Below are 43771 nucleotides of genomic sequence, written 5' to 3' on the forward strand. Positions count from 1 at the left end.
CCGATTTTCCCGGCAACCCGATTGTGGAAGAGCCCAGCCCGCCGGTGGGGCATTGGGTGATTGTCGGCTACGGGCGCTTTGGCGCCGCCGTGCATGGCTCGCTGCTGCGCGCGGGCTGTACGGTCACGGTGATAGACCCAGAGCCGCAGGCGCAGCTGGTACCTGCCGAATTTATCCAGGCACTGGGCGTAGAGGCCGCCTCCCTCAAAGCAGCTGGCATCGAGCGCGCAGTGGGGCTGCTGGTGAGCCATGATCACGATGCGAATAATCTGTCGGCGCTGGCCACCGCTCGGGAAATCAACCAGCAGCTCTTTACCGTAGCGCGGCAAAACCTCACCCACAATCATCTGCTGTTTGAGGCCTTTAAACCCAATATCACCTCGATCCGGGCGCAGATTATTGCGCACGAATGCTTGCGCGCGATGGAAAACCCGCTGCTGGCGGAGGCGATGGCGCTGATTCAGCAGCAAAGTGAAGACTGGGCCGCCGAGTTTTTGCCGCAGCTGCATCAGCTGTGCGCAGGCCAGGTGCCGGAAATCTGGCGGGTGCGCTTTAATGCCCAAAATACCTCAGCCGTGCACGCCATGCTGGCGCAGCCCACGCCGCCGCTGCAGATCGGCCACTACACCCACGATGCACTCAATCATGGCGATACGCTGCGCTGTGTGGCGCTGTTGCACCGGCATGCGGGGGTGGATCAGCTCTTACCCGCCAGCAGCACGCGGCTGCAATTCGGCGATGAAGTGCTGTTTATTGGCGATCACCATGCGCGGCTGGCCCACACGGCAGTGCAAGAGAACATCGGCCTACTCGATTACATTCGCACCGGCGAAGAGCAACCGCAGGGCTGGCTGTTCCGCCGCTGGGCTCAGTGGCAACAAGAGCGGCAGCGCGAGCAGGAACAGGAACGAGTTCCGGCAGCGGCTGCCACCCACACACCGCCGAACGAAAATGCCTAAAAAACAGGCAGCGGCGTTTTCCCCTTGCAGATCAGACCACTAAAGCGCTTGTCCACAACTTACCCCAGCGACTGTGCGCAGCCCACGGGGATAAGCCGATTTTGCTGGGCGTACCTGCACAAAAATTAGGCACCATCAAAAAACATCACCGGCACAAGGGCTTAGCCCATTTACCCACAAGCTATACCAAAGCCTATGCACGCGGGCTGTGTACAGGGTCAGTGAATTGCTGAAACGCGCCATCTTAGTGGGCCTTTCGCCCACCTAGCGCCCGTGGGTGCATCCGGGAAAACCGTGGGCTTTCACTTTAGCGCCAGCCGCAGCGGCCCCATTATTGACCACAGTTCACAACAAATTACGCGGTGCGCCGGTGAGATAGCCCGCGATATTGTCGATCAGCTGATCGGCCAGCGTTTGCATGGTTTCCACGCTGGCCCAAGCCACATGCGGCGTGATCAGTAGATTAGGCAATTGCACATCCAACAGTGGATTGCCCTGCCGCGGTGGCTCGCTACTCAGCACATCCAGCCCTGCGCCGGCAATTTGCCGAGTTTGCAGCGCGGCCAACAGTGCCGCTTCATCCACAATGCCGCCGCGCGCGGTGTTCAGTACAATCGCCGAAGGCCGCAACAGTGCCAGCTCTGCAGCGCCAATCAGGCCGCGGGTGTCGTCGGTGAGCGGGCAATGAATACTCAACACATCGGCGGTGCGCAGCGCCTCCTCCCACGGCAAATAGCCGGGGCGGGTTTCGGGCTGGCCTTTGCGGCCGGCAAAAAATACCTGCATGCCAAAAGCTGCGCCCAATTTCGCCGTGGCCTGCCCTAGCGCCCCACTGCCTACCAGCACCAGCCGGCTTCCGGCCAGATCATGCGGTGGTTCTAGCGCCGGATTGGCGGGCAGGCAAAAACCGCTGGCGTTTTGCCACTCGCCCGCTTGCACCCGCTGCCGGTCGCTGAGTAATTGCCGCCGCAAGGCCAGCATTAGCATCAGGGTATGTTCCGCAACGCCATGAATGGCGTAGTCTCGGATATTACACACCCCCACCGTATGCGTGCAGCAGGCAGCGAGATCGATATTATTAAACCCGGTGGCCGCCACGGCGATCAGCCGCAGCTGCGGCAGTAGGCTTAGCATTTCGGCCGTGATCGCGACTTTATTGGTCACCGCCACCGTCGCCCCTTGCAAGCGCGCCACCACTTCATCGGCGCGGGTGTGGGCATGGTTGACCCAGCGATGGGCTAGCGGTAAGGATTTAAGCGGCACCGGCAAAGTAGCGGCATCCAGAAATACAATCAGCGGTTCGGTCATCAGGCATCCAGTCGGCGTGGTGGCGCCGAACTTAAAAATCGACAAGTGGGCACATTATTGCGCCGCACCCGGCTGCAAATGCTGCTGGGCAAAGGCCTGCAGCGCGGCGCCCAGTGCACGGGCGGGGCGAGTTTGCCGCGCCCAGTGATGCCAATACAGCGGCACATTGGCCGCCAGCTCGGGCCAGGCTTGCAGCTGGCCGGCGGCCAAGCCGGCGGCGGCTTGCTGCCGCGGCACCACGGCGTAGGCCAAGCCCGCCTGCGCGGCGGCAAAGAGGGCATTACTTTCGGGAATCACATGGCAGGGATATTGGCCTTCCAGCAGGCCCCAGCGTTCGCGTAGCAGGCGGCGGTGCAGGCTTTCTTTATGCCCAAAGACGGCTGCCGGCGCGGCGGCCAAGGTGGCGCTGCTAAGGCCCGCGCTAAAGTAATCATGGCTAAAGCCCGGCGTAGCCACGCCGATGTATTCCATACTCCCCAGCGGTATCACCCCACAGCCAGCCACCGGGCCTGCTTGCGTGCTAATACACCCAGACACTTCGCCCGAGCGCAGCAGATCAAGCGTATAGGCTTCATCATCGACCACGCAATCGAGCAAGAGCTGCGCCTCGCCCAGCGCCAGCGCCAAAGCGGGCAACAAACCCAGCGCCAGCGTATCGGCATTCACCCCCACCCGCAGGGTGAGCCAGCTGCGGCTGGCGGGCTCGGCGCGCAATTGCTCGCTCAGCTCGCCTTCCAGTGCGCGCACTTGCCGCACATGGGCCAGCAATTTTTCGCCGGTGGGCGTAGCCGAGAGCGGCGTATCACGGCGGAGAAGCACTTCGCCGTGGCGCTCTTCCAGCTGACGAATGCGCTGCGAAATGGCCGAGGGCGTCAGATGCAGGCGTTTGGCGGCGGCCTCGAAGCTGCCACAGCGCAGCACCATATCCAGCGCATCGAGCAATTTGTAATCCAACATAAGCCAATTTCGGGTGGGCAGAGAATTTATCGTTTTACCACGGATAAGGGCTCTGTTTGAATAGCCGCATCACCACTTGATTGCAATGATCTGGAGTTTGCCATGAAACCGCTGAATGGCCCGCAACTGGCCCGCCTCGCTGCCGAACACGGCACCCCGTTCTGGACTTACGACGCGGCCGTGATCCGCGAGCGCATCAGCCAGCTGCAAGTGTTCGACACCATTCGCTTTGCGCAAAAGGCCAACTCCAATACCCATATCCTGCGCCTGATGCGCGCGCAGGGCGTGAAGGTGGATTCGGTGTCATTGGGCGAAATCGAGCGCGCACTGGCCGCCGGTTTTCAGACCGGCCCCGACAGTGACGACATCGTGTTTACCGCCGATTTGCTGGATCGCGCCACATTAGCCCGCGTGGTTGAGCTGGATATTCAAGTCAATTGCGGCAGCCCGCAGATGCTGGAGCAGCTGGGCCAGGCGCACCCGGGGCACCGCGTGTGGCTGCGGATCAACCCCGGCTTTGGCCACGGCCATAGCCAGAAAACCAATACCGGCGGCGAGCAAAGCAAGCACGGCATCTGGCATGAACAGCTACCGCAAGCGCTGGCGCTGATGGAGCAATACCAGCTCGATCTGGTGGGCCTGCATATGCATATTGGCTCGGGCGTGGATTACAGCCATCTGCAGGAAGTATGCGCAGCGATGGTGGCGCAAGTGAAAGAATCGGGCCGCGATATTCGTGCGATTTCTGCTGGCGGCGGCTTGTCGATTCCATATCGCGTGGGTGGTGAGCGCATCGATACCGCACATTACTTCAGCCTGTGGGATGCGGCGCGTAAAGAAATCGAAGCCCATCTGGGCCACCCTGTGCATCTGGAAATCGAGCCGGGCCGCTTCCTGGTGGCCGAAAGCGGCAAGCTGGTGGCCGAAGTGCGGGCGAAAAAAGATGTCGGCAATAATCATTTTGTGCTGGTGGATGCCGGTTTTTCTGATCTGATGCGCCCGGCCATGTATGGCAGCTACCACGAGGTGAGCGTACTGCGCGCCGATGGCAGCGCCGCCACTGGCGAGCTGCGCGATACAGTCCTGGCTGGCCCTTTGTGCGAATCGGGCGATGTATTTACCCAGGAAGAAGGCGGCGTGGTCACCCCGCGTGCCCTGCCTACCGCCGAAATTGGCGACTTGGTGGTGTTTCACGATGCCGGCGCCTACGGCGCGAGTATGTCGAGCAACTACAACACCCGCCCATTGATTGCCGAGCTGCTGCAAGAGGGCGACACCACGCGGCTGATTCGCCGCCGGCAAAGCATTGCCGAGCTGTTGGCGCTGGAAACCGAGCTGGCGGCCGACTAAGGCAAGGGCATTAATTAATAGCGGCCTCGCGCCGCACTCCCCTACAATGGCTTGCATTATCTGCAAGCCATTGTCATGTCTACGGCCCGGTGGGCCGTTTGTTGGGAGTTTCTATGCCACCTATTTCGATTGGCCTTTATGGCACGCTGGTTGCCGCCTCGCTGGTGCTACTACTGGGCCGGCTCTTAGTGGAAAAAACCGCACCGCTAAAAGCCTTTACCATTCCCGAGCCGGTGGCCGGTGGCCTTTTGGTGGCGGGCCTATTACTGCTGGCCCAGCAGGTGGCCGGGGTAACCATCAAATTCGATACCAGTATTCAAACCCCGCTGATGCTGGCCTTTTTTGCCACCATTGGTCTCTCGGCTAATCTGGCTAGCCTGCGTGCCGGCGGCAGAGTGATGGTGAAATTCCTCGGCGTGGTGCTGGGCCTACTTTTGCTGCAAAACATCATCGGGATTAGCCTGGCCAATCTTTTAGGCCTGCCCGGCCATTTGGGGCTGTTGGCCGGCTCGATTACCCTCTCGGGCGGCCACGGTACTGGCGCGGCCTGGAGCAAGGTCTTTAGCGAGCAATTCGGCATCAATGGCGCGACCGAGCTGGCGATGGCTTGCGCCACGTTTGGGCTGGTTTTGGGCGGGCTGATCGGTGGACCGGTGGCGAAAATCCTGCTTAAAAAAGTCACCCCACCTGGCGCCGAGCATAATCAAGATCAAGACCCGGGCATGTTTGAAGAGCCGCAAGCCACGCGCCTGATCACTGTGAATTCCTTTATCGAATCACTGGCACTGATCGTCTTAAGCTTGGCCGGTGGGCATATGTTGGCCGAAGCGCTGGCCGGCACGGCATTTGAGCTGCCCACCTTTGTGTGCGTGCTGTTTAACGGCGTATTGCTGCGCAATGTGCTGTCGGGGCTAGGTTGGTATCAGGTCTTTGATCGTGAAATTTCGGTGCTGGGCAATGTAAGCCTGTCGCTGTTTCTGGCCATGGCACTGATGAGTTTGCGCCTGTGGGAGCTGGCAAACCTAGCCTTGCCGATGCTACTGATCCTGCTGGTGCAAGCCTTGGCGATGGGCGCCTACGCGATGTGGGTCACTTTCCGGGTGATGGGCGCCAATTACGATGCCGTGGTGCTGGCCGCCGGGCATTGCGGCTTTGGGCTCGGCGCCACGCCCACCGCGATTGCCAATATGCAGGCGGTCACCCATCGCTTTGGGCCTTCGCATTTGGCCTTTATTGTGGTGCCGATGGTGGGCGCGTTCTTTATCGATATTGCCAACGCCATCATCATCAAGCTGTTTATGGCTTTGCCAATTTACTAAACTGAGCAAGATCCGCACTTTCACCGCTATCCCGCTAGGAGTACGCCATGCCTTTGGCTCATGTGTATGTGGCCCCCGGTTTTGAAGAAGTCGAGCTGATCACCATCGTGGATATCTTGCGCCGCGCCGACATTAATACTCATCTGGTCAGCACCGCTGCCGCCGGGGTGGTGGCTGGCGCGCACAATGTGGGTATTGCCGCAGACCTTAGCTTTGATGAGGCTGCCAGCGAGATACCCGATCTAGTGGTGCTACCGGGGGGCGGCCCGGGCACACAGCATATGCTGGCGCATCCTTTGCTCGCTGGGCGGCTGCACAGCCAGTTTGCCGCCGGCCGGCGCGTGGCCGCCATCTGCGCCGCGCCGATGGTATTGGCCAAAGCTGGGCTGTTGCGCGATTTGGCCGCCTGCTGTTTTCCTGGTTGCGAAGCGACATTGAGCGAGCATGGCGCCAAAGTCAGCGCCTTTAATGTGGTCACCGATGGCCTAATCACCACCTCACGCGGCCCGGCCACCGCGGGCTTATTTGCGCTTGAGCTGGTTCGCCTGCTGCGCGATGATGCCACCGCCATCGCCGTTGGCCGTGCCATGCTGTATCTCTAAAACAGCTGAACCCGCTGGTCAGATCAGATACGGTGACAGGGTATTGGCATGAGGGCATTGATTTAAATAAGCCTCCGAGCAATACCCACGCCATCAATTGCACACCGTCGCCAACGGGCTTGCCCTCCCCGTGGGTGATATAATCAGCGCACTGTCTGTTTAGAGTTCGCCATCATGTCGCATACCCCGCTCCCCCACGCCGAAATCAGCGCTGCTCTGGCTTTATTGCGCGCCGGAGAGCTGGTCGGCATTCCTACCGAAACCGTCTATGGCCTCGCGGCCGATGCCAGCCAGCCCGCGGCGGTGGCCAAGATTTTTGCCGCCAAAGGCCGCCCTGCTGATCACCCGGTGATTGTGCACATTGCCGGCGCCGCGCAATTGGCCGCCTGGGCGCAGAATATTCCCGATGAAGCTTATCTGTTGGCAGAAGCCTTTTGGCCCGGCCCGCTTACGCTGATTCTGGAACGCCAGCCACATGTCAGCCCCGCCGTTACCGGTGGCCAGGACACCGTTGGCCTGCGCGCCCCCGCCCATCCACTCACCCATGCCTTACTCAGCGAGTTTGGCGGCGGCCTTGCCGCCCCTAGCGCCAATCAATTTGGCCATGTCAGCCCCACCACGGCGGAGCATGTGCGTGGGGAATTTAGCCCCGAGGTGCTGCAATTGGTGCTGGACGGCGGCCCCTGCGCGGTGGGGGTGGAATCCACGATTGTTAGTCTGGTTGGCGATACGCCCAAGCTTTTACGCCCTGGTGGTGTCTCCCGCGCCGCCATCGAAGCGGTATTAGGCCATCCCCTGGAGCACCACACCAATCAGCATTCCGCCAAGCAACGCGTCTCCGGATTGCTTGATTCGCACTACGCCCCGCGTACCACCCTAATTACCGGCAATGCCGAGCAGATCATGGCGGCTGCCGCCCAACGCCAAGCGGTGGGCGAACGGATTATGGTGCTGAGCTATTCGGCCATCCAATCAGCCACTTATCCGCTGCACCCAATGCCGACCGACAGCGACAATTATGCTCAAGCACTGTACGCCACATTGCGTCAGCTGGATCTGGCCGGCTACGACGCCCTGCTGCTCGAGCTACCGCCGCACACACCCGAATGGCTGGCGGTACAAGATCGGCTACACCGTGCCGCACATCACAAGTTGTCTTAAACAGGCACCTAAAAATAACCACTTATCGTGCATAACTGACCGCTCTGCGCCTCAGATCACACCCACTCTTGCAGCTGTAAGGCAAAAACCTTACGATGCAACCAACCCAAATTGGAGAGCAGGCATGCCCCGCAAAGCTGGCGGTTTTACGCTGATTGAATTGATGATCGTTGTGGTGATTATCGGCATCTTGGCCGCGATCGCATTTCCGTCATACCAAGATTACGTGCGCAAATCACGCCGTAGCGATGCCAGCATTGCCATCAATCGTGTCATTCAAGCGCAAGAACGTTGGCGGGCAAACAATGTCAATTATGGCACCCTCACCAATCTGGGTTTGAACACGACCTCGGACAATGGTTACTACTCAATCGCGGTAAGCGGTTATAACGGCACAAACTGCACTGGCACGGCTGATGGCAACCAGTATTGCGTAACAGCTACTGCAGTTAACGGCAAATCCCAAGCGGCAGACACTAACTGCACCTCCATGGTGGCTATTGTCCAAGCAGGCTCCACTCGTTACACGCCAGCTACTGGCTGCTGGAGTAAGTAATGGGGCGTCGAGTGTCTGGTTTTACCTTGGTTGAGCTGCTGGTTACACTCGCCGTATTGGCCATTGTGCTGGCGATCGCAGTACCAAACATGAGCGGGTTTATTGCCAAGCAGCGCGTCTCGCGGCTTAGCGACACTCTGGTTAGCAACCTCCAATTTGCTCGCTTGGAAGCTATTAAATACAACCAGAAAGTGTGTCTAGCCGTAAATCCAGACACCAGCACTTATTTGAAACTGACGCGAAAATCGATTGATTGTGATTGCAGTACAAGCACGGGCACCTGTGCAGGCCAGTCATCCTATGAGTTAAGCAAGACCGAGATTAGCCCAACCACACTCAGTTCATTTTCTACTGAATTAAACAATGCCTATATCGATCCAGTTCGTGGCATCTGGACATTCAGTAGCAACCAATTCACCAACAAGTCATTTGATATTAGCAATAGCGACAAACAACTACGCCTTAAGCTGCGTTTCAATGGTCAAATGCAACTATGCAACCCAGTAAGCAGCAAAAAAGTAGGGGGATATCCAGCATGCTAATTCCCTCGATCAAACAACAACAGGGCTTGACCCTGGTTGAAATTTTAGTGGCATTAGCCATTTCACTATTGCTGCTACTGAGTATTAGTACATTTTTTCTCGATTCATTGCGCAATATGCAATACCGGCAAAATGCAGCCAGTCTGAATAGTCAATTGCGCACTATCACGCAATTGGTCGAACAAGATGCGCGGCGGGCTGGTTACTCCCCAACCTTTGGGGATACCAGCGTGAGTGGGATTCATGTTGTAGAGTCGAATCAATGTTTTTTATATGACTACTACAATACGGCCAGCACCACAACCTCCAGTGTTCGCCAAACCGGGTTTAAGGTTGGCTCACAAGGTGACTTATTGGTTTATAACCCACCATTGGTTGCTCGCCCCTATACCCGGCCAAGCACAACCACGCGCGACAGTATTTGTGGCAGCTGCGATTCATCGGTCGGCACCGGAACGGCTTGTGAGAATTGGTACCCAATTACTGATCGCACAAAATATATTTTTGATTTCACTGCCTTTAACTTCAATGCGCCAGCTGGGAATATTGATCAACGCTTTATCAACCTGACTTTGCGCCTAAGGCTACGTGCTGATCAAAATGTATCTCGCACGTCAACAATTACCATCACCAATTCAAATGGAGGCTAATTTCATGCTCAGCAAACAGCGAGGAATGGCCACACTCCTAGTGTCCGTTATTTTGATTTTCTCATTATCAGTGGCTGCGCTCTATATGAATCGCGGGCTATTTATTGAGCAAAAATCTAACAACAACGCCTATTACAACGCGCAAGCCCGCAATGCCGCCGTTAGTGGCATGCAGGTTTTTCTGGCCAACTTTCGTAGTCAGATTAGCACTCCAGACAGCATCACTTGGCTAGACGCCACCAATAACTACGCACCAATCACCTCGGTTAGCCTGCCCCAGGCTAATTCGGATATTGATTACTCAAGCCTGAATCGCGCCCATACAGATTCACTCGATTCAGACGGCAATCCAAAATTGGTGTCTAGCTGCACCGCAGCCACAGGCACTGCGAAATCGGCAGTATTATGCGGCCGTAACACGGCCAGCAGCCAATATTTTATTGGCGTAAATCTGCTCAGCAGCTCCACAACCGGGGGCGTGACCACCCACAATCTACGGGTGGCCTCAATCGGCCAAGCGGATGGGAACTCGGCGGAATCCGTTATATTTCGTGATATTCAATACATCGTAACACCAGGTACTGGATCGTCTAATCTCGGTTCGTTTTTTGCAGTCAATGGTAGCTATCGTTATTACAATTCATCCATCGGTGTCGACATTGGCGTATGTACAGTGGGTTGCGGCTTGCCACCAGCTAGTGAAGTTCCATCCGGTGTCAATCAATATGATCAGTACAATCTGATTAAAGGTAATTACTCTGATTTTGCTAGCAACCCACACAATGGTATTTCAGTGGGCGATAAGATTCAGTCCGGCACGCCTAATTGGAGTAATGGTTCAATGAGCTGGACAGATCAGACGCCAGCGGGAGCCAAAAGCAATAACTGTACAGGTTTATATTACTCAAACCCGGACAAAAGCTCGTGCAGCAACAATAATCCCGCCTCTATCGCGGGCAAACAAGCCAATGACCAATTTTTCAAGCAATATTTTGGCGCCAATAAAGATGCTTTTTTGAATAGTAATTTTTCGAATATTTCATCAACTAATAAGAGCGCCACTCTTTCCGCGGATGGCAGTACAGTCGTCATCAACTGTCGCACCGGGTGCACTTATACATCGAATGAGATTGAGGCTGCGCTGAAAACCTATACCGACAAATCAGTGATTATTGATGGCAATGTCACCATCTCCGGCGGCACATCAGACATGCGCCAACTGCAAGACACCTTTCTGTATGTCAGCGGTGAGCTGACCTTAGGTAATTGGGCCACAGGCGCCGGCCCGACCATGACGTTTAACGGGGTCTTGGCTGTAGAAGGCAATGTGAATGCCTACACTTCTTTCAACCTCAACCCTTCTTACAATGCTTACCAAAGGTCTCGCGCCCGCAGACCACCAGCAGCACCAACAGTAGCGTTTACTGGTGCAAGTGGCTGGCGTGATTTCAAGCAGGCCAATTAAGGAAGCGGCATGAACCCTAACAACCTGCCAACTCGCCAGACCGGCTTCTCCATGATTGAGGTTTTGATTACGCTCATTGTGATCTCAGGCAGTATCTTGGCACTGACCTCATTACAAACGGCATTGCAGCGTGAAACCACTTACAGCGCTGAGCGTACCGAAGCCTTGGATATCGCAAATAATGAGCTCAATAGGCTGAATGTGGTTACTTTTGCCAATATCACAAATGACTTCGTGGATACCGGGGGCTCAGGCTTGACGTTCTGCCCAACCTCGGCGACCCGAACATCCAACTCAACCAGCTATACGGTCACTTGCTCGGTGAGCCGCCGCAACTCGGTAACCGGAGCGGTTTCTGGTTCGGGTGATATCAAACTAGTGACCGTCACCGCGGCATGGCGCCCGATTGCGGCAAAAAAAGATGGCTCTGGCAATTATCTGAATGAGTCAGTCCAAGTTTCTGCGGTTTTCAGTGAATAATTGATTATCGCAACACACGCGAAAAACCCTTTGGTTTACACTACGCCCCTGCCCGATTGCAGGGGCGTTTATCTTTGGCAAGGAACCACCATGCGCTTCTACTTCCCCCTCGTCATCATTGACGAAGACTTCCGCTCGGAAAACACCAGCGGCTCCGGTATCCGTGAATTGGCGGCGGCCATCGAGGCCGAGGGCATGGATGTGGTGGGTTATACCAGCTATGGTGATTTAACCTCGTTTGCCCAGCAGCAAAGCCGTGCTTCGGGCTTTATTTTGTCGATTGACGACGAGGAATTTGGCGGTGGCTCGGCGGAAGAAACCGCCGAGGCGCTGGCGCAGTTACGCGGCTTTGTGGAAGAAATCCGCCGCCGCAATCCGGATATCCCGATCTATCTGTATGGCGAAACCCGCACCGCGCGCCATATTCCCAACGATATCCTGCGCGAGCTGCATGGCTTTATTCACATGCATGAAGACACGCCCGAATTCGTGGCGCGCCATATCATTCGCGAAGCTAAATCGTACCTCGATAGCCTCGCGCCACCGTTTTTCCGCGCGCTGACGAATTACGCGCAAGACGGCTCGTACTCATGGCACTGCCCTGGTCACTCGGGCGGCGTCGCGTTCTTGAAATCACCCGTTGGCCAGATGTTCCACCAGTTCTTTGGTGAAAACATGCTGCGCGCCGACGTGTGTAATGCGGTGGAAGAACTCGGCCAGCTGCTCGATCACACCGGCCCGGTAGCGGCATCAGAGCGCAATGCGGCACGCATTTTTAATGCCGACCATTTGTATTTCGTGACCAACGGCACGTCTACCTCGAACAAAATCGTGTGGAATTCAACCGTTGCGCCGGGTGATATCGTGGTCGTGGATCGTAACTGCCACAAATCAATCCTGCACGCGATCATGATGACTGGCGCGGTGCCGATTTTCCTGATGCCAACGCGCAATCACTACGGCATTATCGGCCCGATTCCACGCAGCGAATTCGAGCCAGAATCGATTCGCCAAAAAATGCTGGCCAACCCATTCTGCCGCGAAAAACTGGCCGAAAACCCAAATATTAAGCCACGCGTGTTGACCATCACCCAGTCTACCTACGATGGCGTGCTGTACAACGTGGAAGAGATCAAAGGCCTCTTGGACGGCGTGATTGAAACGCTGCACTTTGACGAAGCCTGGCTGCCGCACGCGGCATTCCATGATTTTTACGGCGATTATCACGCGATCGGTGAAGACCGCCCACGCTGTAAAGATTCGATGATTTTCTCGACCCAATCCACTCACAAACTGCTGGCGGGGATTTCGCAGGCCTCGCAAATCTTGGTGCAAGACGCCACCGATAATAAGCTGGATCGCGATATCTTCAACGAAGCGTACCTGATGCACACCTCCACCAGTCCGCAATACGCGATTATCGCGTCGTGCGACGTGGCGGCAGCGATGATGGAAGCGCCGGGCGGCACCGCGCTGGTGGAAGAATCGCTGGCTGAGGCGCTGGAATTCCGCCGCGCGATGCGCAAGGTGGATGAGGAATACGGTAGCGACTGGTGGTTTAAAGTCTGGGGCCCGGATGATCTGACCGACGAAGGTCTGGATCACCGCGATGCGTGGATGCTCAAAGCCGGCGAAAACTGGCATGGCTTTGGCGATATTGCCGAAGGCTTTAACCTGCTCGACCCAATCAAGGCCACAATCCTGACCCCCGGTCTGAATGTGGATGGTGACTTTACCGAGCAAGGGATTCCAGCGGCGATTGTGGCCAAATACCTGGCCGAACACGGCGTGGTGATCGAGAAAACCGGCCTGTATTCCTTCTTTATCATGTTTACCATCGGCATTACCAAAGGCCGCTGGAACACGATGGTAACGGCGCTGCAGCAGTTTAAAGACGATTACGACAAAAACGCCCCACTATGGCGCATTTTGCCGGAGTTCATCGCGCAATTCCCGCAATACGAGCGCGTTGGCCTGCGTGATCTATGCCAGCAAATCCACGGCATTTACAAAGAAAACAACGTGGCCAAACTGACCACCGAAATGTATCTGTCGGATCTGGTGCCCGCGATGAAGCCATCGAAAGCGTTTGCCAAGATGGCACACAAAGAGATCGAGCGTGTACCGCTGGATGAGCTGGAAGGCCGCGTGACTGCGGTGATGCTGACCCCTTACCCACCGGGCATTCCGCTGTTGGTACCGGGCGAAGTCTTCAATAAAACGATTGTCGACTATCTGAAATTTGTGCGCGCCTTCAATAGCCGCTTCCCTGGCTTTGAGACCTACACCCATGGTCTGGTGGCCGAGAAAGATGCCAGCGGCACGCATTACTTTGTTGATTGCGTGGCGGCCAGCTAAGCCAGTGACTCAGCAGGCGCAAACAAAAACCGGCCACTTGGCCGGTTTTTTACTTCAAGGGGTATGTCATCAAAATCATCACCAAATAATCAATGCAGAGCAATACCCTACCAGAGTATTACTTCACTTCTTTCGCCCCACTCACCCAATCCTGAACCCCATAGCGCTGTAAAATCCGCGCTAATTCGCCACTCTTGCGCATTCGCTGCATCCCTTCATCCAAAAGCTGCGCCAGTTTGGCGCCTCCCGGCTGTTGCGGTGAAAACGCCAGAAACAAGGCATCCGCAGTCTGGGTGCAACCGGCATTGCGCAGCTTCAGGCCGCTGCTGAATTGCTGGTATTGCGCCACCAATTCGTATTCGACCAGGGCCTGTACGCGCCCAGCCTGCAGCTTGGCCATATTGCGGCGTAGCGCATCCACTCCGCTGATCTCATCCCGATGGGCCAGCGGCAACAGCGGCTCGAGTTCCGGCCCGTAGTTGTAGCCGCGAATCACCCCGAGGCGCAGGCCTTCGAGCGAGGCCAAGCCGCTAAACTGCCAGCGTTGGCCAGGCAGCGTATAAAAACACACACGCGAAACGGCTTGAGGATGCTTGGGAAAATGCCAGCTTTGACGCTTAGGTAGTTGCAACACGCCGATAAAGCCGCTGACCTCGCCGCGGTTGACCAGCATTTCCGCGCGGGAAAACGGCACAATCTGATACTGCACCGGATAGCCCAAGGGCTCGAAAATCGCCTGCGCCAGCTCCACCACATAGCCCGGGCGTGGGTCTTGTTCACCGCAGGCCACTGGGCACCAGGGATCACTCACCAGCACCAGCGGCTCAGCCGCCTGCGCCCGCGGCATAAGTGCTAGCCATGGCGTCAGGAATCCGGCACAAAGCGAATTAAGCAGCCAGCGCATGCGCAACCTGTCAGCAATCGAGGTTCTTCAATATAAGCGAGCGCCCTAGCGGCTGGCAAATCAGGGCTGAGTGGGCGCTAAACAATCCAGCGCCGCCAGTACCGCGTCGGCCACCAAGGCGCGATGCGCCGGCGTTTTTAGCCGGGTGGCTTCATCTGGATGCGGCAAGACGCCACCTTCGTACAAAATCGCCGGCACGCTGTTATGCCGCAGCACGGCAAAATTGGCCTGATAAATACCACGTGGCTCATCCAGCAGCGGGCGATTGCTGCCGGCAATCCCAAAGGCATGATGCCAGGTGGGCCGCTCACCCCGCGTCTGTAATTCATCCGCCAGCCGGCGGGCGCAGGCCAGGCTCACAGCCAGATGCCGGCCCGTGCCCGCCGCCGGATGGCTGGGGCTGCTGGCGGTGGTGGTATTGGCGTATTGCGGATCGGCGTTAAACACAAATAAGGAATAACCGGCAAACATGCGGCTCATTTTCAGCCGCTGGCCCTGCCATTCCCATTCATCGAGGTACGCTTCCTGCATCGAATCATGATGAAACGAGATAAACAGATCATGCCCGCTGGCCGCAGCCGCGCGCGGCTTGAGCTCGGTTTGCAGGCCATCGGCACCAATCACAGTTACGTGATGGCCCGCCGCCCGCAAGCGGGCCGCCACCACGTCAACGACGGCAAGGTTGTAGCTAAACTCGGTTTCGCCAAAGGCGCTGGTGGTGCCAGGTGCACTGAGGCTATGCCCGACATCAAGGGCAATTTTGGCGGCGGCTGCAGCCGCAGAATAAAGGCAGGGTATTGCTATTAGGGCTAATTTTATTAAGGCCTGCAAGGCAATACCCTCATGATGTATTAATCTAGCCAGCGATATAAATTACCCAGTGGGCTGGCGCAGCAACCGCCGCAGCTGCCGCCGCTACTGCAGCTACCCGGGGTCATCGTCAGTTTACCGCGGCGCAGCCATTCCTGCGCCATTTGCTCAATGGCCGAGGCCTCGACCGCAAAATGCTCGGCCAGCTGGCGCGTGCTTACCTCGCCCCGCCCTTTCAGATAATCGCGTAATTCAAGCAAACCCATGGTTGCCTCCCATACCCCGAGTGGGTTTAAGCCACTGCAGCTTGTAGTTTCGGGTTTCTGGCCACATACCGGCCAGCCACAATCACCACCGCCCATGCCAGCGCCACTACCGCTACCACCGGATACGATAGGCTCTGCCAATGGCTAAGCTGGTAATACAGCGTGGATACCGTGTAGGCCAAAAATAAAGTCCAGCCCGCCGCAAAGGCCATCCAGCCCGTGCCTAATTCCACTTTCAACGCGCCCAGTGCCGCCAAGCAGGGCGTGTACAGCAAGATAAACAGCAGGAAGGCAAACGCCCCGCTACCGCCGGCGAATTTCTGCTGCATGCTGCCAAAGGTGGCGGTACTGGCTTTGAGTTCTTCCGCCGCGGCCGCTTGGTTGCTGACATCGCCAATACTGATGCCCAGTGGGTCGCTGAGCTTGTTGGCAATGTCCGCCAGATTGGCCGGGATGGTCGCCAGCGCCGCCGCGAGTTTTTCCATCAGCTGTGGTTCGGGCTCATCACTGGCGCTGCTGGCCGGGGTGTAGAGGGTATTGAGCGTGCCCACCACGGCTTCTTTAGCCAGCACGCCGGTAAACACGCCGACGGCCGCCTGCCAGTTATCTTCGGCAATCCCCAGTGGCGCAAACGCGGGCACCAGCTGCTGGCCAATCCGCGCCAGCACGGATTCTTCGGTATTTTCATGCCCGAAGGTGCCCTCGGTATTTACCGAATTCAGCAGCGACAGCACCATCACCATCGGCACAATCATTTTGCCGGCATTGAGCACGAAATCACGCAGCCGATCCCAAGCGCGGCGACATACCGTGGCCAAGGTTGGCCGATGATAGAGCGGCAATTCCATCACCAAAGGCGCGCCATCGCCTGGCAGCAGGCTTTTACGCAGCAAAAACGCCGTGAGCACCGCAGCCACCAGCCCTGTGAGATAAAGGGCAAACACCACGCTTTGCCCATTGCGCGGGAAAAACGCCGCCGCAAATAGCGCATACACCGGCAGGCGCGCGCCGCAAGACATAAACGGCGCCATCATCGCGGTCAGGATACGATCACGGCGGGTTTCCAGCGTACGGGTGGCCATAATCGCCGGCACATTGCAGCCAAAACCAATCATCAGCGGCACAAATGATTTACCCGGCAAACCGAGCGAGCGCATGGCTCTATCCATGACAAAGGCCGCGCGAGACATATAGCCCGAATCTTCGAGTGCCGACAAAATCAAATACAGGCAGCCCACCACCGGGATAAAGGTCGCCACCGTCTGCACGCCCGCGCCCAAGCCCTTGGCCAGCATCACCACCAGCCATTGCGGCGCTTGCCAGTGGGTGAGCCAGTTGCCCAGCTCGTCGACAAAAATAGCGCCAAAGCTTTGATCGAAGAAATCAATAAAGGCCGAACCGAGATGAATGGTGGCCAAAAACATCAAATACATAATGCCCAGAAAAATCGGCAAGCCCAACCAGCGATTGAGCACCCAGCGATCAATCTGCTCGGTCACATGCCGCGACACGCGGCCCTTATCGGTGCGCACCTGGGCGCAGAGCTGATTGGCAAAACGATAGCGTGCATCGGCAATCAGAATGTCGGCGTCTAAATCCAGCGCCGCCACAATCTGCTGCTGCCATTGCTGCACGCGTTTACGTAGTGAGGGACAAAGCGTTTCGGCCAGATGATCACCCTCGAGCAATTTCAGCGCGAGCCAAGCGGGGCTGAGATTTTGCGCGGTGTGGATCGGCGCCACTTCCTGCGTTAAGGCGGTGACCGCGGCGCTGATCTCGGCGGGTAAATCCAGTTGCATACCCGGCGCGCTGGCTTGCTGGGCAAAGATGGCTTGTTTGAGCTGCTCGATGCCGCGCTTACGGCTCGCCGAGATTGTCAGCACCGGGCAGCCAATCCGCTCGGCCAGCGCCGACGCATCAATCTCAATGCCCTGCGCTTCGGCCACATCCATCATATTCAGCACCAGCAGGGTGGGTACGCCCAGCTCGAGCAATTGCGTGGTGAGGTAGAGGTTACGCTCCAGATTACTGGCATCGACAATATTGACAATAAATCGCGCCGCACCAGACAGAATGTAATCGCGGGTCACTTGTTCGTCGGCCGAGCTATCCGGCGCCGCATTCAGCGAATACACGCCGGGTAAATCGACGACTTCCACCTGCTGCGGGCCTTGGCGCAGCTGGCCGCTTTTGCGCTCGACAGTCACACCGGGCCAATTGCCGACTTGCTGCCGGCTGCCGGTCAAGGCATTAAACAGCGTGGTTTTCCCGCAGTTCGGGTTGCCCAAGAGCGCAATGGTAAATGGGGTGCTCATGCCGCAACCTCCAGCAAGGCCACGGTGAGCATGGCGGCTTCATGCTTACGCAGAGTGAGCGTATAGCCGCGGATGATGATTTCGTAAGGATCGCCCAAAGGCGCCACCCGCACCACCTTAAACGCGGCGCCCGGCGTGACCCCCATGGCCAATAAGCGTTGCCGGTAACTGCGATTGCCGGGGGCAAAACCGGCGATGGTGCCGGCTTGACCGGCGCTGAGCTGAGCCAATTGCATGGCAGATCCTTTCTGATACAGGGCAGCATTCACTATAGGGTATGAATGGTAATGAGAATTTGCCGCACATCAAGAAGAAATGAGAATGGTTAACAATCTTTAACGCAATGCGGCCCGCGCGAAACGCGAGCGAAAAAACAGAACTGCTGCGCTACAGCCCCAGCACGGGGCGTAGTTCAAGGGGCCGGATTTCAATCGCACAGGCTCGCCGCTCGGCCTAGCACGGTGCTCCGCGTGCTGGTCTGCTCAACGCGTAGCGCTCGGGCTTAATGGCCCCAGTCGATCCACGGCTGAAACACCAGCACTGGCGGCCGGGCTTGCGGCTGGCCCGGGCGAGCCTGCTGCAGTAATTCATACAAGCGAGGTTTGTTTTGCGGTACCAACATCAAGGCATTCTGTCCGCGCTGATCTTCCTGCAGCACATCAGCCCCGGCTTGCAATAAGCGCAATACGACAGCTTCATGGCCATTAGCCGCGGCCTGATGCAAGGCCGTACGCCCGTCATGCTTACACAACGCCACTTCAGCGCCAAAATCGAGCAAGACCTCCACCACTGGCAAATACCCGGCGGCAGCGGCCAGCAAGAGCGGGCGCGATAAGCGCCGGCTCGGCGGATCTACCTCGGCCCCGGCGGCGAGCAAAGCTCGCGCCACTTCGGCATGGCCCTGCATGGCCGCGAGATGCAAAGCCTGATAGCCATCGGCATCGGTTTCACCAAGCCCGAGGCCTTGCTGGATATCGAGTAAACGCTCCACTTCGGTTAGCCGGCCCATGAAGCTGGCCTGCATCAGCGGGCTCCAGCGCACTAAATCCTGCTCTTGCGGCATGACAGTGGCCGGGCCATCGTGATAGATCGTAGGGGTATATGCCGCGACTGCCTTCATATGCTGACGTTGACGCAAATACCCATCAGCATAGGTTTGCGTATTAGCTTGCTCACGCTCGCTGGCCCATAAAGCCTGCTGTTTGGCGCATAAATCGGCATACACAATCGAAATGCGCATCAGCTCCTGCGCCGCCGCGGCGGATAAGGGTGTGGCGGTATGTTGATCGGCAGTGAGAAAAGCCAGCAGCTCATCACCCAGCGTTTCCTTACCCCAGCGCTGCACAATCCGCGCCACCAAGGTGGGCTGTTCTTGCTGCAGGCGCACAGGAACCAGTTCGGGATAACCAAGTTGGTGCAATAGCTGGGCAAGATCAGACATACGCGGGGCTCACGGAAAATTCAATGAGACCAGCATATCGCCGCCCAGCCCTCGCGCGCGTGGCAGCAATACCACAGTGGCATGGTAGTTTTACCGCGCGGTTTGCATGCGCGCAGGCAGGTGATTAACGGAGTTGGACTCGCGTTTAGCCGCGCTGATCGCGCGCCAGCCACGGTGGCGGCAAGCCACGGGCGGCCCAGTTGGCCTCTAGGCGCTGCCAGATGGCTTCTTTCTCATCGGCGGGCAAAGCCACCCACATCGCCACTTCGCGCACGGTGCGCCCGCAGCCGCGGCAGACTTCATCGCCCAAGGCAGTTGAACACACCGCAATACACGGCGAATCAGGGCGGTAGTTTTGGCTCATGCAGGTTTTTCCAGTTCGGTAGGTCATTGATCCGTCGTCATATTTCCTTCATGCCGCGGTCGCACATTTGTCATTTTGGCTGTGCATGATCATTTTACACCGATCACGGAGTGCATTAATGGCGAATGAATTACGCTTTCGCAGTATCTGGATTTCGGACGTCCACCTCGGCACTTCGGGCTGCCAAGCCGAGTATTTGCTGGACTTTCTCAAGCACACCGAATGCGATCACCTGTACTTGGTCGGCGATATCATCGACGGCTGGGCGCTGCAGCGCAGCTGGTACTGGCATCAGAGCCACAACGATGTCATCCAGAAAGTGTTGCGTAAAGCCCGCAAAGGCACGCAAGTCACGTTCATTCCCGGCAATCACGATGAAGCCGCTCGTCAGTTTATTGGCCTGATGTTTGGCGAGATCAAGATCGAAGACGAAGTGATCCACACCGCCGCCAATGGCAAACGCTATCTGGTCCTGCACGGTGATCAATTCGATGCCGTGGTGCAATGTGCCAAGTGGCTCGCGATTGTCGGCGATCGCGCCTATGGCATCACGCTTAAGCTCAATCAATGGTTTAACCGTCTGCGCGCCAAGCTGGGCCTTGGGTATTGGTCCTTGTCGCAATACCTGAAGCACAAGGTGAAAAAAGCGGTGAATTTCGTCAATGATTTTGAAGAAGCCGTAGCCGCCGAGGCCAAAAACCGCGGGCTGGATGGCGTGATCTGTGGCCACATCCATAAAGCCGAAATGCGCGATATCAACGGCATTTTGTACTGTAACGACGGCGATTGGGTCGAAAGCCTAACCGCCCTAGTTGAACTACCTTCTGGCGAACTTAAGGTCATTACCTGGCAAAAAATGTATGCCGAACAGACCGAACAGCTACGCGCCCTGTTTCCTACCCCTGCTCTGACCCCTGCCATTTCACTTAATCGAGGTACAAACGCATGAAAATCATGATCGTGACCGATGCCTGGGAGCCGCAAGTTAATGGCGTGGTTCGCACCCTCAAGCAAACTCGGGCCGAACTGCAAAAGATGGGCCACACTGTGGACCTACTCACGCCGCTGGAATTCAAAACCATCCCTTGCCCAACTTACCCAGACATTCGCCTGTCGATTTTCCCGGGCAGCAAGGTCAATCAGCGCCTGCGCGAATTTGCGCCTGATGCGATTCACATCGCTACCGAAGGCCCACTGGGCCTGGCGGCGCGCAAGTACTGTCTGAAAAATAAACTGCCGTACACCACTGCCTATCACTCGCGCTTTCCTGAGTATGTGCAGCTGCGTTTTGGCATTCCGCTGGCGTGGACTTACGCCTGGCTTGGCCGCTTTCACAATTCGGCACAGGCTGTGATGGCGCCGACCCGGGTTGTGGTCGAAGATCTGGAAGCGCGCGGGATTAAAAACGTGGTGCTGTGGTCACGCGGTGTGGATCTGGAGATCTTCAAACCGGGCCGCCGCGACAAGCTGGCGTCACGCGCACCGATTTTTGTCTATGTCGGCCGGGTGGCGGTCGAGAAAAACGTGCAGGCCTTCCTTGAGCTGGATCTGCCCGGCAGTAAATGGGTGGTGGGCGATGGTCCGGCAGCCGCGGGCCTGAAAGCTCAATACGGCAATATGCCGAATGTGCACTGGCTGGGCGTGCTCAATCAAGCCGAACTGGCCGAGGTGTATAGCAGCGCCGATGTGTTTGTGTTCCCGAGCAAAACCGATACCTTTGGCTTGGTGCTGCTCGAAGCCATGGCCTGCGGCTGCCCGGTGGCCGCATATCCTGTTACCGGCCCGATTGATGTAATTGGCGCCGACGGCCCCGGCTCGCTGCACGAAGATTTGCGCGAGGCCTGCATTGGCGCGCTGAAGCTGGATCGCGCCGAAGTACGCCGCTTTGCCGAGCGCTACTCGTGGGCCGCCGCAAGCCGCCAATTCCTCTCGCACCTGCATCCGTTTACCCAGACGGCGCAGCAAGAGCTGGAGCTGATCGAGCAAGGCGCGGGCGGCGAATAAGACGCCAACACCGCATGTGCACCCAAACAAAAACCCGGCCTAGGCCGGGTTTTTAAATGCTGCCGAGATGATATACGTCACAGGGTATCTGCAGCCAAGACAATACAATCAAGTCTTGGCTAGATATACCCCTAGAAGCGATTAATCCGCGCTACATCCGCAAAGCGACGGGCTGCTTCTTGGGCGGTCATATTGTCATTGCGCCAGAAGGTGTGCACCACCTCAAACCAGCCCATCCGCACATCATCCTGCACCGCCATATTGTGCGCCCATGATGGCACCAACACGCCTTTGTGCGCCGCATCGGCAAATTCGCGCGCCGACTGGCGAGCGTAATCATCGTAACGTGCCAGATCCACATCCGTACGCGCCGGGATATTACCTTTGTACAGGTTGAATACTTCCTGCCCTTCACGGCTCATCAACAGGCTCACAAAATCTTGCTGCGCAGCGATGGCTTTTGGCTCTTTCAGGCGGAACATGGTGAGCGTATCGGCGGCAAAGCTGTATTCACCATTCAGGGTAGGCGATGGAATGCACAGATAATCCACGCCCTGTTCTTTGCCGGCCTGCACAAATTCACCCTTGGCCCAATCCCCCTGAATAATCAGCGCGGCACGGCCATTCACCACATCGGCGGTGGCCAGATTCCAATCGCGGCCGGCGCTATCTGGCGTGCAATACGGCTTCATCCGGCGCAGGGTTTCTAGCGCTTTGAGCATGGCCGGGCCAGTTAAGGCGCTTTGATCCAGCTGGCTAAAGGCCTTCACATAAAAATCAGCCCCGCCCTGGCCCAAGGCCAAGGCTTCAAAAATGGTAGCCACTTGCCAATGCTGATCGCCCAACGCCAGCATCGGGATATTGGCCTGCGCAAACCGCTCGGCCACGGTGAAAAAATCATCCCAGGTTTTGGGCACATTCATGCCCATGCGTTTGAATAGCGCGGCGTTAATCCACATCATATTCACCCGCGCCACCCCCAGCGGCACCGCGACATACTTACCATCGGCCTGCATCATCCGATCAAGCACCGCCGGCAACAGCTCGGACCAGCGCTCGCGGCGGGCGATTTCAGTGAGATCGGCCAGTACACCGTCTTTGGCCCAGTTCTGGATTTTGACCCCACCAATCGCCGCGGCGGTCGGCGGATTACCGCCAGCCACCCGCTGCTTGAGCGAGCCCATCGGGTTATCACCACCGATTTGTGCATCCACCCAGTGGTGATCGCGCTGATTGAGCAACTCTTTAATCGCCGATACGGCTTTGGCCTCACTCGAAGCCTGCCACCAGTGCAAGACCTCGATATCGGCCAAACGATAGCTACCCACGATTTCCAGCAAGCGCTTGGCGCGGTCATCCAGCGACAGAATCGTTTTACTTGCTTGCTGCAAGGCCGAATCGGTGGCCATGGTCATCACATTAATTTGCTCGGCCGAAGTCGCCATCGACACCGCCGCGGATGATTGCTCGGTGGTCGAATCAGCAATCTGGCGCACCAAGCTCACCACATGATCCATGCGCTGGCGAATATCCAGCATGTGCGAGCGCGCATCATCGGCCAGCGTCACGCTTTGACCAACTTGTTTGGAGGTGACGGCCATATTGCTGACGGCGCGGTCGGTTTCCAGCCCCACCGATTCAATTTTGCGCGCGATTTCGATCGTGGCCTGACTGGTGCGCTCGGCCAGTTTACGGACTTCATCGGCCACCACCGCAAAACCGCGGCCTTGCTCGCCGGCACGCGCGGCCTCAATGGCGGCATTCAGCGCCAGCAGATTGGTTTGATCGGCAATATCTTTAATCACGCCGATAATGCCGCTGATCTCGATCGAACGCTCGCCCAGGCCATCCATGGTCGTACCCAAAGCCACCATGGCATTCGATACCTTGCCAACTTCTTCCGACACCCGTTGCACCGATTCAGCGCTTTCGGTAGAGATATGCTGGGTTTCGGTGGCGACCGCATCCATATCTCGGGCGCTATCGGCAATGTGGTTGATACTGACGGTGATTTGCTCCACCGTGGCGGCGGAAGACGCGGCAAAATCCGATTGGCTACGCGTGTCTTTGGCCATTTGCGCGGTCACAGCGCTTAATTCATGCAGGCTGATCGCCAGCCCTTCCATTTCGCGCTGCACATCGCGCAATACGCGTTGAAACTTGGCCACAAACTGATTGTAGGCCTCGGCCATTTCGCCGACTTCCCCCGGAAACACTGGCAAGCGCTGGGTGAGATCACCATGTGCGCCCGCCTGCTGGCGAATCGCATCGCGCAGTTCCTGCAGCTGCCCCAGATTTCGCCGGGTGGCAAACCATAGCCCACCCAAGAGCGCGGCCAAGCCCACGAGGCCAATCAGCCACAAGGTGCCTTGTTGAGTCTCAAGTAGCAGGCTCATCGCCAGCAGGCTCACAAAATACACCCCGCCAGCCAGCATCAGGATCAGAGTACGAATCGGCATATTGTTATTTCCCAGGTCATTCGTTGGTTTTGCGCAGATACGGCGGCCAAGCCGCCAAGGCAAGAGAATAATCGATCTGGCAATTGGGGATCATCGCAAGTCGGCACTTAGCGTGGCAATTGTTGCGCCAATCCCGCAATGCAGCATGGGCCGCACGATTAATTATGGTTGAGGAATATTGAAAAGAAAGGCCGAGAGGCCATTTGCTAGTAAGAAAAGACGACCGAGACCTGCCATGCTGCAACTGCTCCGCCACCACTACCGCCAATGGTGGCTTAAACGCCACCCGATCGAGGATGCGCTATGGCAACCGCTCTCGACTATGCCGATTTTACGCGGGCTGGATGAAGGCGAGATGAAACGCCTGCGCGAGCTGGCGGCTTGGTTTTTGCGCACCAAAACCATCACCCCGGTGGCGGGCATCGAGCTGTCCGACCCGATGCGGGTCATTCTGGCCATGCAAGCCTGTTTGCCGATCTTAAATCTGGGCTTTGATGCCTATGACGACTGGCATGAAGTGATCATTTACCCCAGCCAATTTATTAGCCAGACCCGCGAGCGCGATCTCTCCGGCCTTGTGCACGAGGGTGAGCAGATTTTGGCTGGCCAAGCCCGCAGCGATGGGCCGGTGCTGCTGTCCTGGCATGATGTGATGGAAAGCCCATGGCTGGATGGCTTTAATGTGGTGATTCACGAGTTGGCGCACAAACTGGATATGCGCAATGGCTACCCCAATGGCGAGCCACCGCTGCATTACGGTATGAATCGCGATGACTGGAAAGCGGCGTTTCAAGCGGCTTATCAGGATTTGCAATGGCGGGCCAATGCCGGCCACCCCAGCGAAATCGATCTGTACGCCGCCACCGATCCGGCCGAATGCTTTGCCGTCTTGAGCGAAATGTTTTTTGAATCGCCGCAGATTTTAAACACCAATTACCCGCAGGTTTACCAGCAATTGCAGCTCTTTTATCGGCAAGACCCCATCGCCCGCCTGAGTCGTGTACGCTATCGCCCCGTCTCTGATCTGGAAGCCTTTGCCGCCGTATGACCGACCTCACCTTAAGCGGCCTGCTCACCGCACACGCCCCGGCCGAACTCATTGCCGAAGCCCAAGCGCTGGGCCTGCCGCTGTGGACTGACATCCCTCCTGAGGCCAGCCATGTATTGTGCTGGCAGGAAGACAGCCTGCGCCTGCAAGCGGTGCATGAAAAAGCCCCGGTCTGGGTCGACCTGGTGGGCGGGGCGGCGGCGCATCGGCGGCAATTTGGCGGCGGCCGCGGCCAACCGGTGGCCAAGGCCGTGGGCATCAAAGGCGATTATCTGCCGCGCGTGCTCGATGCCACCGCCGGCTTGGGGCGGGATGCCTTTGTGTTGGCGAGTTTAGGCTGTCAGCTCACGCTCATCGAACGTACCCCGGTGGCGTATCTGCTGCTAAAGGATGGCCTACGCCGCGCGGCGGCCGATACCCAGGTGGCCGAAATTGCCCAGCGCATGCAACTGCATTTTGGTGATGCACGCAGCTGGCTTACCGAGCTGGCCGCGGGCAGCGGGCCATTGGCGGCGCAAAGCTTTGATGTGGTCTACCTCGACCCGATGTTTCCCGAGCCGGGCAAACGCGCCAAATCCAAAAAAGACATGGCCGCGTTTCAAACCCTGATTGGTGGCGACCCGGATGCCGACGCGCTGCTGGCCCCGGCGCGGCAGATTGCCCGCAAGCGGGTCACCGTGAAGCGTCCGCGCTTGGCGCCGGTGCTGGCTGGGGTGAAACCGGATTTTTGTCTGGATGGCGATAGCACCCGCTTTGACGGCTATTTACCCACTCGCCCGGCCGAGGCCGCGGCCGGCTAAATACTGGCCAGCGCAAGGCGACGATGACGGCACTGCCGGTGATGAGAGCCCGATGCCTGTGCATTTAGATGCCTGTGCGTTTAAGGCACTAATCCAGACTCAGCTCCAGATCCGCCAGGTGCCGGTGCGCTGCGATGCGCTCGGCATTGGGTTCATCGGTGCTCAGCACCCAGGCTTCGGCCTCAGCTGGGCTGCGCCCAAATTGCTGATGGCGCCAACACAGGCGCTCGCGCCGCACCAGATCGGGCACTGCCAGATAGCAGCTTAGATCCAGCAGCGGGCGCACTTGCTGCCAGCCTAGCTCGGGCAAGAGCAGATAATTACCCTCGGTAATCACCAGCGGAGTGCGCGCCAGGATCGGAATCGCGCCCGCAATCGGCTCTTCGATTTCGCGGCGAAACGTGGGTGCGTAGATGATCTCATCCGCACCTTGCCGGCGTAGGCGCTGCAGCAGTGCCACATAGCCCGCCACATCAAAGGTATCGGGCGCGCCTTTGCGCGCACTGCGCCCCAGCCGCGCTAGCTCGACATTGGCCAGATGAAAACCATCCATTGGCACCAACACCGCCTGCTCGCCCAGCGCCGCCAGTAGCCGCTCGGCAATGGTGGATTTGCCCGCGCCGGGCGCGCCCACCAGCCCCAAAATCCGCCGCTGCCCGCTCTGGGCCAGCGCTTGCGCCTGATGCACCAAGGCCATGAAATCCATGCTGCACTCCTTGCTGAACAATAGGCTCAGGCTAAAAGTCCTTCGTGCAGCGCACAACAAGGTCTTGCATACACCCATAGGGTATATTCACAAAGACTATTTAATTTAATAGCCAGAACCATATACCCATGCAACTTAGCTGGCATGCCGCTCGCTCCCATAAATACCGACCTGCCGCCAGCTGATTGTCTATTTTTGTCCGCTCATTTCACCGCTTTTGCCCTTATCTCTTGCAATCAGCTCGCGCATACTGGCTTCACCCTATCAACCCAGGAGTCACAAAATGTCCGCCGCCTTATTGGTCATCGATGTCCAGCAATCATTTGAACACCGCCCCTTCTGGAGCACAGCCGATTTACCCGCCTATCAGGCCAATCAGCTCGCGCTGATTGATGCTTGCGCGGCGGCGGCGATTCCGGTGGTGAATATCCTGCATGTCAGCCCCGAGGGCGTGTTTGCCAAAGCCAGCGGCTGGGTGCGGCCGATGCAGTTTTTGCGCCATCAGCCCGCCGCCACCTTTGAAAAAGGCGTGCACAATGCGCTCACCGACTCGGGGCTGCTCGCGTGGCTCCAAGCGCGAAACATCAAGCGACTGATTATCAGCGGCATGCGCACCGAGCAATGCTGCGAAACCACCGCGCGGGTAGGCGCAGATCTGGGCTTTGCGATCGAATTTGTCACCGATGCCACGCTCACCTTCGCCATGCAGGGGCCCGATGGTCGCCACTATAGCGCCAGCGAAATTCAGACCCGTACCGAGCTGGTCTTGGCGCAGCGTTTTGCCAGGCTCTGGACGACTGCAGCGCTGTGCGCCACACTGCAAGCCAACCCTCACGCGCTGGAGACTTGCCATGCTTGAAATGCGCCCCCATTGCGAGCGCTGCGCGCTAGCGCTTCAGCCCGGCGGCGAAGCCTGGATTTGCAGCTATGAATGCACGTTTTGCCCGACCTGCGCCCAGCACGATCTAGCGCAGCAATGCCCCAACTGCCGGGGCGAACTAGTGCGCCGCCCGCGCCGCCTAGCTAGCGAGCCCAATTATGCGCTGGCGTGATTACCTGTTGGCGCTGGTGGTGGTTAGCAGCTGGGGCTTTAATTTTGTGGTGATCCGCTGGGGGCTGCACGGTTTGCCGCCGATGCTGCTGGGCGCGCTGCGGTTTTTATTGGTGGCGGTGCCGGCGGTGTTTTTTATCCCGCGCCCGGCCCTCGCCGCGCGCTACTGGCTGGGCTATGGCGTGGTGTGGGGCGTGGGGCAATTTGGTTTTCTGTTTACCGCCATGCAGGTGGGCATGCCGGCGGGGCTGGCTTCGGTGGTGCTGCAATCGCAGGCCTTTTTCACTCTGCTGTTTGCCGCGCTGTGGCTGGGCGAGCGCTGGCGCTGGTTTCAGCTGGCGGGGCTGCTGGTGGCGGCCGGCGGGCTGACACTGATTGGTCTCTCCCATGGCGTGGGCTTGGGCGCGATGAGCCTGCTTGGCTTTAGCCTCACCTTGTGTGGCGCGGCCGCCTGGGCGCTGGGCAATATCTTGATTCGCCAGCTTAGTCGTCAGGGTATTGCCTTCCAAGCCAGTCATTTTCTATTCTGGGCGGCAATACCCCCGATTATTATCTTCTCACTGCTAAGCTTATGGCTGGATGGCCCCACCGCCATCGCCACCGCCATTCGCGATATTTCACTGCGCTCGATTTTGGCCGTGCTGTATCTGGCCTGGGTGGCCACGATCTTGGCGACTTCAATCTGGAACCGGCTGCTGCAGGACTATTCGGCCAATCAGGTGGCGCCGTTTAGCCTGCTGGTGCCGTGGTTTGGCCTCGCCAGCGCAGCCTTATTGCTGGATGAAGCACTGCTGCCGCAGCAATGGCTGGGGGCGGCGATTTTGATGCTGGGTTTGCTGCTGAATGTATTTGGCGGGCGCTTAGCAGGCTTGCCCACATTAGGGCGCGGGCTGGCCAGCAAGCTGGGCTGGGCCCCGCGACAGGGTTAAAACATGCGCGATGTGTATTTTGTCCTCAGCCCGCAGTTTATGTTGCTGGATCTGGCCGGCCCCGCCGAAGTGCTGCAAATCGCCCGCGAACACGGCGCGGCGCTCAAGCTGCAGCTAGTGGCGGCCGAGCCCGAGCTGCGCTCGTCGATTGGGCTGATACAACACCGGCTCGACCCGCTACCCAGCCCGCTACCCGCCGGCGCCTTGGTGATGCTGATCGGGGTGCAAAATTCGCGCGAGAATCTGCGCCTGCCGGCCGCGCAAGCCATTGTGAGCTGGCTGCAGCGCGAATTTGATCCCCAGCAGCACCAGCTGGCCGGGATTTGCTCGGGCACCATGCTGGCCGCGCAAGCGGGCTTGCTGGCGGGGCGGCGTTGCACCACCCACCATGCGCTGATCGAACGCTTGCGTCAAACCGCGCCACAAGCTTTGGTAGAAGAAAACCGGCTGTTTGTCGAAGACGGCCCCATCGCCACCAGCGCCGGGATTACCGCCGGCATCGATCTGGCGCTGCATATTCTGGCGCGCGAGTTTGGCCCGGCGCTCACTCAAAGCGTAGCGCGGGAAATGGTGATCTGGCTGCGCCGCAGCGGCAATGATCCGCAGCTCTCGCCTTGGCTCGCACACCGCAATCATTTGCAGCCGCTGGTGCACAAAGCGCAAGATTTGCTCAGCGCCGAGCCGCGCCAGCGCTGGACTTTAGAAACCCTCGCCAATACATTGCACACCACGCCGCGCACCCTTAGCCGGCAATTTGCCCAGGCCACCGGCATCAGCCCGCATGCCTATCAGCAAAGCCTGCGCCTGGCGCTAGCGCAGCAATTATTGGGCAATCCGGTCTTGAGCATTGAGACCGTGGCATTGGAAAGCGGCTTTAGCTCGGCGCGCGATTTTCGCCGGGTGTGGCAGCAGCAATTTGGCCGCTTACCCAGCGCAAGTCGCCACCAGGCTACCGAGCTGGATAGCCAGGTATAGCGCCAAGATCCATACCCGATAATGCCTACAACCGTATACCTAATCGGGTATCTATCCAAGCCATTAGTTACCGAGGATATTGAGCTCGCCAGTGCGCTCAAACGACAAGCCGCCCGGCAATAGCGGCGCGTACACCTTGCCGGTTAGTTCGTATTTCAGCTTGGCGCTACCCAGCTGCAAAGCCTGAATTTGCTTAAATACGCCCGAGAGATTGGTGGTGACATTCAGCTTCACCACTTTTTCCCCCAGCCGCGGCAGATCGAGCTTTTCGTTCGTGACGCCTTGGGCAAAATGCTGGCCATTGAGCGCCACCTTCACCTGCAGGCCATCGAGCGGAATCTCATAATTATTCGGGTTTTGCACCCGCAGATGCAGCACAAACTGCTGCTCAACCAGGCCAAGTTTGCCTACCGAAATGCCGGCCAGGCTCACCTGCGGCTTTTCAAAACCATTCGGAATCACGCTACATGAGCTCAGCAGCACAACCGCGCAGCAGCACAGCAGCAGCTTTTGCACTAAACGCGCCCACATCATGCGCCCTCCACCGCATACTGCAGGCGGCGCAAACGCTCGCCCAGCTCACCGATCAGGCTTTGCGCGCCTTGCTCGCGCGGATGCAGCACAGCAAAAGTGACCTCGGCTTCGGCCACCAGCTTGCCATTGTCTTGACGCACAATGCGCTGCTCGATAACGCCGTCTTTTTCGCCCAGCGTGGCCAGCCGGGTGTGGATCAAGAGCTCATCGCCCATGGTAGCCGGGCGTTTGTAGCGAATATCAATACGGCTCACCACCAGCGCTAATTCGCGCTCGGCATACCATTGCACGCCACCGTATTCTTCCAGCAGCGCCCAGCGGGCCTCTTCCAGAAATTCCAGATAGCGGGCGTTATTCACATGGCCGTATAAATCCAGATGATAACCACGGACTTTAATCAGAGTAGGCGTTGCCATAAAAACTCATATGGGTTGCGATTGGTGCCCCGATCATAATGCGCTTTAATCCGCCGCGCCATGTCTGCGCCACGCCGGCGGTGCGGGCAGGTGCGGCGTGGCAATGGGGTTTTTCACATCCTGCTTTTGTTTCAGCGCTTTCTTATGGATAATCGACCGATTCGCGCGTTTAGAAAGTGGTTATGGATTGGCGTCATTCCCGTCCGGTACGGATTTTAATATTACTGCTGTTCACCCTGAGCCTATTGCTGGGGGTGCTGCCCTACTTTCTGTCGTCCGACGCCTTACGCCAGCAGATCATCACGCAGGTCGAAAGTGATACCGGCCGCAAGCTCAATATCAGCGGCCGCGCGCAACTGGTTTTGCTGCCCCGCCCTGCGCTGCTAGTGAGCAACGCCACCCTCTCCGAACCCAATGACAGTACGATTTTTGCCCACGCCGATCGCATTAAAGTCGTGCTGCGCCTTTGGCCGCTTTTGAGCCAGCAGGAAACCGTGGTTCACGCCATCGAAATCGATGAGCCCGAACTCAATATCGTGCGCAATGAAAACGGCGCTTATAACTTCGAAGACCTTCTGCGGCCGCGCAACGATAAAATCAAAGTCGCGCTGGATAATCTGACCTTCAATCAGGCGCGCCTGAGCTGGAAAGACGAATTCATCGGCGAAGCCGTCACCATCTCGGCGCTGGATTTGCGCATGAGCGAGCTTACCGATCCGAAAAAAGGGCAGCTGAGCATCGGCGGGCATATTGCGATTGGCGATGATCCGAAGCAGCCCCTGTGGCTGGGCAATATCACCGGCGAAGCCGCCATGCGCTATCTGGAAAAAGAGCGCACGCTGCGGGTTGCCGATATTCAATTCGATATTGTGCAATCCGGCGAAAGCGCGCCCGATTGGCAGCTAAAACAAGCGCAACTGCAAGCACGCGGCAACCTGAATTATGGCTGGGCGCCGCTTAAGCTCACCGGCGGGGATATGTCGGTGGCCATCAGCGCCGTGCGGGCTGGCCAGCATTGGAGCGGCCAGGTCGATGTGCCGGAAATCAAGCTCACCGATAGCGCCCTGAATCTGCACCGGCTAAAAATGCAGCTGGCGATGAAAGACCAGCAAACCGAGCTGGCCGTGAATACCAGCATCCCCACACTGGGTGGCGCGCATCGCTCTTTCCTGCGCACCAATAATGCCCAGATCAATGTGCGCTATAAAAGCCCGCAGCAGCAGCTGAATCTGCAATACAACAGCCCGCTGGAGCTTTATCGCGGCTCGCTGATCCGGCTGGCCGATTACAAACTCAACGGCAATTACACCAACCGCAGCCTGCCGCGCGGGGCCATCCGCTTTGAGCTGGATGGCCGTGGTGATCTGGATTTGCGCAATGAAATCCTCAATCTGGAAAGCACCGGCAAGCTGGACGGCGAAAACGTCACCACCCAGATCAATATGGAGAACTTCCTGGCGCCGCAATACCGGCTGAATCTGGATGTGGCCAAGCTCGACCTCACCCCGTATCTGCCAGCCGTAACCGCCGGCGCCAAAACCGTTGATCATGCGGCGCAGCTGGATTTATGGTGGCTCAAAGAGCTGAACGCCATCGGCGCCATCCGCATTGGCGAGCTGGTATTACAAAATATGCACGTCGATGATCTATCGATGAAGCTGATCGCCCGCAACCAGCGCCTGGTGCTCGATCCGCTCTCGGCCACCATTTACGAAGGCCGCCTCAATGGCCGCGCCGAAATCGATGCCAGCAAAAAACCGGTATATTTCCGCCTCGAGCAAGTGCTGAGCAATATGAATATCAACACCCTGCTCACCGATGTGATCGATAGCAGCCGCTTTGAAGGTCGCAGTAATCTGACCATCGACATCGCCGCCGTGGGCAATAAGCTCTCCGATCTGCGCCACACCGCCGGTGGCACCGTGCGGGTAAGCCTGAAACAGGGTGCGATTCGCGGGATTGATATTCCCGCCTTGCTCAATAGCGCCAGCCAGCAAATCAAGCTGATGAATGGGCAAATCACCCCCAGCGCGCAAAAAGATGCCCGCACGCAATTCTCGGCGCTCAACGCCACTTTTAATCTCAAACATGGCGTGGCCAGTAATAACGACCTGAATGTCAGCGCGGGGATCTTGCGGCTGGCCGGCGCCGGCCAGATTGACCTGGGCCGGGGTGAAATTGATTACCGCATGCAAGCCAGCGCCAACTCGCAAGTGAGTGCACTCAGTGGCTTGGCTGGCCTTGTGCTGCCCATCAGCTTTACCGGCCCGCTCAATGCGCCGGTGTATAAAGCCGACTACAGCAGCTTAAAAGAGCAGCTGGTGGCCAAACAGCAAGCCGAAGCAGCTGCCCGCTTGCGCGAGGCCGAACGCAAAGCGGCCGCGGCCAAAGCCAAGGCGGAAGCAGAACGCAAAGCGGCCGAGCGCAAAGCCGCCGCCGAACGAAAAGCGGCGCAGCAAAAAGCCAAGGCCGCCGCCAAACCCACTCCCAAACCCAGTAAGCCCCGCTAAGCATGTCTGATTTTGCAACCCGCCTGATCGCCTGGCAGCGAGAACACGGCCGGCATGGCCTGCCGTGGCAAGTGGCTGATGGCTATCACGTTTGGCTATCGGAAATCATGCTGCAGCAAACGCAGGTGACGACGGTACTCGATTATTACCCGCGCTTTCTGGCTAAATTCCCAACGATTTTTGATCTCGCCGCGGCACCACTCGATGATGTGCTGGCGCTATGGAGCGGGCTGGGCTACTACACTCGCGCGCGCAATCTGCACAAATGCGCGCAAGCCGTGGTGGCGCAATACGGCGGCCGATTTCCCAGCGATCCGGTGCTGGTGGCCGAGCTACCCGGCATTGGCCGCAGTACCGCCGCAGCGATTACAGCCTTTTCATATGGCACGCGCGCGGCGATTTTGGATGGCAATGTCAAACGTGTACTGACGCGCTGGGCCGGTATTGAGGGCTATCCGGGCGTGAAAGCAGTGGAAAACCGGCTGTGGGATTTGGCCAATGCCTTGCTACCAGCAGCAGACATCGAAGCCTATACGCAAGGGCTAATGGATTTGGGCGCCACCGTTTGTACCCCGAAAAAACCAAGCTGTTTAACCTGCCCGATGAGCGCCGATTGCCAAGCGCGATTATCCAATCGCCAAGCCGAGCTCCCAACGCCCAAGCAAAAAAAAGCCGTGCCGGAAAAATCAACTGTGATGCTGATTATCCGCAACGCGCAAGGGCAGATTTTGCTGCAAAAACGCCCACCCACCGGCATTTGGGGCGGGCTGTGGAGCTTGCCCGAGGTAGACAGCACCCTTGCGGCTAATGAACTGGTGGCGCAGCAATTCGGCCTCGAGATCGAGCTGGAACCCGCCCTGCCCGATTTTGTGCATGTGTTTACCCATTACAAACTGACCATCACGCCGCAGCCGGCCTATGTTACTGGAGCCCAAGGTGTACGGTCGGATCAAACCCAGTGGTTTAGTCAGCAAGAGGCTTTGGCCGCCGGCATTCCCACCCCGGTGCGCAAACTACTGCTCAGCTAGGTGAGTTGAGCTGGCTACAACTGTACTAGTGGGTCGTGATCGCCAAACTACTTGCCGAGGATGAGTGAATGACTACCACCTCAGACCATTCCAAAGGGTACACCCCCATTAGCAAATACCTACATAGCCTAAAGTCATATACCCAGCACAGGTATATAAAAAATATATGACAATTACATCGGGATAATCCGCGATACTCACGTTCACACCTGCCCCGTAAGCTGCCGCGCATTGATTGGGAGTGGCAGATGCAGTTACAGCACAAACAAGGTTGGACTCTGATCGAACTAATGATCGTAGTCGCGATTCTCGGTATTTTGGCAGCCTTGGCGTTGCCAGCCTATGGACGTTACGTGCAGCAGGCGCGACGAGCAGAAGCCTTTAGCCAGCTCAGTAAAATCCAGCAGCTGCAGGAAAAATATCGCGCCAATAACTTAAGCTACGCCACACTACCTCAACTGGGGCTTACCACCGCTGGGCAAACCACTTATCTGAGCGAGAACGGCTACTACCGGCTGCAAATCTTGTCGGGGGTAGGCAGCAACGGCTATGTGGTGCAAGCCATTGCCCAAGGTACACAAAGCCGTGATAGCGGCTGTACCACACTGGAAATCATGCTCAACAATGGGCAAGAAATCCGCAGCCCGACACGCTGCTGGCGCAAATAACTAGCGCGCCCGCGGATCCAGCGCCGCGCGCAGCCCTTCCCCAATCATTACCAGCAAGAGCATCAGCGTCAGTAGCACCGCAAAGGTGCTCAGCGAAATCCACCACGCATCCAGATTGGCTTTACCCTGCGCCAGCAATTCGCCTAATGACGCCGTTTGCTGGCCCACGCCCAGCCCCAGAAAATCTAGGCTGGTTAGCGCCAAAATCGCCGCGCCCATGCGAAACGGCAAAAACGCCAGTACCGGCGTAAGACTATTGGGCAGCACATGGCGGCGGATAATCTGCCAGTGGCTCAGCCCCATGGCCCGCGCAGCCAGCACATAATCCTGGCTGCGGGTGCGTAAAAACTCGGCCCGGGTGTAATCAGCCAGCCCCAGCCAGCCAAACAGCGTCATTAAAATCAGCAGCAAAGTCAGGCTAGGCTCAAATATCGCGCTGAAAATAATCAGCAAATACAATTCTGGCAAAGAGGCCCAAATCTCACTCACCCGCTGACCAAATAGATCAATCCGCCCGCCAAAATAGCCCTGCAGCCCGCCGATGAAAACGCCCAGCAACGAGCCAGTCAAGGTCAGCGCCAAGGCAAACAGCGCACTGGTGCGAAAGCCATAAATCAGCCGCGCCAGCAAATCGCGGCCCTTGTCATCGGTGCCCAGCCAGTTTGCGCTAGAGGGCGGCGCCGGATTGGGTGCGCTGGCAAAGTAATTCAGCGTATCGGCCCCATAGCGGTTGGGCGGAAACAGCGCCCAGTTGCCGCTTTGCTGCAGCTGTTGCTGGATAAATGGGTCGAGATAATCAGTGGGGGTTGGGAAATCGCCGCCAAAAGTGGTTTCCGGATAATCCTGCAGCAGCGGCGCATACCATTGCCCCTGATAGCGCACCAGATAGGGCTTATCGTTGGACAACAGCTCCGCGCCCAGGCTCAGTAGCAACAGCGCGGCAAATAGCCACAGGCACATATAAGCGCGCCGCTGGGCCTTAAAGCGCGCCCAGGCACGGGTCCAATAACCTTGCTCCGCCATGGCGCTACTGAGGGTGTGATTGTTCATTATGCCCGCTCTCCTACCGCCGCAAATTGCACCCGCGGGTCGACCAATACATACAAGATATCCGAGAGCAAACGCCCGATCAGAGCCAGCAAGGTAAAGAAATACAAAGTGCCCAACACCACCGGATAATCCCGCCGCAGCACCGATTCATACGCGAGCAGCCCCAGCCCATCGAGCGAAAACAGCGTTTCGATCAGCAGGCTGCCGGTGAAAAACGCCGCGATGATCGCCTCTGGCAAACCCACCAGCAGCGGCAGCGCCGCATTGCGCAAAATATGCCGCCAGAAAATCCGCCGCTCCGATGCCCCCTTGGCCCGCGCCGTGCTCACATACTGTTTATGGATTTCCTCCAGAAAAGCATTTTTGGTCAGCATGGTCAGGCTGGCAAAACCGCCCACCACCATCGCCGTCACCGGCAGCGCCAAATGCCAGAGCAAATCCATCGCCTTGCCCAGCATCGAGAGTGTGGCCCAGTTATCACTCATCAGCCCGCGCAGCGGAAATAGCTGCCAAAACGAGCCGCCACCAAACAGCACCAACAATACCACCCCCAGCACAAACGAAGGAATCGCATAGCCCACCAACAACACCAGCGTCGTGACTGCATCAAAGCGCGAGCCCTGCCGCACCGCCTTGGCCACGCCCAGCGGCACCGCAATCAGATAAGTGAGCAGCAAGCTAGAGATGCCTAGGCTCATCGATACCGGCAGTTTTTCGCGGATCAGCTCGGCCACACTCGCATGGCGAAACCAGCTCTCGCCCAAATCAAAGGTCGCATAGCTTTTCAGCATCAACCAGAAACGCTCGTGCGCCGGCTGATCAAAACCATATTGGGTTTTAATCTGCGTAAGCTGCTCCTCCGTCAGCCCCCGCGCGGCCTGATATGCCCCGGCCGCAGTACCTGCGGAGGTATTGCCTGCAGATTCAGCCGCCCCGCGGCCTTTAAGCTGATACATCAGCTGCTCGACCGGGCCGCCGGGGACAAACTGGATCACGACAAAACTGACCAGCAGCACGCCAAAGAGCGTGGGAAGCATTAGCAGCAGGCGTTTGAGGATGTATTGCAACATGTCGAGCCTTGTTGGTGATTCAAGCTAAATTCAAAATCAATGCCTGCTATCGCAGGCGGTAAACCGGCGGTTTCGCCCGCCAGACGAATCAGGGGCAGTCTTGCCTTGCCCCTGATAACCCTAACGCGCCCGATCGACTCGAAACCCCGTATGAAAATGCCACGGCGAGGCGCCGCTACAACTCGCGTCGCGCTAACGTCGCGACGCTCAAACACCACGCGGCTTAAAACCTCGCCGAGTCATTTTCAAACGGCTCGTCTCCACGGGCGATGCGCACTAACCACGACAGGGGTATATCCACCAAAGCCTTGTAGTGAATTACTCTCAGAGTCATACGGCGGCATGTATATGCTACGCTAGTGAAACTAGGGCTTGAATCCCCGTGTAGCGAAAACCGTAGCAAGGAGAGAGACAAACGGCCTTTTGTTTGGCTCACGACGAAGCAAGGGCAGCGCGGAGCGCTTTTCGCCCGGGTCGCCTTCTCTTGCTTACTTCTCTTGGCGAAGCAAGAGAAGTAAGTGCCGCGGCGCATAGCCGCCAATCCCGTCTTGTCTTCACGATGTTTTTTAAAGCTAACGACTGTTATTTAGCTGACTCAACGATCAGACCCACGGCTTTCAGCAATAAATCTCTTTATTGCAATTCTCGCGGCCATCAAGTCATCAATCGATTGCTTAAAAAAGTCTAGGCCATCTGACTCATTACACCTAAGAAGAGCATGATTGAATTTAAACCCTTTACTATGGACTGGATATTTCAAGCTCTGATAATAGTCATCCACATTACACCCAGAAGAACAACAAAACTCCCTAAAAATCTCGGGGCAATTTTTAAGACAAATATACTTTTCATAAAAAATCATAAAATCACAACTGCTTATTTTATCACCAACGTCCGACAACAACCCACTTAGACTATGCGTCCCCTTCGCCAATTCCCCAGAATTTAAAATTACCAACGACTTCAAACTAAGTTCGACCCCATGATAAAACAAAAAGAGCAATGGCTCTGCAATTCTAGAGTCAGACCACTTAAATGCTTCATCCATAACTTCACTATCAACACCGTCCCAACCTTGCCACTGTATTGAACTTTTATTCCCTCTATTAACAAGTTCCTCGGTGGAGTTCAAATACAACTGCCAATAGTTCAACGCCAATTCAAAAAATAAAATCGCATCCATCTTTGCATTATTCAAAACCTGTCCCCACTCTCAAATACATCACTTCACCCACCACGTCGCCAACATCCAATCCCCCGCCTGATAATACAGCGGCATCAGTTTCGGCATGGCAAACCTATCTCGCCATGCCACGCGATGCGTGGCACTGTACCAGTGCGGGATAATGTAATGCCCGGCCAGTAAGGAGCGATCAAGGGCGTGTACGGCGGTGATTTGGGCGGCGCGGTTCGGGGCGGCCAGCACGTGGCCGATCAGTGCATCGATAGCGGGGTTTTTAATGCCGATCACATTGCTACTGCCCTTCACATCAGCGGCTTTGCTGCCGTAATAATCGAGCAACTCTTGCCCCGGGCTTTGCACATCGGGAAAGCGCAGTACCGTCACGTCAAAATCAAAGCTATCCAGCCGGCGCTGATACAAAGCGAAATCGATATTGCGCAGCTTGGCAGTGATGCCCAGCTTGGCCAGATTACGCGCCAGTGGCGGGAAAACGCGCGCCATCGCGCCGCCGTCGTCCAGAATCTCAAACGTAAACGCCTCGCCCTTGGCGTTGCGCAGCGCGCCGTCGCGGTATTCCCAGCCGGCTTGTTTTAATAATTCACGCGCTTGGCGTAGATTGTCGCGCAGCGAGTTAGGTGGATTAGTGTTGGGGGGCGCGAGTAGCTCGCCAAACACCGCCGGCGGCAAATGTTTCGCCAGCGGTTTTAATAAAGCCAGCTCTGCCGCACTCGGCTTACCGCTGGCCGCCAGCTCACTATTAGCGTAAAAGCTATTGAGGCGCACGTATTGGCTGTAAAACAATTGCCGGTTGAGCCATTCAAAATCCAGCGCCAGCCCCAGCGCTTGCCGTACGCGGAGGTCGGCAAATAGCGGCTTGCGGATATTCAGAACATAGCCCTGCATGCCGCTGCTGTTGTGGTGGCGCAGTTCGCGCTTGAGGATTTCGCCGCTGCGAAACTTTGGCCCCTGATATTGGCGCGCCCAGTTGCGTGCGCTGTATTCGGTGATGAAATCAAACTCGCCGGCCTTGAAGGCTTCCAACCGCGCGGTTTCGTCCTGATAGTAGCGGTAGGTGACGCGCTCAAAATTATATTGGCCGCGTCGCGCCGGCTGCTGCCAGCCCCAATAATCGCTACGACGCTGATAGCTGATACTGCGGCCGAGCTTGAAGGCGGCAATTTGATAGGGGCCGCTGGTGATCGGCGGCTCGAGTGCGATTTGGTCTAGCCGTTTACCGGCGCCCCATTTATGCGAAAACACCGGCAGGCTGCCGACGATTTGCGGTAGCTCCCGATTGGCCGTGCTAAAGCGGTAGCGCACGGTGCGCGCATCGAGCACCTCGCACGCCAGCACATCCGCGAGCTGAGCGGCAAATTGCGGTGCGGCATAGCGGCTGCGCAGCTGGGTGTAGCTATGCAATACATCCTGCGCGGTCACCGGATCGCCATTATTAAAGCGGGCCTGCGCATTCAGCCGAAAAGTAACGGCCTTGCCATCGGGTGCCACGCGGATATCGTCGGCCAACAGGCCATACATGGTGGCGGTTTCATCCAGGCTCATAACGCCCAGCGATTCAAACATCAGCGCGCTCAACCCCGCGGCGGGTGTGCCTTTCAAGATCAGCGGATTAAAGCTATCAAAGCTATTGCGCCGGTCGGGATTGGGCAGCAAGAGCTGGCCACCGGGCTTGGCCGCCGGGTCGGCATAGGCAAAGTGGCGATAATCAGCGGGGTATTTGGCTGCATCACCCAAAGTATAAGCATGCCCGGCCCATACACTAGGCAGGTATAGCAGCAGGCAACTGAGCAGGATTTTTTTCATACTGCCTATCTTAATCCAAAGCCCTGCCGCCCTCCTTGCGCCAACCGTTTGGCGTCACAAATGCAAGACAATCAGCGAAAAACAGATGTCAGGCCGGCATTTCGCCGCTAGATTGAAGGCATGCTCAATCTGCGCCCCTTCCCCCTTTTGCTACTGCCCATGTTGCCGCGAATGTGTCTAGTCGCGCTGCTGTGGCTTGGCGTGGCTGCGGCGCAGGCCAGCACCCTGAAGGCCTATACCGAGGAATTCGCGCCGTTTAATTACACCCGCAATGGCCAGCATCTGGGCCTCGCGAATCAGATTCTGGAACGGGTCGCCCAAGAGAGCGGCATTCGCATCGAGCGTTTCAGCCTACCGTGGCTGCGCGCAGTGCAAGCCAATCAGCAAGAGCCCGATAGCATCATCTACACCATGGTGCGCACCCCCGCACGTGATAAGCAATACGTGTGGGTGGGGCCGTATGATGATTGCGATCTGGTGATGATGCGGCTCAAACCGCGCACCGACATCGTGATTCAAAACCTCAAAGATGCCGAACGCTATATATTGGGCGCTCCGCGCGGCGCAGCGGGGATTCAAACCCTGCAGAATGCCGGCTTTAATATGAAACGGGTGGATACCACTTCGGCCGAAGAAAATCGCACGGTAAAAATGCTGTTTGCCCAGCGCTTTGATTTATCGGTTGGGCTGCTGATTCCGCATATCTTCAGCGCCCGCGAGCTGGGGCTGGACGCCAGCCAGATTGTGCCGGCCTTTACGCTGGCCAAAGGCTATGGCTGCTATTTTGCATTTAACCCGGCGGCGAATCCGAATTTAGTGAGCCAGTTTCGCGCTGCCTATCAGCGCCTGCAAGAGCGCGGCGAGATCGAGCGTATCCGCCAGCAATACCTCGCCAATCCAGGGCAGAATGCTACGCCAAGCGTGGTAAAATAATCTTTTACTTCTGACGGTGCAGGCATGGCTTATCTAGCCTTGGATACCTCTAGCGAACAACTTTCTCTGGCGATCGCCCATGCCGGGCAAATTCACGCCCGCGTGTGGCAGGTGGGCCAGAAACATGCTGAGCTCACCCTGCCCGCCTTGCGCAGCCTCCTCACCGAGCTAGGCCTTGAAATGGCCGCGATTACCGGTATTGCTTACCCGCAAGGCCCCGGCTCGTTTACCGGCCTACGTATCGGCTGCGGCATTGCCCAAGGGCTGGCCTTTGCCCGCAATTTACCGGTGGTAGGTGTTTCTACGCTCTTGGCTTTGGCCGAGCGCAGTGGTGCGTTGCAAGCCTATGTGTGTATCGATGCACGCATGAATCAGGTGTATACCGCCGCCTATATGCGTACGGCGCTAGATAAGCCATGGCAAATGGTCCTGGAAGAGCAAGTGTGCGACCCAGATGCGGTACCGCTACCGTCTGGTGAGGGTTGGTTTGGGATTGGCACGGGCTTTGCCGCATATGCCCAAGCTCTGCAAGAGCGCTTAGGCGCGCAGTTAAGCCAAATCGCCGCCAGCGAACAAGCCAATGCCGAGCAGCTACTGCAACTGGCGCTGCCGCGCTTTGCCAGCGGCGATGTCCAGCCCGCGCATGAGGCTAATCTGGTCTACTTGCGCGACAAAGTCGCGCTAAAAACCAGCGAACGAGTTGCCAAATGACTACCTACTGCATTGCCCGCCTCAGCGCTGCCCATGTCGCCCCGTTGGCCGATTTAGATGGTGAAACCAATCCCCATCCGTGGACTGGCAAACAGTGGCTTGATTCGCTCAGCCACCACGACTGCTTTGGGCTCTGGCAAGGCGAGCAATTACTGGGTTTTGCTGTCGCGATGGCGACGCTGGATGAAGCCGAAATTTTGCTGATCGCCATTCACCCCGAGCGGCAAGGACAAGGTCTGGGGCGGCAACTGCTACTGGCGGTTGAACGCGAATTAGCCAATGAAGGTGTGCGACAGCTGTTTCTCGAAGTGCGCGATAGCAATCAAAGCGCGCGCGGCTTTTACCAAAGCCTAGGCTGGCAAGAAAGCGGCCGCCGCAAGAATTACTACCCCTGTTTACCAAGCTCGAGCGATAGCCAGTCATCTCTGCGCGAAGACGCGATTCTGTGCAGCAAAGCCTTAACCATCCCCAGCGCACTGCCGCAAGATGTTCAGGAGCTGGCATGAATCGGCGCGCAACCGTACTCAACGAGCTGGGGCTAGCGCCACTGTGGGTACGGCGCGAGCAGCTTGCCGCCTGGCAAGAAGCCGCGAACAGCGCGACAGCCGCTGAAGCTGCGCCAGCAGAGCGCACAGCACCGCATCAAACTACGCCTGCCGTATCCGCCAGTGAGCCTTCATTTACCCCCCTCGCGCAAGCGGCCCATCACAAAATTGAAGCGCAACTCGAGCATGCGCCCAGCACGATCAGCAAAGCCCCTTCCCAAGGCGCTGCGGCCATTCATCAGGTGCTGCAAGCCCGTAAACCGGGGCACACCCAAACCAGCAACCCAGTACCGGCACAACTTGAAACACCGCTCGACGAGCGCGCCAGCGCGATTGCGCAAATGAATTGGGCAGAGCTACAACAGGCCATACGCGATTGCACCGCCTGCAAGCTATGCCAAACCCGCACGAATACAGTATTTGGTGTGGGCGACCCACAGGCGAAGCTCGTGGTCGTCGGGGAAGCGCCGGGCGCAGAAGAGGATGCGCAGGGCGAGCCCTTTGTGGGCAAGGCGGGTAAATTACTCGACAATATGCTGGCCAGTATTGGCCAGCGCCGCGGCGATGGCGTTTTTATCGCCAATGTCCTCAAATGCCGCCCGCCCGGTAACCGCAACCCGCAAGCCGATGAAGTGGCACAATGCGCGCCATTTTTGCATCGCCAACTCGAGCTGATTGCCCCCAAAGTGCTCTTTGCCAGCGGCCGTTTTGCCATCTCCAACCTACTGCAAGATGATGCGCCTATTTCAGCTTTGCGCGGCAAAGTGCATCAATATCGCCAGTTGCCTGTTGTGGTCAGCTACCACCCCGCCTATTTGCTACGCAATATGCCCGACAAAGCCAAGGCGTGGCGTGATTTGCTCCTGCTTAAAACGACGCTCGAAAAATAACCAAGTAGCGCCTTAGCTGTGCAGTTATAGCAAGAACATACCCAACTGGGGTATAGCCGCACAGGCCATAGAAAACAATAATTTAGGATGTATACCCTCAAAACCCATTAACGGAATCGCATCGCGCTATTCCTAAATGAACAAAGCCCAGCTACGCTGAGCTTTGTTTTGGGGGTTGGGTTTGCGCCGCTGGCTTGGGCGCGGGCGGTTCGCGGTGCTGCTGTCTGTCGTGGGTTTTGTGTTGGGCTTCGCTTTGCTGGTGTTCAGCGCCTTCCATTTCCGCCGCCCAAAGCAAAAAGCCCAGCTCTTCTGAGCTGGGCTTCTTTAGGGGAGTCTGGCAATGACCTACTTTCACACGGGAACCCGCACTATCATCGGCGCTGAGGCGTTTCACTGTCCTGTTCGGGATGGGAAGGAGTGGGACCACCTCGCTATGGTCACCAGACATAACTGGTTGAGTTAACTGTGTGCGCTTGGCGCTCACAATCACTCGAATTCGATAGAAGAAGTATTTTACTCTTAATGTTCGATCTTGGGTCGATCATATCGCGTCGCATACACGCGTCTCAGGTTATAGGATCAAGCCTCACGGGCAATTAGTATCGGTTAGCTTAACGCATTACTGCGCTTCCA

Annotated in this window: 43 protein-coding genes and 1 rRNA gene (1 of these 44 cut by a window edge); 26 read left to right on the forward strand and 18 right to left on the reverse strand. The window is 57.4% G+C overall.

From position 1 onward, the window contains the following. Positions 1 to 959 carry the 3' portion of an NAD-binding protein gene (locus tag G482_RS19225; protein ID WP_051259126.1) on the forward strand. Its footprint begins 814 nt before the window's first position, so only the last 959 of its 1773 coding nucleotides appear in the window; the start codon falls outside the window, past its left edge; the stop codon is at positions 957 to 959. Positions 960 to 1304: 345 nt separating this feature from the next. Here G482_RS19225 and G482_RS0116430 read toward each other — a convergent pair whose 3' ends face one another. Together G482_RS0116430 and G482_RS0116435 are read right to left on the reverse strand one after the other, a co-directional pair. Further along, positions 1305 to 2267, reverse strand: coding sequence for a D-2-hydroxyacid dehydrogenase (locus tag G482_RS0116430; RefSeq protein WP_028450946.1), 963 nt, complete (start codon positions 2265 to 2267; stop codon positions 1305 to 1307). 54 nt (positions 2268 to 2321) lie between these two features. Continuing rightward, positions 2322 to 3224 carry an ArgP/LysG family DNA-binding transcriptional regulator gene (locus tag G482_RS0116435; protein ID WP_028450947.1) on the reverse strand — a complete coding sequence of 301 codons (903 nt, stop codon included), beginning with the start codon at positions 3222 to 3224 and terminating at the stop codon, positions 2322 to 2324. Between the two features lie 102 nt (positions 3225 to 3326). On the opposite strand from G482_RS0116435, the gene lysA reads away from it, so the two are divergent. From lysA to G482_RS0116485, 10 genes are all read left to right on the forward strand, one after another. Further along, on the forward strand, positions 3327 to 4574 hold the full coding sequence (lysA, locus tag G482_RS0116440) for a diaminopimelate decarboxylase (RefSeq protein WP_028450948.1): 1248 nt from the start codon (positions 3327 to 3329) through the stop codon (positions 4572 to 4574). Positions 4575 to 4687: 113 nt separating this feature from the next. Then, positions 4688 to 5893, forward strand: coding sequence for a sodium/glutamate symporter (gene gltS, locus G482_RS0116445; RefSeq protein ID WP_028450949.1), 1206 nt, complete (start codon positions 4688 to 4690; stop codon positions 5891 to 5893). Positions 5894 to 5940: 47 nt separating this feature from the next. Next, positions 5941 to 6495 (forward strand): DJ-1 family glyoxalase III, encoded by a 555-nt coding sequence (locus G482_RS0116450; RefSeq protein WP_028450950.1) that lies wholly within the window; start codon positions 5941 to 5943, stop codon positions 6493 to 6495. 174 nt (positions 6496 to 6669) lie between these two features. After that, entirely contained in the window at positions 6670 to 7656 is a 987-nt protein-coding gene (locus tag G482_RS0116455; protein ID WP_028450951.1) for an L-threonylcarbamoyladenylate synthase, read from the forward strand. Between the two features lie 124 nt (positions 7657 to 7780). Next, a complete protein-coding gene (locus tag G482_RS0116460; protein WP_028450952.1) occupies positions 7781 to 8212 on the forward strand; it encodes a type IV pilin protein in 432 nt (143 codons plus the stop codon). Continuing rightward, the gene (locus G482_RS19900; protein ID WP_051259127.1) at positions 8212 to 8754 is read left to right on the forward strand and encodes a pilus assembly FimT family protein; all 543 of its coding nucleotides are present in this window, start codon (positions 8212 to 8214) and stop codon (positions 8752 to 8754) included. The genes G482_RS0116460 and G482_RS19900 overlap by 1 nt, the downstream gene beginning before the upstream one ends. Beyond that, positions 8748 to 9404: a PilW family protein gene (locus G482_RS0116470; protein WP_028450953.1), complete on the forward strand. Its 657-nt coding sequence runs from the start codon at positions 8748 to 8750 to the stop codon at positions 9402 to 9404. The genes G482_RS19900 and G482_RS0116470 overlap by 7 nt, the downstream gene beginning before the upstream one ends. A gap of 4 nt (positions 9405 to 9408) precedes the next feature. Beyond that, positions 9409 to 10869: a hypothetical protein gene (locus G482_RS0116475; protein ID WP_156905433.1), complete on the forward strand. Its 1461-nt coding sequence runs from the start codon at positions 9409 to 9411 to the stop codon at positions 10867 to 10869. Between the two features lie 9 nt (positions 10870 to 10878). Next, entirely contained in the window at positions 10879 to 11349 is a 471-nt protein-coding gene (locus G482_RS19235) for a type IV pilus modification PilV family protein (RefSeq protein WP_034619897.1), read from the forward strand. A gap of 90 nt (positions 11350 to 11439) precedes the next feature. Next, positions 11440 to 13707: an arginine/lysine/ornithine decarboxylase gene (locus tag G482_RS0116485; RefSeq protein ID WP_028450955.1), complete on the forward strand. Its 2268-nt coding sequence runs from the start codon at positions 11440 to 11442 to the stop codon at positions 13705 to 13707. 118 nt (positions 13708 to 13825) lie between these two features. Here the strand turns inward: G482_RS0116485 and G482_RS0116490 are convergent, their stop codons facing one another. From G482_RS0116490 to G482_RS19255, 7 genes are all read right to left on the reverse strand, one after another. Continuing rightward, positions 13826 to 14554, reverse strand: coding sequence for a substrate-binding periplasmic protein (locus tag G482_RS0116490; protein ID WP_028450956.1), 729 nt, complete (start codon positions 14552 to 14554; stop codon positions 13826 to 13828). Between the two features lie 117 nt (positions 14555 to 14671). Then, complete coding sequence (locus G482_RS19240; protein ID WP_051259129.1) at positions 14672 to 15442, reverse strand: N-acetylmuramoyl-L-alanine amidase; 771 nt, start codon at positions 15440 to 15442, stop codon at positions 14672 to 14674. Between the two features lie 20 nt (positions 15443 to 15462). Next, positions 15463 to 15687 carry a FeoC-like transcriptional regulator gene (locus G482_RS19245; protein ID WP_034619899.1) on the reverse strand — a complete coding sequence of 75 codons (225 nt, stop codon included), beginning with the start codon at positions 15685 to 15687 and terminating at the stop codon, positions 15463 to 15465. Positions 15688 to 15713: 26 nt separating this feature from the next. Beyond that, positions 15714 to 18002, reverse strand: coding sequence for a Fe(2+) transporter permease subunit FeoB (feoB, locus tag G482_RS0116505; RefSeq protein WP_028450957.1), 2289 nt, complete (start codon positions 18000 to 18002; stop codon positions 15714 to 15716). Next, positions 17999 to 18238, reverse strand: a complete 240-nt coding sequence (locus G482_RS0116510; RefSeq protein ID WP_028450958.1) for a FeoA family protein — start codon at positions 18236 to 18238, stop codon at positions 17999 to 18001. The genes feoB and G482_RS0116510 overlap by 4 nt, the downstream gene beginning before the upstream one ends. Before the next feature lie 266 nt (positions 18239 to 18504). Further along, positions 18505 to 19443, reverse strand: a complete 939-nt coding sequence (locus G482_RS19905) for an ankyrin repeat domain-containing protein (protein WP_051259130.1) — start codon at positions 19441 to 19443, stop codon at positions 18505 to 18507. A gap of 145 nt (positions 19444 to 19588) precedes the next feature. Further along, positions 19589 to 19807, reverse strand: a complete 219-nt coding sequence (locus G482_RS19255) for a DUF1289 domain-containing protein (protein ID WP_051259131.1) — start codon at positions 19805 to 19807, stop codon at positions 19589 to 19591. Positions 19808 to 19925: 118 nt separating this feature from the next. Between G482_RS19255 and G482_RS19260 the strand changes: the two genes are divergently transcribed. Then, positions 19926 to 20756: a UDP-2,3-diacylglucosamine diphosphatase gene (locus tag G482_RS19260; RefSeq protein ID WP_034619901.1), complete on the forward strand. Its 831-nt coding sequence runs from the start codon at positions 19926 to 19928 to the stop codon at positions 20754 to 20756. Next, complete coding sequence (locus tag G482_RS0116530) at positions 20753 to 21811, forward strand: glycosyltransferase family 4 protein (protein WP_028450959.1); 1059 nt, start codon at positions 20753 to 20755, stop codon at positions 21809 to 21811. The genes G482_RS19260 and G482_RS0116530 overlap by 4 nt, the downstream gene beginning before the upstream one ends. Before the next feature lie 131 nt (positions 21812 to 21942). On the opposite strand, the gene G482_RS19910 is transcribed toward G482_RS0116530, so the two are convergent. After that, positions 21943 to 24270, reverse strand: coding sequence for an extracellular solute-binding protein (locus G482_RS19910; RefSeq protein WP_051259132.1), 2328 nt, complete (start codon positions 24268 to 24270; stop codon positions 21943 to 21945). Between the two features lie 235 nt (positions 24271 to 24505). Between G482_RS19910 and G482_RS19265 the strand changes: the two genes are divergently transcribed. Further along, positions 24506 to 25318 (forward strand): M90 family metallopeptidase, encoded by an 813-nt coding sequence (locus tag G482_RS19265; RefSeq protein ID WP_084414785.1) that lies wholly within the window; start codon positions 24506 to 24508, stop codon positions 25316 to 25318. Beyond that, a complete protein-coding gene (locus G482_RS0116545; RefSeq protein ID WP_051259133.1) occupies positions 25315 to 26118 on the forward strand; it encodes a class I SAM-dependent methyltransferase in 804 nt (267 codons plus the stop codon). Before G482_RS19265 ends, G482_RS0116545 begins: the two co-directional genes overlap by 4 nt. An 88-nt stretch (positions 26119 to 26206) precedes the next feature. On the opposite strand, the gene G482_RS0116550 is transcribed toward G482_RS0116545, so the two are convergent. After that, complete coding sequence (locus G482_RS0116550; protein WP_028450962.1) at positions 26207 to 26824, reverse strand: nucleoside/nucleotide kinase family protein; 618 nt, start codon at positions 26822 to 26824, stop codon at positions 26207 to 26209. Between the two features lie 283 nt (positions 26825 to 27107). Here G482_RS0116550 and G482_RS0116555 point away from each other — a divergent pair, with 283 nt between their 5' ends. From G482_RS0116555 to G482_RS19275, 4 genes are read left to right on the forward strand one after another with little or no spacing between them, the layout of a single operon-like run. Further along, positions 27108 to 27683, forward strand: coding sequence for an isochorismatase family protein (locus G482_RS0116555; RefSeq protein ID WP_028450963.1), 576 nt, complete (start codon positions 27108 to 27110; stop codon positions 27681 to 27683). Position 27684: 1 nt separating this feature from the next. Further along, positions 27685 to 27876, forward strand: coding sequence for a DUF1272 domain-containing protein (locus G482_RS0116560; RefSeq protein ID WP_245575308.1), 192 nt, complete (start codon positions 27685 to 27687; stop codon positions 27874 to 27876). Beyond that, positions 27863 to 28804 carry an EamA family transporter gene (locus G482_RS19270; RefSeq protein ID WP_051259134.1) on the forward strand — a complete coding sequence of 314 codons (942 nt, stop codon included), beginning with the start codon at positions 27863 to 27865 and terminating at the stop codon, positions 28802 to 28804. Before G482_RS0116560 ends, G482_RS19270 begins: the two co-directional genes overlap by 14 nt. A 3-nt stretch (positions 28805 to 28807) precedes the next feature. Beyond that, positions 28808 to 29779 carry a GlxA family transcriptional regulator gene (locus G482_RS19275; RefSeq protein WP_034619904.1) on the forward strand — a complete coding sequence of 324 codons (972 nt, stop codon included), beginning with the start codon at positions 28808 to 28810 and terminating at the stop codon, positions 29777 to 29779. Between the two features lie 63 nt (positions 29780 to 29842). Here G482_RS19275 and G482_RS0116575 read toward each other — a convergent pair whose 3' ends face one another. Both G482_RS0116575 and G482_RS0116580 read right to left on the reverse strand, forming a co-directional pair. Next, positions 29843 to 30313 carry an LEA/WHy family protein gene (locus G482_RS0116575; RefSeq protein WP_028450965.1) on the reverse strand — a complete coding sequence of 157 codons (471 nt, stop codon included), beginning with the start codon at positions 30311 to 30313 and terminating at the stop codon, positions 29843 to 29845. Next, positions 30310 to 30729, reverse strand: coding sequence for an acyl-CoA thioesterase (locus tag G482_RS0116580; RefSeq protein ID WP_028450966.1), 420 nt, complete (start codon positions 30727 to 30729; stop codon positions 30310 to 30312). Before G482_RS0116580 ends, G482_RS0116575 begins: the two co-directional genes overlap by 4 nt. 182 nt (positions 30730 to 30911) lie before the next feature. Between G482_RS0116580 and G482_RS0116585 the strand changes: the two genes are divergently transcribed. The 3 genes from G482_RS0116585 (at position 30912) to G482_RS0116595 (ending at position 34935) form a co-directional block, all read left to right on the forward strand. Further along, positions 30912 to 33239, forward strand: a complete 2328-nt coding sequence (locus G482_RS0116585; RefSeq protein WP_028450967.1) for an AsmA family protein — start codon at positions 30912 to 30914, stop codon at positions 33237 to 33239. 2 nt (positions 33240 to 33241) lie between these two features. Continuing rightward, positions 33242 to 34267: an A/G-specific adenine glycosylase gene (mutY, locus tag G482_RS0116590; protein WP_028450968.1), complete on the forward strand. Its 1026-nt coding sequence runs from the start codon at positions 33242 to 33244 to the stop codon at positions 34265 to 34267. 248 nt (positions 34268 to 34515) lie between these two features. Then, positions 34516 to 34935 (forward strand): type IV pilin protein, encoded by a 420-nt coding sequence (locus G482_RS0116595; protein ID WP_028450969.1) that lies wholly within the window; start codon positions 34516 to 34518, stop codon positions 34933 to 34935. Here the strand turns inward: G482_RS0116595 and G482_RS0116600 are convergent, their stop codons facing one another. The 4 genes from G482_RS0116600 to G482_RS0116615 all read right to left on the reverse strand — a co-directional run bounded on the left by G482_RS0116600 (position 34936) and on the right by G482_RS0116615 (position 40059). Further along, positions 34936 to 35985 carry an ABC transporter permease gene (locus G482_RS0116600; RefSeq protein WP_084414787.1) on the reverse strand — a complete coding sequence of 350 codons (1050 nt, stop codon included), beginning with the start codon at positions 35983 to 35985 and terminating at the stop codon, positions 34936 to 34938. Continuing rightward, positions 35985 to 37055, reverse strand: a complete 1071-nt coding sequence (locus tag G482_RS0116605) for an ABC transporter permease subunit (RefSeq protein WP_028450971.1) — start codon at positions 37053 to 37055, stop codon at positions 35985 to 35987. The genes G482_RS0116600 and G482_RS0116605 overlap by 1 nt, the downstream gene beginning before the upstream one ends. Before the next feature lie 595 nt (positions 37056 to 37650). Further along, entirely contained in the window at positions 37651 to 38238 is a 588-nt protein-coding gene (locus tag G482_RS0116610; RefSeq protein WP_028450972.1) for a HEPN domain-containing protein, read from the reverse strand. Positions 38239 to 38277: 39 nt separating this feature from the next. Continuing rightward, positions 38278 to 40059, reverse strand: coding sequence for an extracellular solute-binding protein (locus G482_RS0116615; RefSeq protein WP_028450973.1), 1782 nt, complete (start codon positions 40057 to 40059; stop codon positions 38278 to 38280). A gap of 120 nt (positions 40060 to 40179) precedes the next feature. On the opposite strand from G482_RS0116615, the gene G482_RS19915 reads away from it, so the two are divergent. From G482_RS19915 to G482_RS0116635, 4 genes are read left to right on the forward strand one after another with little or no spacing between them, the layout of a single operon-like run. After that, on the forward strand, positions 40180 to 40992 hold the full coding sequence (locus G482_RS19915; RefSeq protein WP_051259135.1) for a substrate-binding periplasmic protein: 813 nt from the start codon (positions 40180 to 40182) through the stop codon (positions 40990 to 40992). Between the two features lie 24 nt (positions 40993 to 41016). After that, the gene (gene tsaB, locus G482_RS0116625; protein ID WP_028450975.1) at positions 41017 to 41703 is read left to right on the forward strand and encodes a tRNA (adenosine(37)-N6)-threonylcarbamoyltransferase complex dimerization subunit type 1 TsaB; all 687 of its coding nucleotides are present in this window, start codon (positions 41017 to 41019) and stop codon (positions 41701 to 41703) included. Next, positions 41700 to 42209: a ribosomal protein S18-alanine N-acetyltransferase gene (gene rimI / locus G482_RS19285; RefSeq protein WP_051259136.1), complete on the forward strand. Its 510-nt coding sequence runs from the start codon at positions 41700 to 41702 to the stop codon at positions 42207 to 42209. Before tsaB ends, rimI begins: the two co-directional genes overlap by 4 nt. Continuing rightward, entirely contained in the window at positions 42206 to 43138 is a 933-nt protein-coding gene (locus G482_RS0116635) for a uracil-DNA glycosylase (protein ID WP_028450976.1), read from the forward strand. Before rimI ends, G482_RS0116635 begins: the two co-directional genes overlap by 4 nt. A 332-nt stretch (positions 43139 to 43470) precedes the next feature. Here the strand turns inward: G482_RS0116635 and rrf are convergent. Continuing rightward, positions 43471 to 43583, reverse strand: a 5S ribosomal RNA gene (rrf, locus tag G482_RS0116645). Between the last annotated feature and the right edge of the window lie 188 nt (positions 43584 to 43771).

Origin of the sequence: Chitinibacter tainanensis DSM 15459 (assembly GCF_000429785.1) — a bacterium.
GTDB classification, from domain to species: Bacteria; Pseudomonadota; Gammaproteobacteria; order Burkholderiales; family Chitinibacteraceae; genus Chitinibacter; species Chitinibacter tainanensis.

Coding starts and splice junctions, on each gene's coding strand:
- G482_RS0116430 (WP_028450946.1), bottom strand. CDS start 2,267: ATGACCGAACCGCTGATTGTATTTCTGGATGCCGCTACTTTGCCGGTG.
- G482_RS0116435 (WP_028450947.1), bottom strand. CDS start 3,224: ATGTTGGATTACAAATTGCTCGATGCGCTGGATATGGTGCTGCGCTGT.
- lysA (WP_028450948.1), top strand. CDS start 3,327: ATGAAACCGCTGAATGGCCCGCAACTGGCCCGCCTCGCTGCCGAACAC.
- gltS (WP_028450949.1), top strand. CDS start 4,688: ATGCCACCTATTTCGATTGGCCTTTATGGCACGCTGGTTGCCGCCTCG.
- G482_RS0116450 (WP_028450950.1), top strand. CDS start 5,941: ATGCCTTTGGCTCATGTGTATGTGGCCCCCGGTTTTGAAGAAGTCGAG.
- G482_RS0116455 (WP_028450951.1), top strand. CDS start 6,670: ATGTCGCATACCCCGCTCCCCCACGCCGAAATCAGCGCTGCTCTGGCT.
- G482_RS0116460 (WP_028450952.1), top strand. CDS start 7,781: ATGCCCCGCAAAGCTGGCGGTTTTACGCTGATTGAATTGATGATCGTT.
- G482_RS19900 (WP_051259127.1), top strand. CDS start 8,212: ATGGGGCGTCGAGTGTCTGGTTTTACCTTGGTTGAGCTGCTGGTTACA.
- G482_RS0116470 (WP_028450953.1), top strand. CDS start 8,748: ATGCTAATTCCCTCGATCAAACAACAACAGGGCTTGACCCTGGTTGAA.
- G482_RS0116475 (WP_156905433.1), top strand. CDS start 9,409: ATGCTCAGCAAACAGCGAGGAATGGCCACACTCCTAGTGTCCGTTATT.
- G482_RS19235 (WP_034619897.1), top strand. CDS start 10,879: ATGAACCCTAACAACCTGCCAACTCGCCAGACCGGCTTCTCCATGATT.
- G482_RS0116485 (WP_028450955.1), top strand. CDS start 11,440: ATGCGCTTCTACTTCCCCCTCGTCATCATTGACGAAGACTTCCGCTCG.
- G482_RS0116490 (WP_028450956.1), bottom strand. CDS start 14,554: ATGCCGCGGGCGCAGGCGGCTGAGCCGCTGGTGCTGGTGAGTGATCCC.
- G482_RS19245 (WP_034619899.1), bottom strand. CDS start 15,687: ATGGGTTTGCTTGAATTACGCGATTATCTGAAAGGGCGGGGCGAGGTA.
- feoB (WP_028450957.1), bottom strand. CDS start 18,002: ATGAGCACCCCATTTACCATTGCGCTCTTGGGCAACCCGAACTGCGGG.
- G482_RS0116510 (WP_028450958.1), bottom strand. CDS start 18,238: ATGCAATTGGCTCAGCTCAGCGCCGGTCAAGCCGGCACCATCGCCGGT.
- G482_RS19905 (WP_051259130.1), bottom strand. CDS start 19,443: ATGTCTGATCTTGCCCAGCTATTGCACCAACTTGGTTATCCCGAACTG.
- G482_RS19255 (WP_051259131.1), bottom strand. CDS start 19,807: ATGAGCCAAAACTACCGCCCTGATTCGCCGTGTATTGCGGTGTGTTCA.
- G482_RS19260 (WP_034619901.1), top strand. CDS start 19,926: ATGGCGAATGAATTACGCTTTCGCAGTATCTGGATTTCGGACGTCCAC.
- G482_RS0116530 (WP_028450959.1), top strand. CDS start 20,753: ATGAAAATCATGATCGTGACCGATGCCTGGGAGCCGCAAGTTAATGGC.
- G482_RS19910 (WP_051259132.1), bottom strand. CDS start 24,270: ATGCCGATTCGTACTCTGATCCTGATGCTGGCTGGCGGGGTGTATTTT.
- G482_RS19265 (WP_084414785.1), top strand. CDS start 24,506: ATGCTGCAACTGCTCCGCCACCACTACCGCCAATGGTGGCTTAAACGC.
- G482_RS0116545 (WP_051259133.1), top strand. CDS start 25,315: ATGACCGACCTCACCTTAAGCGGCCTGCTCACCGCACACGCCCCGGCC.
- G482_RS0116550 (WP_028450962.1), bottom strand. CDS start 26,824: ATGGATTTCATGGCCTTGGTGCATCAGGCGCAAGCGCTGGCCCAGAGC.
- G482_RS0116555 (WP_028450963.1), top strand. CDS start 27,108: ATGTCCGCCGCCTTATTGGTCATCGATGTCCAGCAATCATTTGAACAC.
- G482_RS0116560 (WP_245575308.1), top strand. CDS start 27,685: ATGCGCCCCCATTGCGAGCGCTGCGCGCTAGCGCTTCAGCCCGGCGGC.
- G482_RS19270 (WP_051259134.1), top strand. CDS start 27,863: ATGCGCTGGCGTGATTACCTGTTGGCGCTGGTGGTGGTTAGCAGCTGG.
- G482_RS19275 (WP_034619904.1), top strand. CDS start 28,808: ATGCGCGATGTGTATTTTGTCCTCAGCCCGCAGTTTATGTTGCTGGAT.
- G482_RS0116575 (WP_028450965.1), bottom strand. CDS start 30,313: ATGATGTGGGCGCGTTTAGTGCAAAAGCTGCTGCTGTGCTGCTGCGCG.
- G482_RS0116580 (WP_028450966.1), bottom strand. CDS start 30,729: ATGGCAACGCCTACTCTGATTAAAGTCCGTGGTTATCATCTGGATTTA.
- G482_RS0116585 (WP_028450967.1), top strand. CDS start 30,912: ATGGATTGGCGTCATTCCCGTCCGGTACGGATTTTAATATTACTGCTG.
- mutY (WP_028450968.1), top strand. CDS start 33,242: ATGTCTGATTTTGCAACCCGCCTGATCGCCTGGCAGCGAGAACACGGC.
- G482_RS0116595 (WP_028450969.1), top strand. CDS start 34,516: ATGCAGTTACAGCACAAACAAGGTTGGACTCTGATCGAACTAATGATC.
- G482_RS0116600 (WP_084414787.1), bottom strand. CDS start 35,985: ATGAACAATCACACCCTCAGTAGCGCCATGGCGGAGCAAGGTTATTGG.
- G482_RS0116605 (WP_028450971.1), bottom strand. CDS start 37,055: ATGTTGCAATACATCCTCAAACGCCTGCTGCTAATGCTTCCCACGCTC.
- G482_RS0116610 (WP_028450972.1), bottom strand. CDS start 38,238: ATGGATGCGATTTTATTTTTTGAATTGGCGTTGAACTATTGGCAGTTG.
- G482_RS0116615 (WP_028450973.1), bottom strand. CDS start 40,059: ATGAAAAAAATCCTGCTCAGTTGCCTGCTGCTATACCTGCCTAGTGTA.
- G482_RS19915 (WP_051259135.1), top strand. CDS start 40,180: ATGCTCAATCTGCGCCCCTTCCCCCTTTTGCTACTGCCCATGTTGCCG.
- tsaB (WP_028450975.1), top strand. CDS start 41,017: ATGGCTTATCTAGCCTTGGATACCTCTAGCGAACAACTTTCTCTGGCG.
- rimI (WP_051259136.1), top strand. CDS start 41,700: ATGACTACCTACTGCATTGCCCGCCTCAGCGCTGCCCATGTCGCCCCG.
- G482_RS0116635 (WP_028450976.1), top strand. CDS start 42,206: ATGAATCGGCGCGCAACCGTACTCAACGAGCTGGGGCTAGCGCCACTG.